Here is a 56,962-nt window from a genome sequence, read left to right as displayed (position 1 = left end):
CCTGCAAGCCGAACGCCTGGTGGGCGCCGAGGCACTGCAGGAAGCCCAGGCCTTGCGCTTCAACGTGTTCAGCGGCGAATTCAACGCCAGGCTGAAAGGCGCGGAATTGGGTCTGGACATGGATGACTATGATGTTCACTGCGCCCACATCGGCGTGCGTGACTTGAACACCGGGCGCCTGGTGGCGACCACTCGTTTGCTCGACCATACGGCCGCCAGCAGCCTGGGCAAGTTCTACAGTGAAGAAGAATTCAGCCTGCATGGCCTGGTCCATCTGAAAGGCCCGATCCTGGAAATCGGTCGCACCTGCGTCGACCCGGCCTACCGCAACGGCGGCACCATCGCCGTGCTCTGGGGTGAACTGGCCGAAGTGCTGAACCAGGGCGGCTATAGCTATCTGATGGGATGCGCGAGCATTCCAATGCAGGACGGCGGCATCCAGGCCCACGCGATCATGCAACGCCTGCGCGAACGTTACCTGTGCACCGAGCACCTGCGGGCCGAACCGAAGAAGCCGTTGCCGACGCTGGCTATTCCATCGAACGTCATCGCCGAAATGCCGCCGCTGCTCAAGGCCTACATGCGCCTGGGCGCAAAAATCTGCGGCGAGCCGTGCTGGGATGAAGACTTCCAGGTGGCCGACGTGTTCATCCTGCTCAAGCGCGACGAGCTCTGCCCGCGTTACGCCAAGCACTTCAAGGCGGCTGTGTAATGAGCCGCTTGCGGGTGTACGCGCGAATTGCGCGAGTGCTGATGGTGGTGGCGCTGGGCTTGAGCATGGCCAGTGTGTTCGGTGTGTTCGAACGACTGGGGATTGCCCATTCAATGGTCCGTCGCCAGCGCTGGTCGCGTTTTTTCATGGCACGGCTGAGCAATGCCCTGCCCTTTCATGTCACCGTCCATGGTCAATTGCCGAGGGCGCCGATGCTCTGGGTCAGCAACCATGTGTCCTGGACCGACATTCCGCTGCTGGGCATGCTCACGCCGCTGTCGTTCCTGTCCAAGGCTGAAGTGCGCACCTGGCCGGTGGCGGGCTGGTTGGCGGCCAAGGCTGGCAGCCTGTTCATTCGCCGTGGTTCAGGCGACAGCCAGTTGATCCGCAAACAGATGACTCGCCATCTGGAACAGGAACACCCGCTGCTGATGTTCCCGGAAGGCACCACCACCGATGGGCGTTCGCTGCGCACGTTTCATGGTCGTTTGCTGTCAGCGGCGATCGACTCCGAAGTGGCGCTGCAACCGGTGGCGATTCGTTATCTGCGCAACGGCGAGCTGGATACCCTGGCACCGTTCATCGGCGATGATGATTTGCTGTCGCACCTGATGCGCTTGTTCGCCAATGATCGGGGTGAGGTGGAGATTCATCTGCTCAAGCCGATCGAGTGCCAGGACCGGGAACGCGCGGCGCTGGCGTTCGAGGCGCAGCAGGCGGTGCAGAAGGCGTTGTTTGGGGCGATTCCGGAACCCCGGCAAGTCCCGATTCGCCCCGCCATCGCCGCTTAAACACACTTTTCTGTGGGAGCGGGCTTGCTCTCTCCCACAGTGGTTTTATGTCGCCGGCTGACTCTGCACAAAATCCTGAAGCTGCGGATAAAACAACCGAAAATCCTCGCTCAACGGTTCATACAACCGCCGCAACTCTTGCATTGCCGCGGCCAGCTCCTCGGGTCGCGTCAGTCTGCGTGAAATCCCCCGCAGCACCTGCTCAAGCACTTCGAACTCCTGATAAGCCCCCAACCAGTCATTGGCCACCATGTGCGGCGCAATCTTCGCCAGGCGCTCCGGCAACTGTGGCTCGGCCAACAGCACCCGGTAAACGTCGGAGGTGAACTGCGCCAGCGGCTGTTCCGCGTAATACGTCCAGTCCCGGGCCAGGCAATGGTCGAAAAACACATCGAGCACGATCCCCGCATAACGTCGGCGCGTCATGGAAAACCGTGACAACGAGACATCCACCAACGGATGACGGTCGGTGAAGACATCGATGCTGCGGTGCAGCTGGATGGCCGCCTCGATCTCCGGATCGAACTGCCCTTGCAGCTGCCCTTTGACGAAGTCGCCATACAGACTGCCGAGCATTTGACCGGGGCGTTGGCCACCGAGGTGCAGATGTGCGAGATAGTTCATGGGCGCAGCTTAGCACTGCCTCACCAATATCGTTATAACCCGATATACCGATTTACGCAGTCATCAGACCGAAATCATATTGGTATATCGCGAAATACCGATTTAAAGTTCGCCCCATCGCGATATAACGTTTTACTCATCACGAGCCCCAAGCCATGAACCTCGACCTCGACGAAATAATAAAAGCCCTGGCACACCCGGTACGGCGAGAAATCCTGCACTGGCTCAAAGACCCGGCCGTCGAATTCCCCGACCAGACCCACAGCAACGAGCACGGCGTCTGCGCCGGGCAGATCGATCAACGTTGCGGTTTGTCGCAGTCCACGGTGTCCGCACACCTGGCGACCCTGCAACGCGCCGGCCTGATCAGCAGCCGCAAAGTCGGCCAGTGGCATTTTTTCAAACGCAACGAGGAAACCATCCAGGAATTCCTCCGCACCTTCAGCAAAGAGCTCTGACCCTTTACGTCAGTACGCCGATAAGGAATCAACCATGCCCCTCTCGCTACTCATTCTGGCCTTGAGCGCCTTCGCCATCGGCACCACCGAGTTCGTCATCATGGGCTTGCTGCCCGATGTGGCGGCGGACCTCGGTGTGTCGATCCCCGGCGCCGGCTGGCTGGTGACCGGTTACGCCCTGGGCGTGGCCATCGGCGCGCCGTTCATGGCACTGGCCACCGCCAGGCTGCCGCGCAAGGCCGCGCTGGTAGCGTTGATGGGGATTTTCATCATCGGCAACCTGCTCTGCGCCCTGGCCAGTGACTACAACGTCCTGATGTTTGCCCGAGTGGTCACGGCCCTGTGCCACGGCGCTTTCTTCGGCATCGGTTCGGTGGTGGCGGCAGGTCTGGTGCCGGCCAACAAACGTGCGTCGGCCGTGGCCCTGATGTTTACCGGCCTGACCCTGGCCAACGTCCTCGGCGTACCGCTGGGCACCGCGCTCGGTCAGGAAGCCGGTTGGCGTTCGACCTTCTGGGCAGTAACCGTGATTGGAGTGATTGCACTGATCGGCCTGATCCGCTTCCTGCCGGCCAAGCGCGATGAAGAGAAACTCGACATGCGCGCCGAACTGCGCGCCCTCAAGGGGGCCGGTATCTGGCTGTCGTTAAGCATGACCGCCTTGTTCGCCGCGTCGGTCTTCACCTTGTTCACCTATGTCGCGCCGCTGTTGGGCGAAGTCACCGGTGTCTCCCCGCGCGGCGTGACCTGGACCCTGGTGCTCATCGGCCTGGGCCTGACGGTCGGCAACATCATCGGCGGCAAGCTGGCTGACAAAGGCATGGCGGCGACGCTGATCGGCGTGTTCATCACCATGGCGGTGGTCTCCACCGTGCTGACCTGGACCAGCGTGGCCCTGATCCCGACCGAAATCACCCTGTTCCTCTGGGCCACCGCATGCTTTGCCGCCGTCCCCGCCCTGCAAGTCAACGTGGTGACCTTCGGCAAAGCTGCACCGAACCTGGTGTCGACCCTGAACATCGGCGCCTTCAACGTCGGCAACGCACTCGGTGCCTGGGTCGGCGGCAGCGTCATCGCCCATGGCTTCGGCCTGACCCGCGTGCCACTGGCCGCCGCCGCACTGGCAGTACTCGCCCTGCTGGTGACCCTGATTACTTTCCGTCAGAGCGGCGATGCCGAGCTGGCCCCCGCTACCAATTAATCGCTAAAAGAGAGCTATTAAATGACGACTATTTTCGATCCGATCAAACTGGGCGACCTCGAGTTGGCCAACCGCATCATCATGGCACCGTTGACCCGCTGCCGCGCCGACGAAGGCCGTGTGCCGAACGCGCTGATGGCCGAGTATTACGTGCAGCGCGCCTCTGCCGGCCTGATCCTCAGCGAGGCCACGTCGGTCACGCCGATGGGCGTCGGTTACCCGGACACTCCCGGCATCTGGTCCAACGACCAGGTGCGCGGCTGGAGCAATGTGACCAAAGCGATCCACGGCGCGGGCGGCAAAATCTTCCTGCAACTGTGGCACGTGGGTCGGATTTCCCATCCTTCGTACCTGAACGGCGAAGCGCCGGTCGCACCGAGTGCCATCCAGCCTAAAGGCCATGTCAGCCTGGTTCGTCCATTGGCCGACTACCCAACTCCGCGCGCGCTGGAAACCGCTGAAATCGCCGACATCGTCGACGCTTACCGCGTGGGGGCCGAGAATGCCAAGGCCGCCGGTTTCGACGGCGTGGAAATCCACGGTGCCAACGGTTACCTGCTCGACCAGTTCCTGCAAAGCAGCACCAACCAGCGCACCGACAACTATGGTGGCTCCCTGGAAAACCGTGCGCGCCTGTTGCTGGAAGTGACTGACGCCGTGATCGAAGTCTGGGGTGCTGGCCGCGTCGGCATGCACCTGGCACCGCGCGCCGACTCCCATGACATGGGCGACGACAACCTGTCCGAGACCTTCACCTACGTCGCTCGCGAACTGGGCAAACGCGGCATCGCGTTCATCTGCTCGCGCGAAAAAGAAGGCGCCGACAGCCTCGGCCCGCAATTGAAAGAAGCCTTCGGCGGCCCGTACATCGCCAACGAGCGTTTTACCAAGGACAGCGCCAACGAGTGGCTGGCCAGTGGCAAGGCCGACGCGGTAGCGTTTGGTGTGCCATTCATCGCCAACCCGGACCTGCCGGCGCGCTTGAAGGCCGATGCGCCGCTGAACGAACCGCGTCCGGAACTGTTCTACGGCAAGGGCCCGGTCGGTTATATCGACTATCCGACGCTGTAAGCCTCGATCGTTGAAACGCAAAAGCCCCGACTCGAAAGAGCCGGGGCTTTTGCGTATGGAAGATCAAAGGTCACTGAGGCAAATGCGATGCCTTTGGTCGGCTATTCGGCGCCCTTGTAGCCGGGGCGTTCACACTCATTCACATACTCGACACAAAATCCCTACAAAATACGTAGCTCGCTACCTATCAACCTGGCGAACGTACGTATATAAAAGCATCCCATTGCAAAAAGGCGCGCGAAGCAGGGATATTCCCCGCGTCATGCCTTGACACAAACGGATCCAATTACGCATTTTGTTTCAATTGCGCAGGCTGGGACTCAAGCGCAGCATATCCAAACCTGTGTCGACCCAACGCTCAGCTTCGATGTGCAGTTGAAAACTGTCGGGAGCCAACAGCCACTGATACAGGATGCCATCGATGTAGGCATGCAAGCTGATGGCCGCGCGGGCAGCGTCGAGGTTTTCCGGTAACTGCCCGCGATTCACCGCATTACTCAGGGCCAGCGCGATTCGCACATTGCAATCGAGACTGACCGTTCGGCGCTGCTGGCGCAGGTCGCACATTTCATCGGTGAATTCGCACTTATGAAACAGAATCTCGTTGATACGTCGGGTTTTCGGGTCCAGTGCAACTTGATGAAACAAATGAATCAGCAACTTGCGCATGCAGCCCAGCGGGTCGAGTTCGTCTTCGCTTTCACTGGCCTTGGCCATTTCATCCAGCGGCTCATGCAGGGTATCGAGCATCGCCTGCAGCAGATCCGCCTTGTTACTGAAATGCCAGTAGATTGCTCCGCGAGTCACCCCGGCCAGGGTAGCGATATCCGCCAGCGTCGTGCGTGCCACGCCCCGCTCGAAAAAAGCTTTTTCTGCCGCTTCGAGTATCTGGCTTCGGGTTTCTTGAGCTTCCTCTTTGGTGCGACGGACCATGGCAGTAAAACCTCAATCAGGGTGCCTCAGCGATGTCTGAACATCCGCTGAATAGAAGTGAGGCGAGCGCTTTCGCGCTTCGTCTCAGGCCTACAATTCAAATCTTTGGACGGCTTTTGTAACGGTGTGGGTACGCCGCCAAGGTATTTACAAACAAGCATGAATGTAAGTATATTCCTTAGCAAGCTACTTATCCACCCGGTAAAATTTTTTAACCTTCCACCTTTCTTGTGCGCAACTTGCGCGCCTGACCCGAGGATCTTCATGCAATTCAAGCCAGCTGTTACCGCTCTGGTTACTGCCCTCGCCCTGGCATCGCTGCTCAGTGGATGTAAAAAGGAAGAGGCGGCACCTGCCGCACCCCCCCCTCAGGTCGGCGTCGTAACCCTGCAACCACAAGCCTTCACCCTGACGTCCGAACTTCCGGGGCGCACCAGTGCGTTCCGCATTGCCGAAGTTCGCCCGCAGGTCAACGGCATCATTCTCAAACGACTCTTCAAGGAAGGCGGCGACGTCAAGGCCGGTCAGCAGCTGTATCAGATCGACCCGTCGGTCTATGACGCGACCCTGAAAAGCGCCGAAGCCAACCTGCGTTCGACCAAGTCGATCTCCGATCGCTACAAGCAACTGGTCGACGAACAGGCCGTCAGCCGCCAGGAATACGACACGGCACTGGCCAACCGCCTGCAATCGGAAGCGTCCTTGCAGAGCGCCCAGATCAACGTGCGCTACACCAAGGTCTACGCACCGATCTCCGGTCGCATCGGCCGTTCGTCGGTGACGGAAGGCGCGTTGGTCAGTAGCGGCCAGAGCGACGCCATGGCCGTCATCCAGCAACTGGACCCGATCTACGTCGACGTGACCCAGTCCTCGGTGGAGCTGCTTGAGCTGCGCCGCGAACTGGAAAGCGGTCGTCTGCAAAAAGCGGGCGACAATGCCGCCGCGGTCAAGCTGACCCTGGAAGACGGCAGCCAGTACGCCGTGGACGGCAAGCTGGAGTTCTCTGAAGTCTCGGTAGACCAGACCACTGGTTCCGTGACCCTGCGCGCGGTGTTCCCGAACCCTGATCACACCCTGCTGCCGGGCATGTTCGTTCACGCTCAGTTGCAATCCGGCGTGAACAGCGCGGCGATTCTGGCGCCGCAACAAGGCGTGACCCGCGACCTCAAAGGCACCCCGACCGCGCTGGTCGTGGGTCCAGACAACAAGGTCGAACTGCGCCAGCTCAAGGCCAGCCGTACTGTCGGCAACCAATGGTTGATTGAAGACGGCTTGAAGGCAGGCGATCGCCTGATCACTGAAGGGCTGCAATTCGTCAGACCTGGTGTTGAAGTCAAGGCCACTGAAGCCACCAACGTCAACGCCAAGAGCCCGGCCCCCGCACAGGCAGCCAAAGTCGCTGTCGGCGGCAAAGGGGAGTAAACCATGTCGAAATTTTTTATCGACCGTCCGATTTTCGCCTGGGTAATTGCCCTGGTGATCATGCTGGTCGGGGCTTTATCGATCCTCAAGCTGCCCATCAACCAATACCCGAGCATTGCGCCTCCGGCCATTGCGATCTCCGTGACTTACCCTGGCGCGTCTGCACAAACCGTGCAGGACACCGTGGTGCAGGTGATCGAGCAACAGCTCAACGGTATCGACAACCTGCGTTATGTCTCGTCGGAAAGTAACTCCGACGGCAGCATGACCATTACCGCGACCTTCGAGCAGGGCACCAGCTCCGATACCGCGCAGGTTCAGGTCCAGAACAAACTGAACCTGGCCACCCCACTGCTGCCGCAAGAAGTGCAGCAGCAGGGTATCCGCGTGACCAAGTCGGTGAAAAACTTCCTGATGGTCATTGGTGTGGTGTCGCGTGACGGCAGCATGACCAAGGACGACCTGTCCAACTACATCGTGTCGAACATGCAGGACCCGATCTCGCGGACCGCCGGTGTCGGTGACTTCCAGGTCTTCGGTGCCCAGTACGCGATGCGAATCTGGCTCGACCCGGCCAAGTTGAACAACTTCAACCTGACCCCGGTGGACGTGAAAACCGCCATCGCGGCACAGAACGTCCAGGTCTCGTCCGGTCAACTCGGCGGCTTGCCCGCCCTGCCCGGCCAGCAACTGAACGCTACGATCATCGGCAAGACCCGCCTGCAGACCGCCGAGCAGTTCAAGGAAATCCTGCTCAAGGTCAACAAGGACGGCTCGCAGGTTCGCCTCAAAGACGTCGCCGAAGTAGGCCTGGGTGGCGAGAACTACAGCGTCAGCGCCCAGTTCAACGGCAGCCCGGCTTCCGGTCTGGCAGTGAAGCTGGCCAACGGTGCCAACGCCCTCGATACCGCCAAGGCCCTGCGCAAAACCATCGATGACCTGAAACCGTTCTTCCCGCAAGGGATGGAAGTGGTGTTCCCGTACGACACCACCCCGGTGGTGACCGAGTCGATCAAGGGTGTTGTTGAAACCCTGGTCGAAGCGATCGTGCTGGTGTTCCTGGTGATGTTCCTGTTCCTGCAAAACTTCCGCGCCACCGTCATCACCACGATGACCGTGCCGGTGGTATTGCTGGGTACATTCGGGATCCTCGCGGCGTTCGGTTTCAGCATCAACACCCTGACCATGTTCGGTATGGTGCTGGCCATCGGCTTGCTGGTGGACGATGCCATCGTCGTGGTGGAAAACGTCGAACGGGTCATGAGCGAAGAAGGCCTGTCACCCAAGGAGGCCACCAAGAAATCCATGGGGCAGATCCAGGGTGCGCTGGTCGGTATTGCCCTGGTGTTGTCGGCGGTACTGCTGCCGATGGCGTTCTTCAGTGGCTCCACCGGTGTGATCTACAAGCAGTTCTCGATCACCATCGTTTCGGCCATGGCCTTGTCGGTGCTGGTTGCATTGATCTTCACCCCGGCGCTTTGCGCCACCATGCTCAAGGCGATTCCGAAAGGCGAGCACGGCACGCCGAAACGCGGCTTCTTCGGCTGGTTCAACCGCAACTTCGACCGTGGCGTCAAAAGCTACGAGCGCGGCGTCGGCAACATGCTCGCGTACAAGGCTCCGTACCTGCTGGCGTACCTGATCATCGTGGTCGGCATGATCTGGCTGTTCACCCGCATTCCAACGGCGTTCCTGCCGGAAGAAGACCAGGGCGTACTGTTTGCCCAGGTGCAAACCCCGGCCGGTTCCAGCTCCCAGCGCACGCAAGTGGTCGTGGATGAAATGCGCGAGTTCCTGCTGCGTCCGAGCAAGGATGGCGGCGAAGGCGATGCGGTGGCCTCGGTGTTTACCGTGACCGGCTTCAACTTCGCCGGCCGTGGCCAGAGTTCGGGCATGGCGTTCATCATGCTCAAACCGTGGGACGAACGTAACGCCGACAACAGCGTGTTCAAACTGGCGGCCCGTGCCCAACAGCACTTCTTTACCTTCCGCGATGCCATGGTGTTTGCCTTTGCGCCACCAGCGGTACTGGAACTGGGTAACGCCACCGGTTTCGACGTGTTCCTTCAGGACCGCGCCGGTATCGGTCACAACAAGCTGATGGAAGCCCGCAACCAGTTCCTCGGCATGGCGGCGCAAAGCAAGGTCCTGTCGCAAGTCCGTCCGAACGGCCTGAACGACGAGCCGCAGTACCAGCTGGAAATCGACGATGAGAAGGCCAGCGCCCTGGGCGTGACCCTCACTGACATCAACAACACCCTGTCGATTGCCCTGGGCAGTAGCTATGTGAACGACTTCATCGACCGCGGTCGTGTGAAGAAGGTTTACGTGCAAGGCCTGCCCGGCGCTCGCATGAGCCCTGAAGACCTGAAGAAGTGGTACGTGCGCAACAGCGCCGGCACCATGGTTCCGTTCTCGGCGTTCGCCAGGGGTGAATGGATCTACGGTTCGCCGAAACTGGCCCGTTACAACGGCGTGGAAGCGATGGAAATCCTCGGTGCCCCGGCGCCCGGCTATTCCACCGGTGAAGCCATGGCCGAAGTCGAAGCCCTGGCCAAGAAACTGCCGGCCGGTGTCGGTATTTCCTGGACCGGTCTGTCGTACGAAGAGCGTCTGTCCGGCTCGCAAGCGCCAGCGCTGTACGCCTTGTCGCTGCTGATGGTGTTCCTGTGTCTGGCGGCGTTGTATGAAAGCTGGTCGATCCCGATCGCGGTCATGCTGGTCGTGCCGCTGGGGATCATCGGTGCGCTGATGGCGACCAGCCTGCGCGGCCTGTCCAACGACGTGTATTTCCAGGTGGGGCTGTTGACCACCATCGGTCTGGCGGCGAAAAACGCCATTCTGATCGTCGAGTTCGCCAAGGAGCTGCATGAGCAAGGGCGTAGCCTGCGCGATGCAGCGATCGAAGCCTGCCGGATGCGTCTGCGACCGATCATCATGACCTCGCTCGCATTCGTGCTCGGCGTGGTACCGCTGGCCATTTCCACGGGCGCAGGTTCGGGTAGCCAACATGCGATCGGTACCGGGGTGATTGGCGGTATGCTCACGGCCACGATCCTGGCGATCTTCTGGGTCCCATTATTCTTCGTCACCGTGTCGTCCATGGGCCAGCGCAAAGTCGCCGACCAGGATGACGCCATTGAAACTTCTCAAGAGGCTGGCTAATGAGCAAGTCGCTACTCTCCCTGGCAGTCACCGCTTTCGTGCTGAGTGGCTGCTCGCTGATACCCGATTATCAGCGGCCTGAAGCACCGGTGGCGGGCCAATACCCGCAAGGCCCGGCGTATTCGCCGGCCCAGGCGCCCAACCAGGCCGCCGCTGAACAGGGCTGGAAGCAGTTTTTCCACGACCCGGCGCTGCAACAGGTGATTCAGACCGCGCTGGAGAACAACCGTGACCTGCGTGTCGCGGCGCTGAACATCGACGCTTATGCGGCTCAATACCGCATCCAGCGCGCCGACCTGTTCCCGGCGGTTTCGGCCACCGGCAGCGGCAGTCGTCAGCGGGTTCCGGCACGGGCCTCGCAAACCGGCGAAGCGAACATCAGCAGTTCCTACTCGGCCACCGTCGGCATCAGCGCCTACGAACTCGACCTGTTCGGTCGGGTGCGCAGCCTGAGCGAAGAAGCCCTGCAGAAGTACTTCGCCACTGAAGAAGCACGGCGCAGCACGCAGATCAGTCTGGTGGCCAGCGTGGCCAATGCCTACCTGACCTGGCAGGCCGACAAGGAACTGCTGAAACTGACCCAGGAAACCCTCGGGGCCTACGAGGAGAGCTTCAAGCTCACCTCGCGCAGCAACGAAGTGGGTGTAGCCTCGGCGCTGGATCTGGCCCAGTCGCGTACCTCGGTGGAAAACGCCCGTGCGCAACAGGCCAAGTACACCCGTCAGGTCGCCCAGGATGAAAACAGTCTGGTATTGCTGCTCGGCACCGGTATCCCGGCCAATCTGCAAGCGGCCAAGCCACTGTCGGATGACCTGCTGAGCGACGTGCCGGCCGGCCTGCCCTCGGACTTGCTGCAACGTCGCCCGGACATCCTCCAGGCCGAATACAACCTCAAGGCCGCCAACGCCAACATCGGCGCGGCGCGGGCGGCGTTCTTCCCGAGCATCAGCCTGACCGCCAATGCCGGCTCCCTGAGCCCGGACCTGTCCGGTCTGTTCAAGGGTGGTTCGGGCACCTGGTTGTTCCAGCCGCAAATCAACCTGCCGATCTTCAACGCCGGCAGCCTGCGCGCCAGCCTGGATTACTCCAAGATCCAGAAAGACATCAGCGTGGCGAACTACGAGAAGTCCATTCAAACGGCCTTCCAGGAAGTCGCCGATGGCCTGGCCGCACGCCAGACCTACACCGAGCAGTTGCAGGCTCAGCGTGATTTCGTCAGCGCCAACCAGGACTACTACCGTCTGGCCGAGCGTCGTTATCGCATCGGGGTCGACAGCAACCTGACCTTCCTCGACGCCCAGCGCCAGCTGTTCAGTGCCCAACAGGCGCTGATCACCGACCGCCTGGCGCAGCTGACCAGTGCGGTCAACCTGTACAAGGCGTTGGGCGGTGGCTGGAATGAACAGACGGCGAAGAACGAGCCGTTGAAAGAAGAAGCGCCGAAGATGAAGTTGTTCTGATAGCGCCGTAAACACGAAGCCCACCGTTTGGTGGGCTTTTTGTTGGTCGTGAAAAAAACCAGCCTGTTCGCTTCACCCTCCGACTCCATTGACCAGAAACACCGGCTCTTCCAGATAATCGAGCCCCAAGCGGTTTTCGAACATTTCGTCGCGTAACGCTGCGGTCGTGAAACTGCCCAGGCCCAGCGCGGTGGCCAGCAGGGAAAAGGTCTGACTCAGATGCCCGGCATCCATCAGCGCCACCCGCAATGCGCGGCTGAATTCGTATTTCCAGGCCATCCGCTCGACTCGAGCCGTGGAAACGAACACCGCAGCCGCATCCTCGATCCATGTCTGGCCACCACAGGCCTCGCTGACCCAGGCCCGTGGGTCTTCCAGGGAAAGCAGCTCCAGCCCGTGACGACGCACCGAATAATGGTAAAGACCCCGCTCGAAACCTTGCACATTCATCAGCACCGCATACACCTCGGTGCCCTGCAACGAACCGCCCGCCGGAGAGGTTTTCTTCAGGAAGTAGTCGCCCATGCGGTTGTGCTGCACGACGGTCGCGCCCCAGGTGTAGTAGAGCAACAAAGACAGTTGTTCCGAACTCAACGGCTGATCACTGAAGGTTCGCGACGTGCGGCGATTGCACAGCGAGTCCAGCAGCGTCGGCTGAGCGATCGCGCAGGCAGGCAGCAGCGGGTTTTCCAGGGCGATGAACGGATGGGACCAATAGTCCTTGAACGCCGACGGCTGAGGTTGCGCCGAGGCCTTTTGCTCCAGCTCCGTTTCCAGCTCGGCAACGCTGATGTAGGGCGTGTGCGAGCCGGTCCGGGTACTCAGGTAAAACTCCAGCGCCGCATCCCAGCGGGTCCAAAGGTTGAGCGAATGCTTACCCTGGTTATACGTGACCGAACCCGATTGATTCACCACGGGCAGTAAAACACCGTGGCTGACCAGCGTCCTCAGGAATGCCAGGTTGTCGTCCTGCGCCGGACTCTGCAAAACCCCCGGCAGCAACAAGGCACTCTCCAGTGTCTGCGGGCTCAGGAAGTGGCGTAGTAACGGCAGCAACGTCACGTCAAACTCCAGGCTCAGGTCCTGCTGCCGGTCCCGGATAAAAAACGACGCCGAGCCAACGCTGAGCCAGGTGCCTTCCCTGAGTTTCAGCAGGGTCTGCGCACCCTCCGACGACGAATGTTGATCGCCCTGTTGATCAAGCCCCTGCCAGAACAGGGCCTTGGGCCTCAAGGACTTGATGGCCTTGATCAAGGTCAACAGTTCCGCGTCATCGGTTTTGCGCGAAATATCCCATTCCAGGGTGATCGCTTTCACCGGGGATGACCTGAACAGTTCACGCAAAATGTCCCAATCCCGCCGCGGATGGCTGGTGTGAATTTCAATCAACCGGTCCAGCGGCAACGAACGCAAATAGTCGTTCAGGTCGTAACCCTGGGTTCTGGCGGTCGTGATCGCGCTGTCGAGATCCAGCAAAAATCCCGAGCCGCTACGCTCCACCACACTGGAAATGAACTCGCCTTCGGACTGCTCTTGTGCGCCCGGCAATGAAAACAACCGCGGTGCGTTTTCCAGCACCAGCAGCGTTGCCGTGAGCTCGCGCAATTCGATGGCATTGGCCACCACCGTGTCCGCCACCTCTTGGGCTAGGGTCGGCAAAATGAAGTGCTGCGTGTCGCCACCGTGGAAACGCGACCAGGAAATATGCTCGGCCAGCCACGGCGAGCGGGTTTTGTCGCACAGTCGCCGCGTCATGTGCAGAAACTCGCGATCCATCGCGATGCCCACGCTGCCCAGGGACAAACTGGACGAGTGCAGCAGGCTCGGTACTCGAGCGCTGACGTCAAGTAAACGAGGCTGCAGGATGCAGTGGGTCGGCTGAAACTCGACGTAATCGAAATGCGGCAAACCCTCAGCGAGAATTCGCTCGACAGTCGGGTCAAGTCCATCCTCCGACCGGTCATCCTGTGCCCTGCGCCGTGGCAAATGGTATTCCAGCCCTACGCCGGCCTCGGGATAGGACGAGGCATCAAACATCCCCATGTGAGCCTCCCCGGCTTCAGGCGGTCAGACCCAGCAAGCGTTGTTGCTCAGTATCAGTCCCCGATATCGCCAACAGCCCGGCATATTGGTTTTCCTGTGCTCTGACCTCTTTGGCAAGGTTTTCCAGAAGTTGACGTCCTTGTGGGGTGAATTCAGTGCTGGCCTCAAAGTCCGGCAATGCCTTGATCAAGCCTCGCAGAATGTACAGAAGACGGTTTTGCGCCCTCTGCAGCTCATCGGTCGAACGCGAACGAACCCGCCCCAGGTATTTGACCAATGCGATGTACACGTAAAACGCGTGGAAGTAGCCATAAAAGTCACGCTTCTGTCCCGACCACGGCAAGGTGTACAACGGCTCCCGCGAGGTCTCTTCCTTAACGACCGGGCACGCCTCGACAATGTGATAGAGCAACTGATGAGTGGCCTCATGCACCAGGGACTCTTCCAGATCGAGTATCGAATCATCCCGGCTCGACAGCAGGATGATTCCGGTGAAGCGGGACGCTGAACAGCTTCGAAATGAACCATCGGGTAAATAAAAAATCGACTTGACCAGTTTTTTGATTTGCTCACGGCAGGCGGGCCATGTGTGCTCTATGCGCAACAGGGCAATATTCACCACGTCGCAAAAAAACCGTACGGAGTAACCGCTACGCTCCAACTGTTTGCGGACGGCTTCATCCTCCGGAAACTCATAACTGGGCGGCATTACTATCGCTACCAGCGGATCGACATCAAACCGATGCACAGGGGGGCAATAATGATTCACGCGGGAACTGTCGGATGCTTTGACACGCACTAACATCTCTGGAAATTCAAACAGCATTTTTTCCAGCTCACTCCTGTCCTCCGTCTTTTTCGTGATGACCAGATTGGCATAATGAGCCGTCAGCACATTCCATACTTGAAACACCGGATCATTAATAATCAAGCGCTGTTCACGGGTCGGAGGAACGATAAGATTAAACGCCTGCTCAAAAAACTCCGCCAGATGTGGAGCGTTGGGAAACAACTGAAAAAGTTCGGTGTACAGCGCAACAAAGCTGGTGTATCGATTTCGACTGACACGCTCCAGCAAGACTTCAAATCGCGAAGGCTCCGAATCCGCAAGGAAGGTCGTGCCCTGAAATAAATCCTCGACCGAGAGCTCACGTTGACCACTGTTACCGATGTCCATTTCTCAACCTTCCCTTAGGTTGGCGGCAACGGCTTCGCCATTGTCAGACTGGCAATGCCATAACCCAGTTGTTCATAAAGACGACGCGCCGCATCGTTGCGACCAAAGACATGCAACCGCACTTCCTTGCATCCCGCCTGGCTCGCCCATGACTCCAGGGCCAGCAGCGATTGTTTTGCATAACCCTGGCGGCGCTCGCCGGGGTCAATGTAAATATCCAGAATGAAGGCGATCCGACCGGCGCCAGCGTGTCGTTCGGCAACCCATAATTCACCGATGCGCCGCGCTTGATCCTGGATTACCCAGAGTTGATTCTTTTCAGTCAATCGCCCTTGCGGCAACAATTGCTCGAAGACGCTTCGTGCCCTTTGCGACGCCTCCTCCTGGCCCCACTCGCCGGCGGCGACCATCCCGTCGCCATATTCAGCAAGGGCTCTGTCGGCGAACGTAACAAAGTCCGCGTCATTCATTGGAGCCAAGGTGACAGACATGCGTCATTCACTCCGTGCCCGAGCGCTTCAGGTCATGAGTCTGATAAGGCCATTCGGCGTACCACCATAAAGCCCACCTTTCGTGGCACGCCAAATGGCATCACCCACCGTTAATCCATGCGCGCTTGTTGCTGCTGGTTCTGTGTATCAAATACCGCGCGTATCCCCAGGTTGCTCCGAATGCTGGAGGAAGCTGCCGTCAGTTTTGCAGCATCAATACCTTTAACCGCTGCGATCTCGTCAGTACTTAAGTGCACGCCAATATTTCTAGCCGCCCCTGCCGGATCACTGTGTAAGGCGGTGGCAAATTTTTCGTCCAGCACGGCCCGTCCCAGAACCGAGGCCAAACGTTCCTGATTGACTTTATTACCCATGGTACTTCTCCTTGTTATTTCGGCATGACGAAAAATATCCCCTGACGAAGCATGAGAGTGTCTTTTGCCCGCCTGAGGATTTTGAATATAGCAAGGCCTCTTTTCTTTTCCAGCCAAGCCCATGGCTCTCTTTAAATCTTTTTACGATAACCGACAACACCAATTCTTAAGTTTAACCGGCGATTATTGATCTACCTTTAATAGCAGCCAACACTGTAGGAAACGTCTTACAACTAAAGCAATAAACACTTCCATCTAACATAAACAAAACAACAAGGCGCCATTAATAGAACACACCTGCGGATGCACCTTATCAACCCGAATAACTATGGGATTTTATTAAGAATACCTCGTACCGTCCGCGCCCAGGCTGGCGTCGATTAGTGTTCGTTAATCGCCCAAAACCCCATCCCCCCCAATTGAATCCCCCCGCCCATCCCTCGCACCATTGTCCGCACCTGCATAAATCAATAACAACAAGGTCCGACACCATGACTACGCGCCCTCTGCGCTCCGGCTGATCTCGCCCGCCCCCTTATCCGAATTCGATTTTTTGTCTGCGACCCCTTGGTTGCGGCTGTGTACTGCCTTATCCCTGACAATTAGAGAGACCCGAGTCCATGACTTCCTCCACCACGCAGTATTTGTTCCCCAGTCTGATCGCCATCGCACTGGCCGGCGCGGCCCTGCCCGCCTTGGCCGAGGAAGCAGGCTTTGTCGAAGGTGCCAAGGTCAACCTGAACCTGCGTAACTTCTACATCAACCGTAACTTCACCAATCCGACCAAGAGCCAGGGCAAGGCTGAAGAGTGGACGCAAAGCTTTATCCTCGACGCCAAATCCGGGTTCACCCAGGGCACCGTCGGGTTCGGCATGGACGTGCTGGGGTTGTATTCGGTCAAGCTCGACGGCGGTAAAGGCACCGGTGGGACGCAGTTGCTGCCGCTGGATCACGATGGCCGCCCGGCGGACAACTTCGGTCGCACCAACGTGGCGTTCAAGGCGAAGTTGTCCCAGACCGAAGTGAAGGTCGGCGAATGGATGCCGGTGCTGCCGATCCTGCGTTCGGACGACGGTCGCTCGCTGCCGCAAACCTTCCGTGGCGGCCAGATCACCTCGAAGGAAATCAATGGCCTGACGCTCTACGGCGGCCAGTTCCGCGCCAACAGCCCGCGCGACGATAGCAGCATGAATGACATGTCGATGACCGGCAAAGCGGCATTCACCTCAGACCGCTTCAACTTCCAGGGCGGTGAATACGTCTTCAACGACAAGCGTACTCAGATCGGCCTGTGGAATGCTGAACTCAAGGACATCTACAGCCAGCAATACGTCAACCTGATCCACACCCAACCGCTGGGCGATTGGACGCTGGGCGCCAATCTCGGGTTCTTCTACGGCAAGGATGACGGCAGCGCCCGGGCGGGCGAGCTGGACAACAAGACCTGGTCGGGTCTGTTCTCGGCCAAATACGGTGGCAACACCTTTTACGTCGGCCTGCAAAAACTCACTGGCGACAACGCCTGGATGCGGGTCAACGGCACCAGCGGCGGCACCTTGGCCAACGACAGCTACAACTCCAGCTATGACAACGCCAGGGAAAAATCCTGGCAAGTGCGCCACGACTACAACTTCGCCGCTCTGGGCGTGCCGGGCCTGACCCTGATGAACCGCTACATCAGTGGCGACAACGTCCACACCGCCACCACCAGCGACGGCAAGGAGTGGGGCCGCGAAAGCGAACTGGGTTACACCGTACAAAGCGGCGCACTCAAAGACCTCAACGTCAAATGGCGCAACTCCACCATCCGCCGTGACTTCAGCAACAACGAGTTCGATGAGAACCGGTTGATCGTCAGCTATCCGATCAGCCTGCTGTAACCCCCAAACCAAATGTGGGAGCGAGCTTGCTCGTTCCCACAGGATTTGTGGTGGACAGTTACTCCCGCGACTCAACCCCCAACTCATCCCACACCGACTCGGCCAGGTGGAACGTCGCGTTGGCCGCCGGAATTCCGCAATAGATCGCGCTCTGCATGATCACTTCCTTGATCTCGCTGCGGGTCACGCCGTTGTTGGCGGCGGCGCGCAGGTGCAGTTTGAGTTCTTCGTTGCGGTTCATGCCGATCAGCATGGCGATGGTGATCAGGCTGCGGGTGTGGCGCGGCAGGCCCGGGCGGGTCCAGATGTCGCCCCAGGCGTGGCGGGTGATCATCTCCTGGAACTCCGAGTTGAACTCGGTCAGCGCGTTCAGGCTGCGGTCGACGTGGGCGTCACCGAGCACTGCGCGACGGACTTTCATGCCCTCGTCGTAACGTTGTTTCTCGTCCACAAAAAATTCCTCAATGACCTGAAAGAAACGCCAGCACCCGCTCGCTGAACGCAGCGCCGGCCTGGACGTTGGACAGGTGCGCGGCGTAGAACTCGGCGTACTCGGCGCCCCGCACATGTTCCTGAATGAAATGCCCGCCAGACGGCGGTGTGACCGCATCTTCGGTGCCGGCGATCACCAGCAGCGGCGCCTTGATCGAGGACAACTGATCACGGAAATCGGCATCACGCACCGCCGCGCAATTGGCCGCGTAACCTTCAGGCGAGGTAGCCGCGAGCATGTCGGTGATCTGCTTCGCCGCTGCCGGATTGGCTGAGGAAAAGTCCGGGGTGAACCAGCGTGCAATCGACGCATCACGCAATGCCACCATTGCCGCGGCGCCGTCACGCAGAACGGTTTCAATCCGTGGGTTCCACACCGATGGATCGCCGATTTTCGCCGCGGTGTTGCACACGATCAGTTTGTTCAAACGCTGACCGGCATTGATCCCCAGCCATTGGCCGATCAACCCGCCCATGGACAGACCGCAGAAATGCGCGCGCTCGATGTGCAACGCATCCAGCAGCGCCAGCACGTCGCGGCCCAGTTGCTCGATGCTGTACGGCCCTGGCGTCACCAATGACTTGCCGTGACCACGGGTGTCAAAACGCAGCACCCGGAAATGCTCGGTGAACGCCGGGATCTGCGCGTCCCACATGTGCAGGTCGGTGCCCAGTGAGTTGGACAGCACCAGTACCGGCGCATCCGCCGGTCCATCGAGTTGCGGCCCTTGAATTTGGTAGTGCAGTTCGCCCTCGGCGAGTTGTACGAATGCCACAGCAGTCTCCTTCAGGCAGTCAACGCAAAATGTTCAGCCACCGCTCGCTCGACCCAGGTATGGGCCTGACCGAGGTAATGGGCGGGGTCCAGCAGATGATCGAGTTCAGCGTCCGACAACTCGGCGGTCACTTGCGGCTCATCGCCGAGTACCGCGCGCAGATGACGTTGCTCGGCTACAGCACGCTTGCAGCATTGCTCCAGCAGATGATGCGCGGTGTCGCGACCGACCCGTTGCGCCAGGACGATGCTCACCGCCTCGGCCAGCACCAGGCCCTGGGTCAGGTCGAGGTTGCGGGTCATGCGCGTCGCGTCCACTTCCAGTCCGTCGGCCACCAACAGTGCTTGTTGCAGGCTGCCCGACACCAAGCAGCAGATCTCCGGCAGGGTTTCCCATTCGGCATGCCACAGGCCCAGGCTGCGCTCGTGTTCCTGGGGCATCGCGCTAAACAAGGTCGAGAGCAAACCCGGCACCCGCGTCGCCGCACCGATCAGCACCGCCGCGCCCACCGGGTTGCGTTTGTGCGGCATGGTCGAGGAACCGCCCTTGCCCGGCGCGGACGGTTCGAACACTTCACCGGCTTCGGTCTGCATCAACAGGCTGATGTCGCGACCGAGTTTGCCGAGGCTGCCGGCGATCAAGCCAAGCACCGCGCCGAACTCCACCAGACGATCACGCTGGGTGTGCCAGGGTTGTTCCGGCAAGGTCAGTTGCAGTTCCGCGGCCAAGACTTCGGCAATCGGCATCGCTTGCTCGCCGAGGGCCGCGAGGGTGCCGGAGGCGCCACCGAATTGCAGCACCAGCAGGCGTGGTTTGAGTTCCAGCAGACGCTGGCGGCTACGAGTCACGGCGCCCAGCCAACCGGCGATCTTCATGCCGAGGGTGACCGGCGTCGCGTGTTGCAACCAGGTGCGTCCGGCCAGCGGCATGGCGACGTATCGCTTGGCCTGGGTCGCGAGGGTTTCCCCCAGCTGCGCCAGATCAGCTTCGATCAGTTGCAGCGCGCGGCGCAATTGCAACACCAGGCCCGTGTCCATCACGTCCTGGCTGGTCGCGCCCAGATGCACGTAGCGCTCGGCTTCGGCATCGCTTTTGGCGATCTGCTTGCCCAGCGCCTTGACCAAAGGGATCGCCGAATTGCCCGCCGTGGCAATCGCCTCGCCGAGGGCGGCGAAATCGTAATGCTCGGCTTTACAAGCCGCTTCAATAGATGCGACAGCCGCTTGCGGAATCAGGCCAACCCGTGCTTCGGCCCGGGCCAATGCGGCTTCGAAATCCAGCATGGCCTGGACCCGGCCCTGATCACAGAACACCTCACGCATGTCGCGTGCGGTGAAGTAGGCATCGAACAACTGATTGCCCGGTCGCTGATTCATAAACAGTCCTTGCAGGCGAGGGCCAGTACGGCCCCCGCGGAAAGATCAAAGGTCGTTTTCCAGATACTTCGGCTGTTTCGGCAGACGCAGGCTGAACAGGAACGCCACCGCCATCATCACCGTCACGTACCAGTAGAACGAGTTTTCCATGCCCCCGGCTTTAAGGCTCAGCGCTACATATTCCGCCGAACCGCCGAAGATCGCATTGGCCACCGCATACGCCAGGCCGACGCCCAAGGCGCGTACCTCGGGCGGGAACATTTCGGCTTTCACCAGACCGCTGATCGAGGTGTAGAAACTGACGATCGCCAGCGCCACGGTAATCAGCACAAACGCCAGGAACGGACTGCTGACACTTTTCAGGCTCAACAGGATCGGTACGGTGAACAACGTCCCGAGGGCGCCGAACCAGAGCATCGAATTGCGCCGGCCAATCTTGTCGGCGAGCATGCCGAACAGCGGCTGCATGCACATATAAAGGAACAGTGCACCGGTCATGATGTAGCTGGCGGTCTTGGCGTGCATGCCAGCGGTGTTCACCAGGTACTTCTGCATGTACGTGGTGAAGGTGTAGAAAATCAGCGAACCGCCGGCGGTGTAACCCAGCACGGTGATGAAGGCTGCCTTGTGATCGCGGAACAGCGCACCAATGCTGCCGGCATCCTTGCTTTCGCGCATTTCCTTGCTGCTGGTTTCCTTGAGCGCACGACGCAGGAACAATGAAATCAACGCGGCCACCGCACCGACCACGAACGGAATCCGCCAGCCGTAGGCACGCAACTCATCCTCGTTGAGGAACTGCTGCAGGATCACCACCAGTGACACCGCCAGCAACTGTCCGCCAATCAGTGTCACGTACTGGAACGACGCGAAGAAGCCGCGCTGGCCCTTGAGGGCGACTTCGCTCATGTAGGTCGCGGTGGTGCCATATTCGCCGCCCACCGACAAACCCTGCAGCAAGCGCGCGAACAGCAGCAGGATCGGCGCCCAGACACCGATACTGTTGTAGGTCGGCAGGCAGGCAATGAGCAACGAACCGAAGCACATCATCAGAATCGAGATCAGCATCGAATTCTTGCGCCCGTGTTTGTCCGCCAACCGACCGAAAATCCAGCCGCCGATGGGGCGCATCAGAAACCCGGCGGCAAACACGCCCGCGGTATTGACCAGCTGCACCGTGGGGTTATCGGACGGGAAAAAGGCCGGGGCAAAGTAGATCGCACAGAAGGCGTAGACGTAGAAGTCGAACCACTCGACCAGATTGCCGGACGAGGCGCCGACAATCGCAAAGATTCTTTTGCTGCGTTCTTCACCGGTGTAGACAGCTGTGGAGGTTGTCATTGTTTTTTCACTCTGTGGGGACCGTGAGAGTCTAGACATATTTCGCAATAGTCCCGTTCCGCAGATGGATGCATAACCTGAGAGCAATGCAATCTCTGTGGCGAGGGAGCTTGCTCCCGCTCGGCTGCGAAGCAGTCGTAAAACCGGTTGGCGCGGTTTGCCTGATACATCATGTCAGCCGGGTTTGGGCTTGCTTCGCAAGCCAGCGGGAGCAAGCTCCCTCGCCACAAGAGCAACGATCACTCAGTAATCGAAGAACACCGTCTCCGCATCCGTCCCCTGCAGAATCACATTCCACTGATAAACACCCGCAGCATCCTGCTTCGCCAACAAGGTGCCACGACGTTCGGCGGGCACGCATTCGAGCAGTGGGTCCGCCACGTTGGCTGGCTCACCATCGAAGTAAATCCGCGTCAGCAAGTGCTTCACCAACCCGCGAGCAAACACCAGCACCACCAGGTGCGGCGCCTGGGTCGTGCCCTTCAGGCCTTCCACGGTGCCCGGCTTGATCGTGGTAAAGCGAAAGCGCCCTTGCGCATCCACCGGCACCCGGCCAAACCCTTCGAAGTTCGGGTCCAGGGGTTTGTCCTGATCGTCTTCGGGGTGGTCGTACTTGCCAGCGGCGTTGGCTTGCCAGACTTCGAGCATGGCGTCGTTGACGAAGTCGCCATTGCCGTCGACGACTTGCCCGGTGATCGCCACACGCTCGCCAAGAGTCTGTTCAACGGTCAGGTCTTCACGGTTCAGCCAGGTCAGGCCGATGTGGTAGTACGGTCCGACGGTGTGGGACGTGGTCGCGTTCAGCGTCATCTTATTTCTCCATCGGCGTGGCGTCGCGGCCGCGCAAAACGATGTCCCAACGATAAGCGAGGGCATAGGAAGGGATGGTTTTTTCCAGATCGAAACTGGCGATCAGGCGCTCTTTGGCGCTGGTATCGGGCACGCAGTTGTAGATCGGGTCGTAAGCCAGCAACGGGTCACCCGGGAAATACATTTGGGTCACCAGGCGCGTCAGAATGCTCGGCCCGAACAGGGAGAAATGGATGTGCGCCGGACGCCAGGCATTGTGGTGGTTACCCCACGGGTAGGCGCCAGGCTTGATGGTCTGGAACTGGTACCAGCCATCGGCGTCGGTCACGGTGCGGCCGGTACCGGTGAAGTTCGGGTCCATCGGTGCGTCGTGCAGGTCGCGGGCATGGTTGTAACGACCGGCGGCGTTGGCCTGCCAGATCTCCACAAGAATGCCCGGCACCGGCAGACCGTCTTCATCCAGCACACGGCCGTGGATGATGATCCGTTCACCCAATGGCTCGCCCGAGTGCTGGGCGGTCAGGTCGTTGTCCTGCTCCTGAATACGCTCGGCGCCGATGGTCGGGCCGGTGATTTCCGACAGCGAATGAGGCAAAAACACCAACGGCTTGGACGGCGAGCGAAGGTTGGTGGATTGATAAGGAGGGTGCAGGTATTCCGGCTGAGTGCCCACCTGCGGGCGACGGTAACCTGGTTTGTCAGTCATTGTGCTTTCCTCAATTCTTATTAGTCGCTTCTGTGCGTCAGAGCCGTTCGATCGCCAGGGCCAGGCCCTGACCGACACCGACGCACATGGTCGCCAAGCCTTTCTTGCCGCCCGTCTTTTCCAGTTGATGCAGTGCGGTCAGCACCAGACGCGCACCGCTCATGCCCAGTGGATGGCCCAAGGCAATGGCGCCACCGTTCGGGTTGACCTGGGCCGCGTCATCCGCCAGTCCCAGTTCACGCAGCACCGCCAGACCCTGGCTGGCGAAGGCTTCGTTGAGTTCGATCACGTCGAAATCGTTGACCGCCAGGCCCAGGCGCTCAGTCAATTTACGCACCGCCGGCACCGGGCCGATACCCATCACCCGTGGTGCGACACCGGCGCTGGCCATGCCGAGCACTTTGGCGCGGGCGGTCAGGCCGTGTTTCTTCACGGCTTCGGCCGAAGCCAGAATCAGCGCTGCGGCACCGTCGTTCACACCGGAGGCATTGCCGGCGGTGACGGTTTTGTCGGGGCCGTTGACCGGTTTGAGTTTGGCCAGGGTTTCGAGTGTAGTGTCGGCGCGAGGATGTTCGTCCTGGCTGACCACTGTTTCACCCTTCTTGTGGGCAATGCGCACTTCAACGATTTCTTCGGCGAAAAATCCTGCGGCTTGCGCGGCGGCTGTCCGTTGCTGACTGCGCAGTGCGAAAGCGTCCTGATCCTCGCGGGAAACCTGATAATCGTCGGCCACGTTATCGGCGGTTTGCGGCATTGCATCAACGCCGTACTGGGCTTTCATCAACGGGTTGATGAAACGCCAGCCGATGGTGGTGTCTTCCAGCTTCATGTTGCGCGAAAACGCTGCGTCAGCCTTGCCCATCACGAATGGCGCGCGGGACATCGATTCGACGCCACCGGCAATCGCCAACTCCATCTCACCGCTGGCGATGGCCCGAAACGCAGTGCCGATCGCATCCATGCCCGAAGCGCAGAGGCGATTGAGGGTGACGCCAGGAATGGTTTCCGGCAGCCCCGCCAACAACAACGCCATGCGTGCCACGTTGCGGTTGTCTTCGCCGGCCTGGTTGGCGCAGCCGAGGAACACCTCGTCCACCGCGTTCCAGTCCACCGACGGGTTGCGTTCTATCAACGCCTTGATCGGCACGGCGGCCAGGTCATCGGCACGAACCGCCGACAGGCCACCGCCGAAACGGCCGATGGGGGTGCGAATCGCGTCGCAGATATAAACGTCACGCATCAGGCTTCTCCGGGTGCTTGGCCGTGGGCCGCCGCAGTGCGGGCTTCCAGATCACGCAGCGCGGTCAACTCGACTTCGGTTGGCTCGGCAGTGTTTTCAACGGTGTCGGCAAAACGAATCGCCCAACCGGTGGCCGCGATCACTTGCTCGCGGGTCACCCCTGGGTGCAACGCGGTGACCACGAATTCATGGGTGCCGGCTTCCGGTTCCATGATGCACAGGTCGGTAATAATGCCGACAGGACCGGCGCCCGGCAGGCCGAGACGTTTGCGCGAATCACCGCCCTCGCCATGACCAACCGAGGTAATGAAGTCGAGCTTGTCGACGAACGAACGCGCCGACTGCTTGAGGATGATCAGCACGCTCTTGGCGGAACCGGCGATCTCCGGCGCGCCACCTGCACCCGGCAGGCGAACTTTTGGCTGATGGTAGTCGCCGACTACCGTGGTGTTGATGTTGCCGAAGCGATCGACTTGCGCGGCGCCGAGGAAGCCGACGTCAATGCGCCCGCCCTGCAGCCAGTAGCGAAAAATCTCGCCGGTCGGGACGACGGTGTCGGCGGTTTCCGCCAGCTCACCGTCACCGATCGACAATGGCAGTACGCTTGGCTTGGCACCGATCGGACCCGATTCGTAGATCAGGACTACATCGGGCGAGGACGTCAGTCGCGCCAGGTTGGCGGCTTTCGACGGCAGGCCGATACCAACGAAGCACACCGAACCGTTTTTCAGGCGGCGGGCGGCGGCGACGGTCATCATTTCATTGGTGGTGTAAGTCATTACTTGGCCTCCGAAGCAGCGGCCAGCTTGGCCTGGAACTCGCTGAAGTCAGCGCAGCCATGGATGTACTCGTTGATCCACGCGGTGAAGGTTTCACGGTCGCGGGCAATCGGGTCCCAGGCCTGGTAGAAGCGGTTGTCACGCTCGGTGTAACCGTGGGCGTAGGACGGATGCGCGCCGCCCGGTACGTGGCAGACCGCGCTCAGAGCCCAGGTCGGCAGCACGCAAGCGTTCATCGGTGCATTGAGGTCATCGACGATTTCTTCGACGGTGACGATGCAACGCTTGGCCGCCAGCGCCGCTTCTTTCTGCACCCCGAGAATGCCCCAGAGCAGCACGTTGCCTTGACGGTCAGCCTTCTGCGCGTGAATCACGGTGATGTCCGGGCGCACCGACGGCACCGCCGCCAGCACTTCGCCGGTGAACGGGCAGGTGACGGTCTTGATCAGCGGGTTGACCTTCGGCAAGTCGGAACCGGCGTAGGCTCGCAGCACCGCGAACGGTAAGCCCGAAGCGCCCGCGACATAGGCATTGGCCAGGTCGGCGTGGCTGTGCTCTTCGATTTCCAGCGCATGCGGCCACTGCCGCTCGACTGCGTCACGCAGACGGTGCAGCGAACCGACGCCAGGGTTGCCGCCCCAGGAGAAAATCAGTTTGCGAGCACAACCGGCACCGATCAACTGGTCGTAGATCAGGTCAGGCGTCATCCGCACCAGGGTCAGGTCTTTCTTGCCCTGGCGAATGATTTCGTGACCGGCGGCCGTAGGAATCAGGTGAGTGAAGCCTTCGAGCGCGACGGTATCGCCGTCGTTGACGAACTGCTTCACCGCGTCATGCAGCGAAAGGATTTCAGCCATGGGGCAGGCTCCCGTTTTGTTTTGAACCGACAGTGGTAGAAAAGGGCGCGAGGTTCAGCGCCGGAATGACTGAAGGTTAAGCCCCTGGAAAAACCCAAACAATCCGATAATCGACTGAGTGTTCGTTTATCGAACAGATTGTTATCTGGCTATCGTTCTCTCTCAGATCATTCCCACGCTCTGCGTGGGAACGATCACATCTTGAAAGTCGCCCTCAGGTCGCATCCGCATGGCTGACCATGCCCTTGATCACCACCGCCGTGGTCGCCAACGCGGCCGGAATCACCAGAGCCGTCAACACCTGCTCGAAGTTCCAGCCCAGGCCCAGCAACGTCGCGCCCATCCACGCCCCGAGGATCGCGCCGAAGCGGCCAATCCCAAGCATCCACGACACACCGGTCGCCCGCCCTTGCGTCGGGTAAAAACGCGCCGCCAGCGATGGCATTGCCGATTGCGCGCCGTTGACACACATCCCGGCCACCAGCACCAGGGTCGCCAGCACGGCGATGTTGCCCAGGCTCTGCCCTACCGCGTAGGCAAACACCCCGGCCAACAGGTAGAAAGTGCCGATGACCTTGTGCGGATTGAACCGGTCCATCGCCCAACCCACGCCCACTGCGCTCAACACCCCACCAAGCTGGAACAGCGCACCAATGAATGCGGCCTGCTCCATGCTCGCGCCGCTGTCACGCATCAGCGTCGGCAACCAACTGGTCAGCAGATAAACAATCACCAGCCCCATGAAGTACGTCAGCCACAGCAACAATGTGCCGGTGCTGTAAGTACCGGAGAAGATCACCGCGAACACATTGCGTGCCTTCACGGTTTTCTGTTCCGGCACGCTGAAGCTCGAAGCCTGGGCCACCACCGCTGGGTCGATCGGTGCCAGAGCCTTGCGCACTTTGTCGGTACCGCGATTGCGCACCACCAGATAGCGCGCCGATTCTGGCAACCACAACAGCAAAACGACGGTGAGCATCAGCGGCAGAATCCCGCCGATCATCAACAGGCTGTGCCAGCCAAAGGCCGGGATCAGTTTGGCCGAGATGAACCCGCCCCCGGCCATGCCGAGGTTGAAGCCGCAGAACATGCTGGTCACCAGCAGGGACTTCTTGCGTTCCGGGGTGTATTCGGACAGCAGCGTGGTCGCGTTCGGCATGCCGGCGCCCAGGCCCAGGCCGGTGAGGAAACGCAGCACCAGCAGTTGATCGACATTGGTGCTGTAAGCCGATGCCAGGCTGAACGCACCGAACAACAACACCGCGCCTACCAGTACGACTTTTCGCCCGAAGCGGTCAGCCAACGGCCCGGAACCCAAGGCGCCAAAGACCATGCCGATCAGTGCCGCACTCATCACCGGGCCGAGGCTGGCGCGATCGATGCCCCAGTCCTGGGACAATGCCGGCGCGATAAACCCCATGGCCGCGGTGTCGAGGCCATCGAGGAAGACAATCAGGAAACACAGGATCACCACCCGCCATTGGTAGCGCGAAATGGGTTGAGCGTTGATGAAGGACTGCACGTCGAGGCAGTTCCCTACAGCAGACTGAGGCTGGTTCATTATTTTTATTCCACGCAAAGAACGCAGTCGAACAAGTGCCAGCCGAGGCTGACGCTGTCACAAGAAAAGAAGGTCGGGATCAGGCGATCCGGTTTCGGCAGCTAAGCCGGTGGGAACAGCGACAGTGGGGAAACGTGCGCATGACGATGCCTCTTCTCATTATTATTGGGTCGTCGCCCGGCAACTGCTGAGGGCCAGCAGCGCCGGATGACGCTGCCGCGACATTAATGATCCGAGAGAAACAGCGTCAATTCGATAAACGCGACTCTGTGCGTTTATCGAACAGCTTAGGCGAACAGCTGCGCACTCAAGTCGCGGCTGGCACTCAACAAACCGGGCAGGAAACGTTGCTCCAACTCGCTGCGGCTGACCCGGCCGGCATGGGTGCTGACGTTCAGCGCCGCCACCACTTGGCCAGAAGCGTCGTACACCGGAACGGCAATCGAGCGCAGGCCTTGCTCCAGTTCCTGATCGACGATGCACCAGCCTTGTCGCCGTACTTCTTGCAAGCATTCGAGCAATGCCTCGGGGGTATGCAGGGTGCGACTGGTCTTGGCTTGCAAGTCTGCATGGTCGAGGTATTCGCGCAGCGACGTGTCGTCCAGCGCGGCGAGCAGAATCCGGCCCATGGAGGTGCAATAGGCCGGCAAGCGCCCACCCACCGAGAGGTCGACGGAAATCAATCGCTGGGTGGTCGCCGAGCGCGCAATGTACAAAATGTCATCGCCCTCCAGCGTGGCCATGTTGCAGGCCTCGTGCAGTTGCTCGCTCATGCGGTCCAGGTACGGCTGGGCAGACACCGCCAGTGGAGTCGACGACAGATAGGCATGGCCCAGGGTCAAGACTTTGGGCAGCAGCGAATAGGTGCGCCCGTCGGTGGTGGCGTAGCCGAGCTTGATCAGCGTATGCAGGCAACGTCGCACAGCGGCGCGGGGAATTTCCGTGCGGTGGCTGATCTGTGCAATGGTCAGGTGCCGCTTGCGTTCCTGGAACGCTTGCACCACCGCCAGGCCACGGGCCAGGGAAGTCATGAAATCCGGGTCACCGGTCAGGGCCTGGATTCGCTTGGCGGGCGAGGCGACGATCGGCGGCGCCACTGAAGCGAAGGAATTGCGCATTTGATCGTTCATATCAGGTTGTTCCCCACACGGATCAGCGACTATTACAAGCGGCCCCGGTCTGACACACAAGCCAGCGGCTGCCAGGATTGGGCGATTATCGAACCACAGGCCGATAATCGCAATCGTGGTGCGTACATTCAGCCATCCTGCTTTCACTCACCCCACAATACGGTTGTTATTTTCGGTCACTGGTTTAAAGGAGAACGATGTAATAATTTGTCCGGCCTAATGGCGCCAGAAAATCACCACTGCAACTGGCATCAGTCCACCGTAGTTACCGGCAAGTTGCGAGCAACAAAACAATCACACATGAGGAACTACTTTTAACTGCCAAGAGATAGTGTTCTTCGAATCGACCGCTATAATGCATTTCAGAGGCGACCGGTTTTTTTGTACCGATTCCGCCCGCCGGCAGCGCGATATCCATCGCCGCTGTCCGCAGCAAGCGCTTGACGCTCATTTAATATGTTCCGCCAACGCGCTCGCTGAAACAGGAGACTGATGCTGCGTCAGCTGTTTTGCTCTGGTGCCGTGGCCGCCTGCAACATTGAAGTATTGATTGTGCCGTGGGAACGATGTCGTATCAGGCATTGTCCTTTCGACGAGCACGGTCAATAGATCGATGCAGCGCGTTTCACCAGAATTAATCTCAACTCAATCAGGTAGCACTGTGACGAAAGACGAACTGCGCGCGGAACTTGAGCGCCAGGAACAACGTTACAAGGAAGTTTACGGCGGGGAAGTCACCACCTACGCCGCTCAGCCCGAACCCGAACGCAAACCCTGGCGTAAACGCGCCACCGTTCAGGATCAGGCCTTCACCCAGGAATTGCAGAAGATGGAAAAGGAACTCAAAGCCGAAGAGCCATGACCGCCTCGACTTGAATCCTTTCAAGAGCCTGCGTCTGCACCCGTTAAAAGCGGGTTGTATCGATGGTGCTTTTCGCGCCCGCTACAAGCGGGCAGCGGCTTCCTCATCCATTCGATGAGGCAAACGGCTCTTGCCTGACCTTCTTCTCAGATATTTCACACAAGCGTTCAAGCCTCTCGTCCCAACGAGAGAAACCCTTGTGGCAGCTGCCTTTCCAAGCGAATTCAATGACTTGTAGGCCCCTGAAAAACCCTGGGATTCAGGGGATTGCCACCTACTAATTCATTGAAGAATGTAACCGATGAGCAGCAAGTGCATCGATTATCAGTCTTTTCTGGCATAATCGCGCCCCCTTACGAACGGGTCAGAAAACCTTCATGATCGATTTATTCAGCGGACTGGATGCTTGGGTGCTTGTGAGCCTCTTGCTCGCCCTGGCCTTTGTCCTCGCCTTCGAGTTCATCAACGGCTTTCATGACACCGCAAACGCGGTGGCCACTGTTATCTACACCAAAGCCATGCCGCCTCATCTGGCGGTGTTCTTTTCCGGTGTGTTCAACTTCCTCGGCGTGCTGCTGGGCGGTGTGGGGGTGGCGTATGCCATCGTCCATCTGCTGCCGGTAGAACTGTTGATCAATGTGAACACCGGTCACGGGCTGGCCATGGTGTTCTCGTTACTCGCCGCGGCCATCACCTGGAACCTGGGCACCTGGTACTTCGGTATCCCGGCCTCCAGCTCCCATACGCTTATCGGTTCGATCCTCGGCGTCGGCCTGGCCAACGCCCTGATCAACGACATTCCGTTGGCCGACGGCGTCAACTGGCAGAAAGCGATCGACATCGGCGCGTCCCTGGTGTTCTCGCCGATGGCCGGCTTCCTTGTTGCCGCCCTGGTGCTGATCGGCCTTAAATGGTGGCGTCCGCTGTCCAAGATGCACAAGACACCGGAACAGCGCCGCAAGATCGACGACAAGAAGCACCCGCCGTTCTGGAACCGTCTGGTCCTGGTGATTTCGGCGATGGCGGTCAGCTTCGTGCACGGCTCGAACGATGGCCAGAAAGGTATCGGCCTGATCATGCTGGTGCTGATCGGTATCGTCCCTGCACAGTTCGTACTCGACCTGGGCAGCACCACCTACCAGATCGAACGGACGCGCGATGCAACCCTGCACCTGAGCCAGTTCTACAAGCGCAATGCCGATACGCTGGGTGAATTCCTGGCCCTGGGCAAAAGCGTGGAAGGTGATCTGCCGGAGAAATTCCGTTGCAACCCGCAACAGACCGAACCGACCATCGCCGCCCTGCTCGACACCCTCAAGGGTGTAGCCGACTACCACTCGCTGCCGGCGGAAAGCCGCATCGAAGTGCGTCGTTACCTGCTCTGCCTGGACGACACGGCGAAGAAAGTCAGCAAGCTGCCTGGCCTCGCTGCCCGTGAAAAGGCTGACCTGGACAAACTGCGCAAGGACCTGACCACCACCACTGAATATGCCCCGTTCTGGGTGATTCTGGCGGTCGCACTGGCCCTCGGCCTGGGTACCATGGTCGGCTGGAAGCGCGTGGTACTGACCATCGGCGAAAAAATCGGCAAGCAAGGCATGACCTATGCTCAAGGCATGTCGGCGCAGATCACCACCGCGAGCATGATCGGCCTGGCCAATATCTTCAGCCTGCCCGTCTCCACTACCCACGTCCTGTCCTCAGGCGTGGCCGGCACCATGGTCGCGAACAAAAGCGGCCTGCAAGGCGGTACTGTCAGAACCATCCTGCTGGCCTGGGTCCTGACCCTGCCAGCCACCGTAGCCCTGTCGGCCGGCCTGTTCTGGCTGGCCTCCAAGGCACTGGGTAGCTGATACACCGCTACTGAAAAAGGCGCGTTCCGTGAGGTTCGCGCCTTTTTTATTACCCGCATTTCGGTATTAGATCGTTCCCACGCTCTGCGTGGGAATGCAGCCCGGGACGCTCCGCGTGCCTTTCGAGAGCTGGGACGCAGAGCGTCCCTTGAGGCGTTCCCACGCAGAGCGTGGGAACGATCGCACAAAAAAAAGGGCGACCGAAGTCGCCCAAAATGCCTTGCGTGCTCATTGCTCTAGAAAGAACTACGGTTTTCTCCGCTTATGCGAATCCTTCCAGATAAAAAAACCAAACCCTGCAAAAAACAGAACCATGAGGCCAACTGTCAGCACTCCGGCGATCACCACGTTATCGAAAAACATGACTGGCCTCCTGCACATGCCCTGTTGCGATGGGGCTAAGTTAACCAATCGGGCAGGAGAGAAAATTGACCGGGATCAATGCCGCCCGAGACTGGGCGTAAAGGAAGGGAAATAACTGACCTGCATCAACAGATGCAGGGTGTTTCAACGCTTTTTCGGTTTGTTCTTCGGCTTTTTCTTCGCTTTACCCAACGGCATGGCCTGCTCAAATGCCTGGCGCACTTCGTTCAGGCGCTTTTCATTAAGGTCATGAACCCGTTTGGCACGTTCAGAATTGAGGTCGATCAGCTTGTCATCTTGGCTCATGGCGTTCAGTGCATCGCTTGGAAATGAATTCAGCTGCCGGCTAAAGGCGACAGGATTGCGCCAATAATGCGGTCTGGCGCGGGCGCTGACCAGTCTCCGACACTTCAGATCTCGATATCGACCCACAACCCCTGACGTGGCTGACTCTCCATCAACGGCACCACCGGCACGGTATTGTCGGCATTGAGCTCATTACCGGGGATCGCCAAATGCTCTTCGGGATCCTCATCGGCCTCGCGACGGCGCCGCTCCCGTTCCTGTTGCCGACGCTGTTCCTCGCGCAGCTGCAGACCCGCTTCTTCCGGGTCGCGCTTTTGCAGGTCGATGGTGCTTTCATTGGAGCTTTCCTGCACTGGCACCACGGGCGGAATATCCGGGCGCTGGCGGATCGGATCCTGCTGTGAAGTGATCGGCACGGCGCTCAAGGGGAGCATCGGTGGCAGCATATTATTGGTCTCCTGTCAGAAGGCTGTCGGCTGCGGGGGTGGCGACTTGAGCCATTGGTCGCAAACTTGTGATCCGCTTGGCACCGCAGGAGCTGGAGCAGCCTGCGATCCTTTGATCTTCAAGTCCTGAAAAGTTCGCAGCCTTCGGCAGCTCTTGCGCACGTAAACCTTTGGTCTGGGGGCTGATTCCGTTAAGATAGCCCGCTTTTTCAAGGTGGGAGTCAGGCAGCATGGCGCAGCAGTATCAACCGGGGCAACGCTGGATCAGTGACAGCGAAGCCGAGCTGGGTTTAGGCACCGTTCTGGCACAGGACGGCCGCTTGTTGACCGTGCTCTACCCGGCCACTGGCGACACTCGCCAGTACGCGCTACGGAATGCGCCCCTCACCCGCGTGCGGTTTTCGCCGGGTGACTCGATTACTCACTTCGAAGGCTGGAAACTGACCGTACAGGAAGTCGACGACATCGACGGCCTGCTGGTCTACCACGGCCTCAATGGGCAGAACGAAGTGGTCACCCTGCCGGAAACCCAGCTGTCGAACTTCATTCAGTTCCGACTGGCGAGCGACCGTCTGTTCGCCGGCCAGATCGACCCGCTGGCCTGGTTCTCCCTGCGTTATCACACCCTGGAACACACCAGCCGCCAGTTGCAGTCATCGCTCTGGGGCTTGGGCGGCGTGCGCGCGCAACCGATCGCGCACCAGTTGCACATCGCCCGTGAAGTCGCCGACCGTATCGCGCCGCGGGTTCTGCTGGCCGACGAAGTAGGCCTGGGCAAGACCATCGAAGCCGGTCTGGTGATCCATCGCCAACTGCTCTCTGGCCGCGCCAACCGCGTGCTGATCCTGGTGCCGGAAAACCTCCAGCACCAGTGGCTGGTGGAGATGCGCCGCCGCTTCAACCTGCAAGTTGCGCTGTTCGATGAAGAACGCTTCATCGAAAGCGATGCCACCAACCCGTTCGAAGACACCCAGCTCGCCCTGGTGGCGCTCGAATGGCTGGTGGAAGACGAGAAAGCCCAGGACGCGTTGTTCGCCGCCGGCTGGGATTTGATGGTGGTCGACGAAGCGCACCACCTGGTGTGGCACGAAGACCAGGTCAGCCCTGAGTACTCCCTGGTGGAGCAGCTTGCTGAAACGATCCCGGGCGTATTGCTGCTGACCGCAACCCCGGAACAACTGGGCCAGGACAGCCACTTCGCCCGTCTGCGCCTGCTCGACCCGAACCGTTTCCATGACCTGCATGCCTTCCGCGCCGAGAGCGAAAACTATCGCCCGGTGGCCGAAGCCGTTCAGGAGTTGCTGGACAAAGGGCGCCTGTCGCCTGAAGCGCACAAGACCATTCACGGCTTCCTCGGCAACGAAGGCGAAGCCCTGCTGAGCGCAGTCAACGATGGCGATACCGAAGCCTGCGCCCGTCTGGTCCGCGAACTGCTGGACCGCCATGGCACTGGCCGCGTGCTGTTCCGTAATACCCGCGCTGCCGTGCAGGGTTTCCCGGAGCGCAAACTGCACCCGTACCCGCTGCCGTGCCCGGCCGAATACCTCGAACTGCCGTTGGGCGATCACATCGAGCTGTACCCGGAAGTCAGCTTCCAGTCCCAGCCGGACGCCAACGAAGAAGAGCGCTGGTGGAAATTCGACCCGCGCGTCGAGTGGCTGATCGACACCCTGAAAATGCTCAAGCGCACCAAAGTGCTGGTGATCTGCGCCCACGCCGAAACCGCCATGGATCTGGAAGACGCCCTGCGCGTGCGTTCCGGTATTCCGGCCACGGTGTTCCACGAAGGCATGAACATCCTTGAGCGTGACCGCGCCGCCGCCTACTTCGCCGACGAAGAATTCGGCGCCCAGGTGCTGATCTGCTCGGAAATCGGCAGTGAGGGTCGCAACTTCCAGTTCTCGCACCATCTGGTGCTGTTCGACCTGCCGTCGCACCCGGACTTGCTGGAGCAGCGTATCGGTCGTCTCGACCGGATCGGCCAGAAGCACGTTATCGAACTGCACGTGCCGTACCTGGAAACCAGCCCGCAAGAGCGGCTGTTCCAGTGGTACCACGAAGCGCTGAACGCATTCCTCAACACCTGCCCGACCGGCAACGCCTTGCAGCATCAGTTCGGCCCGCGCCTGCTGCCGCTGCTGGAAGAGAGCGACGATGGCGAGTGGAAAGCGCTGATCGACGAGGCCCGCGCCGAGCGTGAGCGTCTGGAAGACGAACTGCACACCGGTCGCGATCGCTTGCTGGAGCTCAACTCCGGCGGCGCGGGTGAAGGTGATGCGCTGGTCGAAGCGATTCTCGAACAGGACGATCAGTTCGCCCTGCCGATCTACATGGAAACCCTGTTCGACGCCTTCGGCATCGACAGCGAAGACCATTCGGAAAACGCGCTGATCCTCAAGCCCAGCGAAAAAATGCTCGACGCCAGCTTCCCGCTGGGCGACGACGAAGGCGTGACCATCACCTACGACCGCAACCAGGCGCTGTCTCGTGAAGACATGCAGTTCATCACCTGGGAACACCCGATGGTTCAGGGTGGCATGGACCTGGTGTTGTCCGGCTCGATGGGCAACACCGCCGTGGCGCTGATCAAGAACAAGGCGCTGAAACCGGGCACCGTGTTGCTGGAACTGCTCTACGTCAGCGAAGTGGTTGCCCCGCGTTCGCTGCAACTGGGCCGTTACCTGCCGCCGGCCGCCCTGCGCTGCCTGCTCGACGCCAATGGCAATGACCTGTCGGCCCGGGTGTCGTTCGAAACCCTGAACGATCAACTGGAAAGCGTGCCCCGCGCCAGCGCCAACAAGTTCATCCAGGCCCAGCGCGACCAGCTGACGCCACGGATCAATGCCGGCGAAGAGAAGATCACACCGCGTCACGCCGAGCGCGTGGCCGAGGCGCAACGTCGCCTGGCGGCCGATACCGACGAAGAACTGGCGCGCCTGACCGCCTTGCAAGCGGTCAACCCGACCGTGCGCGACAGCGAACTGGTTGCCCTGCGCAAGCAACGCGAGCAAGGCCTGGCCATGCTCGACAAGGCGGCGCTGCGACTGGAAGCGATTCGGGTGTTGGTAGCGGGCTAAACCGCCCTGCTCCATCGCCAAAAATGAAAAGGCCCGCAGCGATGCGGGCCTTTTTGTTTACCTTGTCCCGCCCGCCGATCATTCCCACGCTCCGCGTGGGAACGATCAATCCTCAGGCCGTGACCGCAGCACCCTTTGGCTCAACCACCGCCACCAACCCTTCTTTCATCCGCTTGGCATCCCGCACAAAACACCGCGATGCCAAAAACAGAAACACCATGGTGAAAAACAGCGCCACCGGGATCAGGTACATCGCGTCATGCAGGCCGACAGCCTTGAATACCTCGGTCATCTGCTCGGCACCCGCCGAGAGCATCGCGGTATGGGCGAAGTGATCGGACAGACCGCCCACCACCACCGGCCCCAGACCACCGCCCAACAGATACAACCCGGCAAAGAACAACGCCATCGCCGTCGCCCGCAGGCGTGGTTCGACCACGTCCTGAATCGCTGTGTACACGCAGGTGTAGAAGTTGTAGGCGAACAACCACCCCAGGCTGAACACCGCGACAAATACCCCGATTTCGATCCGCCCGGCATGCAGCGCCCAAGCCGTGCACAACGTCGAAATGACCAGGCTGAATGCCGCGAACAACAGTCGCCCATTGGCCACCCGCTGGTGAATCTTGTCGGCAATCCATCCGCCTAGTGTCAGGCCGAACAACCCGGTCACTCCGACGATCACCCCGGTCGCCACCGCCGCGTCCTGCAACGGCATCAGGAAATAACGCTGCAGCATCGGCACCAGAAACGAGTTGCAGGCATACGTGGCGAAGTTGAAGCACAGTCCCGCCATCACCAGCCACAGGAACGTCGGAACCGCCAGCACTCGACGGATCGGCCGGTCCACGCGTTCCTGAGACACTTGCACACTTTCCGCCGCGCCACGTTTCGGCTCTTTGATGAAGAACATGAAGACCGCCAGGATCAACCCCGGCACCGCCGCGATGAAGAACGGCGCACGCCAGCTGTCGAATGCCTTGACCATCGCACCAATGGTGAAGAACGCCAGCAGCAGGCCCAGTGGCAAGCCGAGCATGAAAATACCCATGGCCCGTGCCCGACGATGCGCCGGAAACAAATCACCGATCAGCGAATTGGCGGCCGGCGCGTAACTGGCTTCACCGATGCCGATGCCCATGCGCACGATCAGGAAACTCCAGAAACTGCCCACCAACCCGTTGATCGCTGTCAGCCCGCTCCACACCGCCAGGCCCCAGCCCATCAGTTTGCTGCGCGAGCCGGTATCGGCCAATCGCCCCAGAGGCAGGCCGGCAATGGCGTAAACGATGGTGAATGCAGTCCCGATGATCCCCAGCTGAAAGTCGCTGAGGTGCCATTCCATGCGGATCGGCTCGATGATGATCGCCGGAATGGTGCGATCGAAGAAGTTGAACAGGTTGGCCAGGAACAACAGGAACAGAATGCGCCAGGCATTCGCCGCTTGGGTCGAGTTCTGCATGGGGTCCGTCTCTTTTTATTGTTGTTGGGGCCGTCACTGTCCCCGGAACCTCCAATCTAGTCAGGCCCGTCAGGGCTGTCTGTCATTATTCGCAAGGCTGATATCAGCCCATGGCGCCACGCATAACCGGTGGGATTAGTGCTGTCAGGAAGCCAGGTTTTTCACCATCAGTCGCAGGCTGGAAAAATACCTCTGCGCCCCCCTTCCCAACGGCATGGCGAAGCCTAGAATAGCGGCCTTGTCTGCCCACCCCGTTCCCATTCCTCCTTTGATCATTGCCCATGTCCGAAGCCAGTCCGTGTCTGAATTGCGGTGCCTGCTGTTCTCATTTCCGCGTGTCTTTTTTCTGGGGTGAATGCACCTCGGCCGGGGGCACGGTGCCTGACGAACTGGTCACGTCCATCAGCCCCAGCCGGGTGGCCATGCTGGGCACAGACTGCAAACCCGTTCGCTGTGTCGGTCTGGTGGGTGAAGTGGGCAGCACCGTGCAGTGCTCGATTTACGATCAGCGCTCCAGCACTTGTCGAGAGTTCGACGCCTCTTGGGCCAATGGCGAGGCGAACGTGGATTGCGATGCGGCACGGGCCGCGTTCGGGCTGCCCGCCCTGCAACCTGAATTCGAAACGCCTTTTGAGCAGATCGCCTAAGGTGCCGCACCGACCGCCATTGAGCTCATTAAAAAAATTTTGACATCAATGCGCCATTACCCCTTGCGCTCTGTATAAGCCCTCTATACTGCCAGCATTCGCCAGCGCGCATGACGCAGGCCAGGATGACTCACAGACGGGACATGCTATGGAGTGGCTTGGTTTGCATTTCATGACCGGGCTACCGGAAAACGGGCAGGTCATCCTCAATTGCACCCATAACCCGTTTCTGGTGTTGCTGGCCTATCTGGTTGCCTGCACGGCCGGTTTCGCCACGCTGGGCATGACCGAGCGGGTGGGACATGTGGAAAAATCCGCCTCTCAACGACTCTGGCGCTGGGTCGGCGCCGGGTGTCTGGCGGGCGGTATCTGGTCCATGCACTTCATCAGCATGTTGGCGTTCCAGGTGCCGATCGAAATCCATTACCACCTGCCCACCACCCTGATCTCGCTGTTGTTCGCCCTGACCGCCTCATGGCTGGCCATGTACACCCTGAGCCATCCCCAACTGAATTTCTGGCAATACCTGCGGGCCGCGGTGTGGATCGGCCTGGGTATCGCGACCATGCACTACGTGGGCATGGCCGCACTGCGATCGAATGCGCAGGTCTATTACCAACCCGCCCTGTTCGTGCTCTCCGTCGTGATCGCCATCGGTGCCAGCCTGGCTGCCCTGTTGATTTCCAGTCACTTGCGCGATGACACCGGTGCGTATCATCTACTGCTCAAATACACCGCCAGCCTGGTGCTCGGGGCCGGCATTGTCAGCATGCATTTCACCGGCATGGCATCGCTCAACCTGGTGCTGCCCGATGACAGCCTTCAACCGCTGCCCGGCGACAACAATCACCTGCAACTGGGGCTGACAGTGGCAGTGATGGCGCTGTTGATCATCGGCAGCAGCATCAGTGCCGCACTGGCGGACAAGAAGCTGCAACACAAGGAGTCCGACCTGCAGCGGGTCAACGCCCTGCTCGGTCAACTGGATCAGGCACGCATGTCGCTGCAACAGGTGGCGCATTACGACCCCTTGACCAACCTGCTCAACCGCCGGGGCTTCAACCAGCTCTTCGCCGAAAAACTCATCGAAAAAACCAACGAAGGCGGCATGCTCGCGGTGATATTCCTCGACATCGACCACTTCAAGCGGATCAACGACAGCCTTGGCCATGACGCCGGCGACGAACTGCTCAAAGTCCTCGCCAGTCATATCAAGGCCTCGGTGCGCAGCCACGAAGACGTGGTGGCGCGTTTCGGAGGCGACGAATTCTGCCTCCTCATCAACTTGTACGACCGTGAAGAAGCACGGCATATGGCCCAGCGCATCATGCTGAAAATGAAGGCCCCCATCGAGTTGTCCGGACGGCGCATGGTCATGACCACCAGCATCGGCATCAGCCTGTTTCCGGAAGACGGCAAAACCTGCGAAGAACTGCTGAAGAACGCCGACCTGGCGCTGTATCAGTCCAAGGACAGCGGTCGTAACGGGTTGCACTTTTTCAATTCAAGCCTGAAAGCCCGCGCCACCCTGGAGTTGCAACTCGAAGAAGAACTGCGTCACGCCCTGCGCGAAGACTCCGGGTTGATGCTGTATTACCAGCCGATCTATGACCTGAGAATCGACAGAGTCACCAAACTTGAAGCGCTGGTCCGCTGGCAACACCCGGTTCACGGATTGCTGACACCGGACCGGTTCATCGCCATCGCCGAGGCCAACGGCCTGATCGCCGAACTGGACAATTGGGTATTGCGCAAAGCCTGCGAAGACTTGGGCGAACTGTCCCGCCACGATTGCGAAGACCTCAAGATCGCGGTGAATTGTTCGCCCCTGAACCTGGCGCGAGAAGAGCTGGCCAATGAAATCGAACACGCCCTGCACCTCTTCGGGGTGGCGCCACACCGGCTGGAACTGGAAGTAACCGAGAACGCGCTGATGGGCAATATTTCCAACACCCTGGTGTTGCTGCGGCAGATTCGCGCCCTTGGTGTTTCGTTGTCGATCGACGACTTCGGCACCGGTTATTCCTCACTGGCCTACCTCAGGCGCCTGCCATTAAACACGCTGAAGATCGACCGCTCGTTCATTCAGGACATTCCCATGGCCACCCAGGACATGGAAATCGTCCAGGCCATTATCGTCATGGCCCATACCCTGCATTTGCAGGTCGTCACCGAAGGTGTCGAGACCCTCGAGCAATATGACTTTCTCCAACGCCACGGCTGCGATTTCGTCCAGGGCTACCTGCTTAGCCATCCGGTGCCGCTGGCTGAGTTGCGGCCGGTACTGGCCGAAATCAACCAGCACACGCGTGCCGTCAATCCGTTGAGTCTGGCTCACGGTACAACTGCACTAACGTCGAGGGATCCTTTTCCAGGAAGCCCTGCCCCCCATGGAGGCGCATCAGTTGTGCGGCCAATCCGCTGATCGGCGTGGCCGAACCCTGTTCGCGGGAAAACTTCACGGCGGTATCTAGATCCTTGAGCAGCGTGCGTACGTGCCATTTCACGGGCTCGAAACGGCTTTCGGCCATTTGCGGCGCGAGAATCTGCAACGGTTTCGAATCGGCGAAACCACCGGCCAGCGCCTCGGCAATCAGGCTGGCATCGACCCCGGAGCGCTCGGCCAGGGCCACCACTTCAGCAATGACCAAGGCATTGCAGGCGACGATCATCTGATTGCAGGCCTTGGTCACCTGCCCCGCGCCGACCGCGCCCATGTGGGTCACGCGCTGGCCAAGGGTCAGCAACACCGGCCGCACGCGCGCAAGGTCTGCCGCCTCGCCACCGACCATGATCGCCAGGCTGCCGGCCTCGGCGCCGACCACCCCGCCGGACACTGGCGCATCGAGCCAACCCATCCCGGTTTTATTGGCCAGGGCTGTGGCCATTTCCCGCGTTGCGGTGGGCTCCAGGCTGGAAAAATCCACCAGCAACTGGCCGCTTTTCGCCCCCTCGGCAACGCCAGCCGCGCCAAACACCACCTCACGAACCACCGCGGTATCGGCCAGGCACAACATCACCACGTCGGCGTGCTGACACAGCTCGGCCGGTGTCGCCACTTGCCGCGCACCAGCCTCGACCAGCGCTGCACACTTGGCCGGGTTGCGGTTCCACACCGTCAGCGGATAACCGGCCGCCAACAGGCGTCGGCACATCGGCAACCCCATCAGGCCGATTCCGGCGAACCCCAGCGCAGGCAACGTTGCCATCATTTAGCCTCCCTTTGATTAAAGATCATCGAATATTGGCCGATTCATCATGGTTAAGGAAAGGATTCCCCCGAGCGATGTTCAGGCCAAGGCCCTGACGCTTGGGCCACATTCGCGCTAAAAAAAAGACGCGAGATCCCATTCCGTGATGACTCGATGACACTTGTCGCCGAGCCGACCAGTCCAGGTATATGGCGCACAATGACTTCTAAAAACAATCCGGCCACCGCGGTATCCGATCTGACCCTGAGCCTCGCGGCGAACAGCCCCTCATCGTCGAAGCCATTGCCCCCGTCGCGTCCGCTGTCGACTCAGCAATACCTGTACTTCACCGAAACCAATACCGACCGCATCCTCGACAACCTCGACGGCCTGCGCGACCTGGTGTTCCCGCGCCCGCCCCATCTGGAAGGCGACAACGAACAGCACAACGACCAGGAATTCCCCTCGGTGTGCCTGATCGGCCTGGGCCGCTGCGGTTCGAATATCGCGCTGGACGTGGCGGAGCTGGTGTACAACGCTCGCAAGTTCTACCTCAACGAATTCAACAACGAAGACCGTGTGTCGCCGGATAAACGCTACGCCGAAAAGGGCTACAGCCCGGCGCAGTGGATTCGCAACAACCTGCGCCTGGGGCCGAACAAGGCCACCAAACCGGTATTCCTGGTCGAACCGCTGGTGATGCTCGGTGACCTGGACAAGGACATCGCCGGTCGCATCCGTTTCTCGCGCAAGGGCGAAAAAAGCGGCTTTTTGCGCGACTACAGCAAAATGAAAATCATGGACTTGTCGGAAGTCCACGCCGGTGGCGCCGGTAACGCGCCGATCCTCGGCCAGTACCTGGCCAAGATCATCCTGAACAAGGACACCCAGCGTTTCTCCAGCCCCGACTGGAAGATGATTCACTCGTACCTGATCGACAGCTGCGGGATCAAGGCCAACCAGTCGCGCCTGTACTTCTCGATCTTCAGTGCCGGTGGCGGTACCGGTTCGGGCATGGCCTCGGAATTCGGCCTGGCCCAGCAGCACTCGTACATGAACAAGACGTTCGACACCAAGCCGATGGACGAACACGACGGCAAGAGCGGCCATTCCTTCGTCTTCGAGCCGATCTTCACCAGCGGCATCTGCGTACTGCCGAACATTTCCGATCACCGCAGTGAAATGTCCGAAGCGCTGCACATCAACGCCGGTCGCCTGCTGTGCAAATACCTGTCGGAAGAGTGGGACTTCTCCTACAACTTCGCCAACGAAGACAGCAGCGAAGCCAGCGTCATGGGCCGTATCCGCCCATGGAACGCGATGATGCTGATCTCCAACGACATCATGCGTTATGCCGAAGAAAGCGATGACGGCAACATCCAGAACATCGACGTCAACGCGATGGAAAAGCACGCCAACCAGTACATCTCACAGCAGATCTTCAATATTCTGACGGCACAGGCGGTCACCACCGACTACGACCAGAACTATTTCCGTCGCGCTGGCATCGACATCGGCGAAACCATTCGCCTGGACGCCAACGACCTGTTCATGAGCCTGGCCGGCCCGGTGGCAATTGCCTACGCCGAATCCGTGGTGCCGGAAACCCCGCCGCCGAGCAGCGACAAATTCAAGGTGTTCGACAAAGAGCCGCAGCGCCTGAACATCGACGATCTGTTCTTCCGTTCCATCGACCTGCCGCACTTCAACAAAGTCACCCAGGCGATTGAAGGCATCAGCCTGTTGCCAATCGAGTCCAAGCGCTACCGCGCCTCGCTCGAGCAGTACAAGAATTCGGGCTATGACGCGGCCGCCTTGCACGACCTGCACTTCTTCAAGAACTGCTCGTCGGTGGTGTCGATCGTGTCCCTGCCTAAAGACTACAAACTGTCCTACATGGACCTGAACCGGTTGAAGACTCACCTCAACAGCCTGTTCCCCAACACCACGCTCAAGCGTTATGCACTGGTGATCGGCGCCTCGGCCAACCTGTCGCTGACCACCCTGATCGCCAAGAGCCCGTGCCTGTCGGACGACTTCCTGACGCTGATCGTGGCGTTCATCAAGCGTTGCTTTGCAAAAAATCCGTATCGCTTCGACGAAACGCTGGATAACTCGATCCTGGACTTCATCATCCATGAAGACTTCGACGAAGACCGGATCGACGAACTGCTCAACGAATTCGAAAACCCGGCGAAGATCCTCGACACCAACTGGTACGCGATCAAACCGATGTACGAGAAGAAGTACCGCGAGTTGATTAACGACAAAGAGAAGTTCGTCTCGATCAATGACATTCGTTTGTCGCGCGATTGCGTGAAGAAGGCGATCAAGTACCTGCGCGAGATCTACCGTCACCGGATTGGCAAGACCAAGGTTATTTCGCTGAATAACCATACGGGCAAGACGGCTTATTGAGGTCGAGCCTTTAACGATCGCAGCCTTGTGATGATCGTTCCCACGCTCCGCGTGGGAATGATCACAACACCCAGAAACAATTGAGCAGCCCATCGGCTGCTCAATAAACTGTTCCCGTTACGTTTACGTCACCGTTATACCGGCCTTTCTGTGGCCTTTCTCCACGGCAACGTGCCATCACGCTACTCGGCTACACACTTTTGCCCGACAAAACCAAGCACCAAATCGGTGCGAACCTTCAAGCCTTCGCCCTTTCCTGGATCATAATCCACGGCGAAACAACCACGGCCCACAGCTGCGGATCACGCTCGAAAAGATCCAGCGCCCGCGTTTCAGACAGCTTGGCGACCTTGTCGGCGGCCAGCCAGGCAGCGACTTTCTCGCCTTCATCGGTCGCCACCGCTTCCGCCGCAGCGATCAAATCCAGGCCTGGGTCGACCCACAATAGGGCACCCTTGGCGAAGAACGGCTCCAACTCTTTCCAGGTAATAGATGCGGTTTCACCAAGCAGCTTGGCATAGAGGGTGCTAGGTTCTTGAATCATGGGTCGCTGTCCGCAATAGAAATCGATGTGAATGATAACGTCGGTGTTGCGCCAGAAAAACCCGGATGCAATTGCGTCACCGATTGAAAAACCCGGGAAAGCCAGGGAATGCTGTTGCTTCAAGTATTAGCCAGCTAACATCCTGCCGCGATTCTGTCTTTTTCTTTCAACAAAGCGACACCCTCAGGTTTTGCCCCCTGGCGCCAGCTTCCCAGGCTAACAATCGGCGCTCTACACTGTACCGGTACAGTTGCCGGGGGCATTTTCCGGAGGATATCGACGATATCTGACCCGGTTCTGCTGCTACGGCGCCAGGACTATAAAAACTACAACAGTAAGAGTGGAGCACTATGACTAAGGCTACTAAGCAGATTTCAAAACTGTTTGCCGCTATGGTTCTGGCCGGGGTTGCCAGCCATTCGTTCGCCGCCGACACCATCAAGATCGGCATCGCCGGCCCTAAAACCGGCCCGGTCACTCAATACGGCGACATGCAGTTCATCGGCGCCAAGATGGCCATCGATCAGATCAACGCGAAGGGCGGCGTCGACGGCAAGATGCTCGAAGCCAAGGAATACGACGACGCGTGCGACCCTAAACAAGCCGTGGCCGTCGCCAACAAAGTGGTCAACGATGGTGTGAAATTCGTTGTCGGCCACCTGTGCTCCAGCTCCACCCAGCCAGCTTCGGACATCTACGAAGACGAAGGCGTGATCATGATCACCCCGGCCGCCACCAACCCGGACATCACTACCCGTGGTTACAAGCTGGTGTTCCGCACCATCGGCCTGGACAGCGCCCAGGGCCCTGCCGCCGGTAACTACATTGCCGATCACGTAAAACCGAAAATCGTTGCCGTGCTGCACGACAAACAGCAATACGGTGAAGGCATCGCCACCGCCGTGAAACAGACCCTTGAGAAGAAAGGCGTCAAGGTTGCCGTGTTCGAAGGCCTCAACGCCGGTGACAAGGACTTCTCCTCGATCATCCAGAAGCTCAAGCAAGCCAACGTCGACTTCGTCTACTACGGCGGCTACCACCCGGAGCTGGGCCTGATCCTGCGCCAGTCCCAGGAAAAAGGCCTGAAAGCCAAGTTCATGGGGCCTGAAGGCGTCGGCAACGACTCCATCTCGCAAATTGCCCAGAATGCTTCCGAAGGCCTGTTGGTCACCCTGCCGAAATCCTTCGACCAGGACCCAGCCAACAAAGCCCTGGTACAAGCCTTTGCCGACAAGAAGCAGGACCCAAGCGGTCCGTTCGTGTTCCCGGCCTACTCGGCTGTCGAAGTGATTGCCGAAGGTATCAAGGCAGCCAAGAGCGAAGACACCGCCAAGGTGGCTGAAGCCATTCACAAAGGCACCTTCAAGACCCCGACCGGTGATCTGTCGTTCGACAGCAAGGGCGACCTGAAAGACTTTAAATTCGTGGTCTATGAGTGGCACTTCGGCAAACCAAAAACCGAAGTTTCCCCTCAGTAAGCTAGCTCCATGATTAATAAAGCCCACTGCGCAAGCAGTGGGCTTTGTTTTACGAGATTAATGAGTCAGAGTCCCGCGATCCGGGAGTTGGCTTACCTGAAAATCTTAAAACCGTCACCAGCGGTTCGCTGGCAAACGCTCGTGCGAAGGTGGCCACAGACCACACAGCCCGGGCCGGAACATGACTCCACCAGTGAAATGCGTATCAGGTTTTTAGGAGCGCTGTAATGCCTGAGATCTATCACTTCTTCCAACAGCTGGTTAATGGGATGACCATTGGCAGCACCTATGCCCTTATAGCCATTGGCTACACAATGGTTTACGGCATTATTGGAATGATTAACTTCGCCCATGGCGAGGTCTACATGATCGGTTCCTACGTGGCCTTCATCGTCCTTGCCGGACTGGCCATGCTGGGTATCCATTCTCTGCCGTTGTTGATGACCGCCGCTTTCCTGGCGACCATCGTAGTGACCAGTGCCTACGGCTACAGTATCGAACGGATCGCCTACCGCCCTCTGCGGGGCAGTAACCGTCTGATCCCGCTGATCTCCGCCATCGGCATGTCGATCTTCCTGCAGAACTCCGTACTGCTCTCGCAGGACTCCAAGGACAAATCGATCCCCAACCTGATTCCGGGCAGCTTCAGTTTCGGTCCAGGCGGCGCACAGGAAGTGCTGATCTCCTACATGCAGATCCTGGTGTTCGTGGTGACCCTGGTGGTGATGCTCTGTCTCACCCAGTTCATCTCGCGTTCACGTCTGGGACGCGCCTGTCGGGCCTGTGCCGAAGACATCAAGATGGCCAACCTGTTGGGCATCAACACCAACAACATCATCGCCCTGACCTTCGTCATCGGTGCCGCCCTGGCGGCCGTGGCGGCAGTACTGCTGAGCATGCAGTACGGCGTGATCAACCCTAACGCCGGATTCCTGGTAGGCCTCAAAGCCTTTACCGCGGCGGTGCTGGGTGGCATCGGCAGCATTCCGGGCGCCATGCTCGGTGGTCTGGTGCTGGGGGTAGCCGAAGCATTCGGCGCCGATATATTCGGTGACCAGTACAAGGACGTGGTGGCTTTCGGCCTTCTGGTCCTGGTGCTGTTATTCCGGCCAACCGGCCTGCTGGGTCGTCCGGAGGTTGAGAAAGTATGACTAGGAATCTTAAACAGGCGCTGTTCAGCGCCCTGCTGGTATGGGCCGTGGCCTATCCGGTACTCGGCCTGAAGCTGTCCATCGCCGGGATCAACCTCGAAGTGGAAGGCGCCAGCACCTCCACGCTGATCATCATCGCCACCTGCTCTGTGCTGATGTTCCTGCGTGTGCTGTTCGACCGCGAATACTCGGCGGCCATGCGCTCCGTGCCCAAGGGCAAACTGATCCCGGCCAGCGCGAGCCACTTCCTGACCCTGCCGACCACCCAGCGCTGGATCATCATGGCGTTGATCGTCGTGGCACTGGTGTGGCCGTTCTTCGGTTCACGCGGTGCAGTGGACATCGCCACGCTGATCCTGATCTATGTGCTGCTCGGCCTGGGTCTGAACATCGTGGTCGGTCTGGCCGGCCTGCTCGACCTCGGTTACGTCGGCTTCTACGCCGTGGGCGCCTACAGCTATGCGCTGCTGTCGCACTACTACGGGCTGAGCTTCTGGATCTGCCTGCCGATCGCCGGCCTGATGGCGGCCACTTTCGGCTTCCTGCTCGGTTTCCCGGTGCTGCGCTTGCGCGGTGACTATCTGGCGATCGTGACCCTGGGCTTCGGTGAGATCATCCGTCTGTTCCTGCGCAACCTGACGGGCCTCACCGGTGGACCGAACGGCATCAGCAACATTCCCAAACCGTCGCTGTTCGGCCTGACCTTCGAAAGAACGGCCGCCGAAGGCATGCAGACCTTCCACGAGTTCTTCGGCCTGACGTACAACCCGGTCAGCAAGGTGGTTTTCCTCTACCTGGTGGCGCTGTTGCTGGCACTGTTCGCGCTGTTCGTGATCAACCGCCTGCTGCGCATGCCGATCGGCCGTGCCTGGGAAGCCTTGCGCGAAGACGAAATCGCTTGCCGTGCCCTGGGCCTGAACCCGACCGTGATCAAGCTGTCGGCCTTCACCCTGGGTGCCTGCTTCGCCGGTTTCGCCGGTAGCTTCTTCGCCGCGCGTCAAGGGCTGGTCACACCGGAGTCGTTCACCTTCATCGAGTCGGCCACCATCCTCGCCATCGTGGTGTTGGGTGGCATGGGCTCGCAGTTGGGCGTGGTTCTCGCGGCTGTCGTGATGATCCTGTTGCCCGAACTGATGCGTGACTTCAGCGAATACCGCATGTTGATGTTCGGCGCCTTGATGGTGCTGATGATGATCTGGCGTCCTCAAGGTCTGCTGCCCATGCAACGTCCTCATATGGAGCTGCGTAAATGAGCAGAGAGATCCTGAAAGTAGATGGCCTGAGCATGCGCTTCGGCGGCCTGTTGGCGGTCAATGGCGTAGCCTTGAGCGTCAAAGAGAAACAAGTGGTCTCGATGATCGGCCCCAACGGCGCCGGCAAGACCACTGTATTCAACTGCCTGACCGGGTTCTACAAACCCACCGCCGGCACTATCCAGCTCAACGGTGAAGCGATCGAAGGCCTGCCCGGCCACAAGATCGCCGGCAAAGGCGTGGTGCGGACTTTCCAGAACGTGCGGCTGTTCAAGGACATGACCGCCGTAGAAAACCTGCTGATTGCTCAGCACCGGCACCTGAACACCAACTTCCTGGCAGGCCTGTTCAAGACTCCGTCGTTCCGCAGAAGCGAACGCGAGGCCATGGAATACGCCGAGTTCTGGCTCGACAAGGTCAACCTCAAGGAGTTCGCCAACCGCCCGGCCGGCACCCTGGCCTATGGTCAGCAGCGCCGCCTGGAAATCGCTCGCTGCATGATGACCCGCCCAAGCATCCTCATGCTCGACGAACCGGCCGCCGGCCTCAACCCGCGGGAAACCGAGGACCTCAAGGCGCTGATCGGCACGCTGCGTGAAGAGCATAATGTGACGGTGCTGTTGATCGAGCACGACATGAAACTGGTCATGAGCATTTCCGACCATATCTTCGTGATCAACCAGGGCACGCCGTTGGCCAACGGCACGCCGGAGCAGATCCGCGACAATCCTGAAGTGATCAAAGCCTACCTGGGGGAAGCGTAAATGCTGCAGTTCGAAAACGTTTCCACCTTCTACGGCAAGATCCAGGCGCTGCACAGCGTCAACGTCGAAGTCCGCCAGGGCGAGATCGTGACCCTGATCGGCGCCAACGGTGCCGGCAAGTCGACCCTGCTGATGACCCTCTGCGGTTCGCCGCAAGCCCACAGCGGCAGCATCCGCTACATGGGCGAAGAGCTCGTCGGCCAGGACTCGTCGCAGATCATGCGTAAAAGCATCGCCGTGGTTCCGGAAGGCCGTCGGGTGTTTGCCCGCCTGACCGTAGAAGAAAACCTCGCCATGGGCGGGTTCTTCACCGACAAGGGCGATTATCAGGAACAGATGGACAAGGTTCTGGGACTTTTCCCACGCCTGAAAGAACGCTTTGCCCAACGCGGCGGCACCATGTCCGGCGGCGAACAGCAAATGCTCGCCATCGGCCGCGCGCTGATGAGCAAGCCCAAGCTGTTGCTGCTCGACGAGCCATCGCTGGGCCTGGCACCGATCATCATCCAGCAGATCTTCGACATCATCGAACAACTGCGCAAGGACGGTGTGACGGTGTTCCTGGTGGAGCAGAACGCCAACCAGGCCCTGAAAATCGCCGACCGTGCCTACGTGCTGGAAAACGGCCGGGTGGTGATGAGCGGGACCGGTGAAGCGCTGTTGACCGACCCGAAAGTGCGCGAAGCGTACCTCGGCGGTTAAGCCCTTGCGGTAAACAAAAAACGGCCTTCGGGCCGTTTTTTTGTGCCTGGCACAAACCTCACAACAATAAAGATCACACAGGAGATTCGTGGTGTTTTGAGGATTCCTGAAAAAAAATCTCTGTCAGCTGTAACACCCCGCGTTGTCGTTTCTCTAGAGCGGTAAGCAAGCACAAACGCTTGCCAAACCAAGCTCAATTTCGGAGAAACATCATGACTGCTACCACCCGCACCCTGTCCGCCACCGCCCTGGTTCTGGCCCTTGGTTCTGCCCTGAGCATCGCCGCTGTCTCCACGGCCCATGCCGCTGACGCCAACATGGAAAAATGCTTCGGCGTGGCCATGAAAGGTCATAACGATTGCGCCGCAGGCGCCGGCACCACTTGCGCCGGCACCGCCAAAATGGATCACCAGGCCAATGCCTGGAAACTCGTCCCGAAAGGCACCTGCATGACCACCGAGAGCAAGACTTCGCCAACCGGTTTCGGCCAGTTGGAAGCCTACAAAGCCAAGTCCTAATCAGCACCCAGCCTGAGCGTCGACCATGAACAACTTATTCTCCGGGCTCCCGCCCCGCTCCGGGCTGGGGCTCAAGACCGAGCACTTTCGTGAAGTGCTCGGTACACAACCGGACATCGGCTTCTTCGAAGTCCACGCCGAAAACTACATGGTGGCCGGCGGCCCGTTTCATCATTTTCTGGGGTTGATCCGCGAGCGGTATCCGCTGTCGCTGCACGGTGTTGGCCTGTCCATCGGTGCCGAAGGTCCGCTGGATGGTCAGCACCTGCAAAGGCTGGCCGCGCTGATCGAGCGCTATCAACCCCACTCCTTTTCCGAACACCTGGCCTGGTCCAGCCATGGCCCGGTGTTTCTCAATGACCTGCTGCCTCTGGCCTACGATGCGCCGACGCTGAACCGCGTCTGCCAGCACATCGATCAGGTACAGAACACCCTCAAACGCCCGATGCTGCTGGAAAACCCGGCGACATACCTGGCGTTCCAGAACTCGACAATCGATGAAGCCGACTTCATCGGTGAAGTCATTCACCGCACCGGCTGCGGCCTGTTGCTGGACGTCAACAACGTTTACGTTTCCTGCATCAATCACCAAAAAGATCCGCTGGCCTACATCGACGCCCTGCCGCTGCACGCGGTGGGAGAGATTCATCTGGCGGGGTTTGCCGAAGACACCGACAGCCTTGGTGACCGACTGCTGATCGACGATCACGGCGCGCCCGTCGATAACGCGGTGTGGGCGCTGTACTCGCAGGTGCTGGAGCGGGTCGGCCCGATCGCCACGTTGATCGAACGCGACAACCGGTTACCGGCCTTCAGCGTGTTGCACGCCGAAGCCCGTCATGCCGATGAGTTACTGCACCGCGCGGGGAGCCGGCCATGAGCACTCAAGCCACTTTTTCCGCCGCCCTGCTCGATCCGCAACGGCCCTGCCCCGAGGGCGTGTTCAGTGCCAACGGCGCCGATCCGGCCAGCCGTTTCGCGGTGTATCGCAACAATGTGCAGAGCTCGCTGATCAACGCCTTGGCCGACAGTTATCCGGTGGTTATGCAGTTGGTCGGTGATGAGTTTTTCCGGGCGATGGCAGGGTTGTATGTGCACAGTTGCCCACCGCAAAGCCCGCTCATCAACGACTACGGCAAGGACTTCGCCGAGTTCATCGACAATTTTGAACCGGCAGCCAGCGTGCCTTATCTGGCCGATGTGGCGCGGCTGGAGCGCTTGCGCGTTCAGGCCTATCACGCCGCTGATGCGCAGCCTTTGGGCCATGAGCAAATCGCCGCCGTGCTGTCGGCCCCACAGGCACTGAGCGAGCTGACGCTTGGGCTTCATCCCTCCCTCGATCTGCTGACTTCAGCCTTCGCCGTGGTCGCCATCTGGGCGGCGCATCAACAGGACGCGACGCTGGCCGGGATCGACCTCGGCCACGGGCAAAACGCGCTGGTGCTGCGTAACGAACTGGAGGTTGAGGTCTTCGCCATCGACCACGGCGCCAGCACCTTCATTCAGAGCCTGCGACTCGGCCAGCCCCTGAGCCAAGCGCTGGAAAACGCGCCGGCCTTCGATCTCAGCCAAACCCTGGCGCTGCTGATCAGCCACAACGCCATCACTCATTTACACCACAACCAGGTATCGCCATGAACACAAACCCCATTACCCGCGCCATCACGCTGCTGGAAAAAATCCCCCACAGCCTGATCGCCTTTATCGCGCGTTTTTCCATTGCCGCGGTGTTCTGGAAGTCCGGGCAAACCAAGGTGGAAGGCCTGGCCATCGACTTGATCGACGGCACCTTTGAACTCGGCGTGCCAAGGCTGGCGGACTCGACCATTCCGTTATTCCAGAGCGAATATCACCTGCCGTTGCTCTCCCCGGAACTGGCGGCGCACCTGGCGGCCTTCGCCGAGCATTTCTTTCCGATACTGATCCTGATTGGCTTCGCCACGCGCTTTTCGGCCCTGGCGCTGCTGGGTATGACCCTGACCATTCAACTGTTCGTGTACCCCGATGCGTATCCGACCCACGGCACCTGGGCGGCGGTGTTGCTGTACTTGATGGCGACTGGACCTGGCAAGTTGTCGATCGATCACCTGATTGCCCGGCGTTACGCCCGCTGATACCAACCTCAGAACTCCCATAAAGGTTGTGTGGTGAGACGTTATCGTTGAAGCCGATCCAACGCCTCACCACTGCGCTTGAACCAACCGATCAAATAGTCCGCCAGCACTTGGGTACGCTTCGGCAACCCGCCCTGATACGGATGCACCAGATACATCGGCATGCTGCGGGTTTGATAACCACGCAGGAGCCAGCGTAAACGTCCATCAGCCAATTCCTCTTGCAACAGATACGACGGCAAACGCGCAATGCCCGCACCGGTCAGTGCAGCTTTCTTCAAGAGGTTGTAATGGTTGCTGGCGAACGGACCCGACACTCGCACCCGCGTTAATTCGTGCTGTTGGTGATAGAGCCATTCTTCGCGACCGCTGTAATGGCTGTTGAGCAGGCAGCGGTGTTCGGCCAAGGCCTGGGGCGTCAGCGGCTCACCGAATCGCTCAAGATACGCGGGGCTGGCACAGGTCATTTCGTGCCAGGCCAGCAGCGGTCGGGCGACCAGGCGTTCGTCGTTGGCCACCTCCGAGCGGATCGCCAAATCGAAACCGTCCCGGGACAAGTCGCGATAGTGGTTGTTGAGCTCCAGCTCGATCTGCACCTCGGGGTACTGCCGGGAAAATTCCAGCAGTGCGCCGTCAAAGAACGTTTCCCCCAACGAAACCGGCACCGTCATCCGCACAGGGCCGGCCATGTCGTCTTTCAGCCGCGCCAACGCCTGACGCGCACGCTCCACTTGCACCACCAGCGCCTGGGCTTGCGGCAACAACGCCGCACCCGCCGCCGTCAGGCTCAAGCGGCGAGTGGTGCGTTGCAGCAACACCACGCCAAAGCGTGTTTCCAGCAGGCTGATGCGCTTGGAGAGTTGCCCCTTGCTGCAACCCAGTTGCTGGGCGGCCAGGGTGAAACTGCCCGCGTCGATCAATACCGCGAACGCTGCCAGGTCGTCCATTTCGCTCATGGATTGTTTCCATTTGAAAACCAAAGGTTGCCCATTAGCACGCTTATTTATAAAAAAAACCACACTAGACTTAACTTTAAATCCAACCCACTTGAGGAACTGCACGATGAAAATTCTGTTGATTGGCGCCTCCGGCACCGTCGGTTCGGCCATTGACCATGAACTGTCCCAGCGCCACAAAATCGTCCGTATCGGCCGTAAAAGCGGTGATTTCCAGGTCGACATCAGTGACAGCGCCTCGATCCGCAAACTGTTCGAACAGACCGGCAACTTCGATGCACTGATCTGCGCCGCCGGCAGTGTCAACTTCGTGCCGCTGGCCACCATGACCGCACAAGACTTCGAACTCGGCTTGCGGGACAAGCTGATGGGCCAGGTCAACCTGCTGCTGATCGGCCGGGAATTCGCCAATGACGGTGCGTCTTTCACCTTCACCACCGGCATCCTCAGCCACGATCCGATTCGTACCGGCAGCTCCGCGTCCCTGGTCAACGGCGCCCTGGACGCCTTTGTCCGCGCGGCGGCGATCGAACTGCCACGCGGTCTGCGCATCAACTCGGTCAGCCCGAACGTGCTGGTCGAAGCCATGGGGAGCTATGCGCCGTACTTCCGTGGTTTCAAACCGGTTCCCGCCGCCGAGGTGGCGCTGGCCTACGCCAAAAGCGTGGAAGGCCTGCAGACCGGCCAGACCTATCGCGTCGGCTAAACCACCCCCCGTAGAGGCAACCGAGAACATCGCAGGGTTGTGATGAACGGTCAGGCTGAGTAACGTGGCGGCACTTGTCAGGAGACTCAAAGATGCGTGTTGCCCGTTCCTTAGTGCTTGTTGCCCTGCTTCCGTTGTTCGCTGCTTGCCAGTTGCTCGATGGCCCACGGCAAAGTGCTTCCCATGTGGGCCAGGCCCGAATGCAGGGCCAATTGACGGCGGCCGACGGCAAGCTGCTGTTCCAGCCGTGTAATGAACAGCGCAGTTTTGTAGTCAATGACACCGGCGGCACCAGCATCCTGCAAGAGGCCGCGACCCTCGCCGATGATCAAGGCAAGCTGTTCGCCGACGTGCGCGGCCGGATCGTTGCCAGTGGCGCCGACAGCCAGCTCGACCTCACTCAGTTGTACCGCGTCGAACGCTCGGGCACCGCATGCGACGATCCCAACTTTAAACAGCTGATCCTGCGCGCCGCCGGCCACGGCCCCGAGTGGAACGTCAAAGTCAGCAGCAAGGGCATGATCATCGAGCGCGCTGGTCAGCCGCCCCTGGCCCTGCCGTACGTTGAAGAACAGCTGGGCGATGGCCGCTTCAACCTCAGCACCGAAGCCAATAATCAGCGCATCGAGCTCTGGGTCGCGCCGCAACGTTGCGTCGACAGCAGCACCGGCAGCGTGCAGCACATGAGCGCCGAACTGCGTATCGATGGCCAGGTGCAACGCGGCTGCGGGTATTTTGGCGGATCGCGTAACGACTGATCGTTTTAGCCTCACGGGAATCATCCTTTGAGGCTTATAATCGCGGGCTTCAAACGCCTTGGCGCAGTTGTGCGCCCCGCGAACCGGATCCCGCCATGTTACGAATCACCGAACTCAAGTTGCCGATCGACCATCCCGATGAAGACCTGCGCCCTGCCATCGTGCAGCGCCTGGGCATCGCCAGTGATGACCTGCTCGACTTCACCTTGTTCAAGCGCAGCTACGATGCGCGCAAAAAGTCCTCCGAACTGTGTTTCATCTACACCATCGACCTCAATGTTCGCGATGAGGCGGCGGTGCTGCGCACGTTCGCCGATGACCGTAACGTCAACGTGGCGCCGGATGTCAGCTACAAAGTGGTCGGCCAGGCGCCGGCCGACCTGAGCCAGCGTCCGATCGTGGTCGGCTTCGGCCCGTGCGGGATCTTCGCCGGCCTGGTGCTGGCGCAGATGGGCTTCAAGCCGATCATCCTCGAACGCGGCACCGAAGTGCGCCAGCGCACCAAAGACACCTGGGGCCTGTGGCGTAAAAGTGTGCTCAACCCCGAATCCAACGTGCAATTCGGTGAAGGCGGCGCGGGAACGTTCTCCGACGGCAAACTCTACAGCCAGATCAAGGACCCGAAATTCCTCGGTCGCAAGGTGCTGCACGAGTTCGTCAAGGCCGGCGCGCCAGAAGAAATCCTCTATGTCAGCAAGCCGCACATCGGGACGTTCCGTCTGACCGGTGTGGTGGAAAACATGCGTGAGCAGATTCGCGCCCTGGGCGGCGAAGTACGCTTCCAGCAGCGGGTGACCGATGTGCTGATCGACGACGGCCAACTGGTGGGCGTCGAACTCCATGGCGGTGAACAGATCCATTCGAAACACGTGATTCTGGCCCTCGGCCACAGCGCCCGGGACACCTTCCGCATGTTGCACGGCCGTGGCGTGTACATGGAAGCCAAGCCGTTCTCGGTGGGTTTCCGCATCGAACACCCGCAGTCGCTGATCGACCGCGCGCGCCTTGGCAAATACGCCGGCCACCCGAAACTCGGCGCTGCCGACTACAAACTGGTGCACCACGCCAAGAATGGCCGCTCGGTCTACAGCTTCTGCATGTGCCCGGGCGGCACCGTAGTGGCGGCGACCTCCGAGCCGAACCGCGTGGTCACCAACGGCATGAGCCAGTACTCGCGTAACGAACGTAACGCCAACTCCGGGATCGTCGTCGGCATCACCCCGGAAGTCGATTATCCGGGCGGCCCACTGGCCGGCATCGAATTGCAGGAACGCCTGGAATCCCACGCTTTTGTGCTGGGTGGCAGCAACTACGAAGCACCGGCGCAACTGGTCGGCGACTTCATTGCCGGCAAGCCGTCCACCGAATTGGGCAGCGTCGAGCCGTCCTACAAACCGGGCGTTGCCTTGGGTGACTTGGCCCTGGCCCTGCCGGCGTTCGCCATCGAAGCGATTCGCGAAGCCTTGCCGGCATTCGAGAAGCAGATTCGTGGTTACTCGCTGCACGACGCCGTGTTGACCGGGATCGAGACGCGCACCTCATCGCCGCTGCGCATTACCCGTAACGAGTCGATGCAGAGCCTGAACGTGAAGGGTTTGTTCCCGGCGGGTGAAGGCGCGGGTTATGCGGGCGGGATTCTGTCGGCGGGTGTAGACGGGATTCGGATTGCTGAAGCGGTTGCCCGGGATATCCTTGGCCTAGAAGCCTGACCCAGATGATCGTTCCCACGCTCCGCGTGGGAACGATCAAATCATCGGGTCAAATATTTGCGCGCAACACGCTGGTCGGCAGCGGCTCTCCGCGCTCAACGCTGGCCGCCACGGCATCCATCAGACCACTCAACTCATACCCTTGGGCCTTGAGCCAGGCCTGATCGTAATAGGTGTCGGCATAGCGCTCGCCACCATCGCACAAAATCGCCACAATCGACCCCGACTCCCCCGCCGTCGCCATCTGCTGGGCCGCCATCAAGGCGCCGATCAGGTTGGTCCCGCTCGAACCGCCAACCCGTCGCCCCAAACGTTGCGCCAGGTAATGCATGGCTGCCAGTGACAAGGCGTCCGGCACCTTGACCATTGCATCGATGACCTTAGGCAGGAACGACGCCTCGACACGCGGCCGGCCAATGCCTTCAATCCGTGACCCGTGATCGAGGCGCAGGCTGGCGTCGCCGGTCTTGTAGTAATCGAAAAACACCGAACGCTCGGCATCGGCGCACAGCACACGGGTGCAATGCTGGCGATAGCGCACGTAACGGCCCAGCGTCGCGGTGGTGCCGCCGGTGCCAGGGCTGGAGATCAGCCAGCTGGGTTCCGGGTGCTGCTCGAAGCGCATCTGATGGAAGATCGATTCGGCGATGTTGTTGTTCGCTCGCCAGTCGGTGGCGCGTTCGGCGTAGGTGAACTGGTCGATGAAATGCCCGTCGTGTTCGTGAGCCAGGCGTTCGGACTCAGCGTAAATCTGCGTCGGATCGTCCACCAGATGGCTCTTGCCACCGTAGAAAGCAATTTGCGCGATCTTTTC

53 protein-coding genes (2 of these 53 running past the window's edge) are annotated in these 56,962 nt (G+C 59.8%); 27 read left to right on the top strand and 26 right to left on the bottom strand.

Annotated elements, in window-relative coordinates:
* Together olsB and PSH69_RS06340 are read left to right on the top strand one after the other, a co-directional pair.
* Positions 1-712, top strand: partial view of an L-ornithine N(alpha)-acyltransferase gene (olsB, locus tag PSH69_RS06345; protein ID WP_305411414.1) — the 3' portion only. Its footprint begins 44 nt before the window's first position; the window shows 712 of its 756 coding nt (coding positions 45-756); its start codon lies off the left edge, out of view; the stop codon is at positions 710-712.
* Positions 712-1,503: a 1-acyl-sn-glycerol-3-phosphate acyltransferase gene (locus PSH69_RS06340; protein WP_019580898.1), complete on the top strand. Its 792-nt coding sequence runs from the start codon at positions 712-714 to the stop codon at positions 1,501-1,503. Before olsB ends, PSH69_RS06340 begins: the two co-directional genes overlap by 1 nt.
* 45 nt (positions 1,504-1,548) lie before the next feature.
* On the opposite strand, the gene PSH69_RS06335 is transcribed toward PSH69_RS06340, so the two are convergent.
* A complete protein-coding gene (locus PSH69_RS06335) occupies positions 1,549-2,127 on the bottom strand; it encodes an ACP phosphodiesterase (protein WP_305411413.1) in 579 nt (192 codons plus the stop codon).
* Positions 2,128-2,282: 155 nt separating this feature from the next.
* Here PSH69_RS06335 and PSH69_RS06330 point away from each other — a divergent pair, with 155 nt between their 5' ends.
* From PSH69_RS06330 to PSH69_RS06320, 3 genes are read left to right on the top strand one after another with little or no spacing between them, the layout of a single operon-like run.
* Complete coding sequence (locus PSH69_RS06330; protein WP_018926857.1) at positions 2,283-2,585, top strand: helix-turn-helix transcriptional regulator; 303 nt, start codon at positions 2,283-2,285, stop codon at positions 2,583-2,585.
* Between the two features lie 34 nt (positions 2,586-2,619).
* Positions 2,620-3,786, top strand: a complete 1,167-nt coding sequence (locus PSH69_RS06325) for an MFS transporter (protein ID WP_019580900.1) — start codon at positions 2,620-2,622, stop codon at positions 3,784-3,786.
* A 21-nt stretch (positions 3,787-3,807) separates the two neighbouring features.
* Entirely contained in the window at positions 3,808-4,857 is a 1,050-nt protein-coding gene (locus PSH69_RS06320; RefSeq protein ID WP_086944799.1) for an alkene reductase, read from the top strand.
* Between the two features lie 300 nt (positions 4,858-5,157).
* Here PSH69_RS06320 and emhR read toward each other — a convergent pair whose 3' ends face one another.
* Positions 5,158-5,790: an efflux system transcriptional repressor EmhR gene (emhR, locus tag PSH69_RS06315; RefSeq protein WP_019647913.1), complete on the bottom strand. Its 633-nt coding sequence runs from the start codon at positions 5,788-5,790 to the stop codon at positions 5,158-5,160.
* Between the two features lie 264 nt (positions 5,791-6,054).
* Between emhR and emhA the strand changes: the two genes are divergently transcribed.
* The 3 genes from emhA to emhC are packed head-to-tail and all read left to right on the top strand — an operon-like array spanning position 6,055 to position 11,837.
* Positions 6,055-7,212 (top strand): efflux RND transporter periplasmic adaptor subunit EmhA, encoded by a 1,158-nt coding sequence (gene emhA, locus PSH69_RS06310; protein WP_305411412.1) that lies wholly within the window; start codon positions 6,055-6,057, stop codon positions 7,210-7,212.
* 3 nt (positions 7,213-7,215) lie between these two features.
* Positions 7,216-10,377 (top strand): efflux RND transporter permease subunit EmhB, encoded by a 3,162-nt coding sequence (emhB, locus tag PSH69_RS06305; RefSeq protein ID WP_305411411.1) that lies wholly within the window; start codon positions 7,216-7,218, stop codon positions 10,375-10,377.
* Positions 10,377-11,837 (top strand): efflux RND transporter outer membrane subunit EmhC, encoded by a 1,461-nt coding sequence (gene emhC / locus PSH69_RS06300; protein ID WP_305411410.1) that lies wholly within the window; start codon positions 10,377-10,379, stop codon positions 11,835-11,837. The genes emhB and emhC overlap by 1 nt, the downstream gene beginning before the upstream one ends.
* A 72-nt stretch (positions 11,838-11,909) precedes the next feature.
* Here the strand turns inward: emhC and PSH69_RS06295 are convergent, their stop codons facing one another.
* From PSH69_RS06295 to PSH69_RS06280, 4 genes are all read right to left on the bottom strand, one after another.
* Positions 11,910-13,880 carry a DUF692 family multinuclear iron-containing protein gene (locus PSH69_RS06295; RefSeq protein WP_305411408.1) on the bottom strand — a complete coding sequence of 657 codons (1,971 nt, stop codon included), beginning with the start codon at positions 13,878-13,880 and terminating at the stop codon, positions 11,910-11,912.
* A 16-nt stretch (positions 13,881-13,896) separates the two neighbouring features.
* Positions 13,897-15,057, bottom strand: a complete 1,161-nt coding sequence (locus PSH69_RS06290) for an HEXXH motif-containing putative peptide modification protein (protein WP_019580907.1) — start codon at positions 15,055-15,057, stop codon at positions 13,897-13,899.
* Positions 15,058-15,071: 14 nt separating this feature from the next.
* Positions 15,072-15,548, bottom strand: coding sequence for a GNAT family N-acetyltransferase (locus PSH69_RS06285; RefSeq protein WP_111455069.1), 477 nt, complete (start codon positions 15,546-15,548; stop codon positions 15,072-15,074).
* A 110-nt stretch (positions 15,549-15,658) separates the two neighbouring features.
* Positions 15,659-15,922, bottom strand: a complete 264-nt coding sequence (locus PSH69_RS06280; protein WP_111455068.1) for an Os1348 family RiPP precursor — start codon at positions 15,920-15,922, stop codon at positions 15,659-15,661.
* A gap of 620 nt (positions 15,923-16,542) precedes the next feature.
* On the opposite strand from PSH69_RS06280, the gene PSH69_RS06275 reads away from it, so the two are divergent.
* On the top strand, positions 16,543-17,802 hold the full coding sequence (locus tag PSH69_RS06275; protein WP_305411405.1) for an OprD family porin: 1,260 nt from the start codon (positions 16,543-16,545) through the stop codon (positions 17,800-17,802).
* A gap of 58 nt (positions 17,803-17,860) precedes the next feature.
* On the opposite strand, the gene pcaC is transcribed toward PSH69_RS06275, so the two are convergent.
* From pcaC to PSH69_RS06215, 12 genes are all read right to left on the bottom strand, one after another.
* On the bottom strand, positions 17,861-18,253 hold the full coding sequence (gene pcaC, locus PSH69_RS06270) for a 4-carboxymuconolactone decarboxylase (RefSeq protein WP_007935810.1): 393 nt from the start codon (positions 18,251-18,253) through the stop codon (positions 17,861-17,863).
* A gap of 10 nt (positions 18,254-18,263) precedes the next feature.
* The gene (pcaD, locus tag PSH69_RS06265) at positions 18,264-19,070 is read right to left on the bottom strand and encodes a 3-oxoadipate enol-lactonase (RefSeq protein ID WP_230175514.1); all 807 of its coding nucleotides are present in this window, start codon (positions 19,068-19,070) and stop codon (positions 18,264-18,266) included.
* 11 nt (positions 19,071-19,081) lie between these two features.
* On the bottom strand, positions 19,082-20,446 hold the full coding sequence (locus PSH69_RS06260) for a 3-carboxy-cis,cis-muconate cycloisomerase (protein ID WP_230175515.1): 1,365 nt from the start codon (positions 20,444-20,446) through the stop codon (positions 19,082-19,084).
* A 45-nt stretch (positions 20,447-20,491) separates the two neighbouring features.
* Positions 20,492-21,787: an MFS family transporter gene (locus PSH69_RS06255; RefSeq protein WP_018926872.1), complete on the bottom strand. Its 1,296-nt coding sequence runs from the start codon at positions 21,785-21,787 to the stop codon at positions 20,492-20,494.
* 243 nt (positions 21,788-22,030) lie between these two features.
* Positions 22,031-22,597, bottom strand: a complete 567-nt coding sequence (gene pcaG / locus PSH69_RS06250) for a protocatechuate 3,4-dioxygenase subunit alpha (RefSeq protein ID WP_018926873.1) — start codon at positions 22,595-22,597, stop codon at positions 22,031-22,033.
* A 1-nt stretch (position 22,598) separates the two neighbouring features.
* The gene (gene pcaH / locus PSH69_RS06245; protein WP_305411404.1) at positions 22,599-23,303 is read right to left on the bottom strand and encodes a protocatechuate 3,4-dioxygenase subunit beta; all 705 of its coding nucleotides are present in this window, start codon (positions 23,301-23,303) and stop codon (positions 22,599-22,601) included.
* 37 nt (positions 23,304-23,340) lie between these two features.
* Positions 23,341-24,546: a 3-oxoadipyl-CoA thiolase gene (gene pcaF, locus PSH69_RS06240; protein ID WP_305412792.1), complete on the bottom strand. Its 1,206-nt coding sequence runs from the start codon at positions 24,544-24,546 to the stop codon at positions 23,341-23,343.
* Positions 24,543-25,322, bottom strand: coding sequence for a CoA-transferase subunit beta (locus tag PSH69_RS06235; RefSeq protein ID WP_111455065.1), 780 nt, complete (start codon positions 25,320-25,322; stop codon positions 24,543-24,545). The genes pcaF and PSH69_RS06235 overlap by 4 nt, the downstream gene beginning before the upstream one ends.
* The gene (locus PSH69_RS06230) at positions 25,322-26,179 is read right to left on the bottom strand and encodes a CoA transferase subunit A (protein WP_018926877.1); all 858 of its coding nucleotides are present in this window, start codon (positions 26,177-26,179) and stop codon (positions 25,322-25,324) included. Before PSH69_RS06230 ends, PSH69_RS06235 begins: the two co-directional genes overlap by 1 nt.
* A gap of 214 nt (positions 26,180-26,393) precedes the next feature.
* Positions 26,394-27,740 (bottom strand): MFS transporter, encoded by a 1,347-nt coding sequence (locus PSH69_RS06225; protein ID WP_305411403.1) that lies wholly within the window; start codon positions 27,738-27,740, stop codon positions 26,394-26,396.
* A gap of 287 nt (positions 27,741-28,027) precedes the next feature.
* On the bottom strand, positions 28,028-28,870 hold the full coding sequence (gene pcaR / locus PSH69_RS06220) for a pca regulon transcriptional regulator PcaR (protein WP_007935836.1): 843 nt from the start codon (positions 28,868-28,870) through the stop codon (positions 28,028-28,030).
* A gap of 265 nt (positions 28,871-29,135) precedes the next feature.
* Positions 29,136-29,321, bottom strand: coding sequence for a hypothetical protein (locus tag PSH69_RS06215; RefSeq protein ID WP_138866217.1), 186 nt, complete (start codon positions 29,319-29,321; stop codon positions 29,136-29,138).
* Positions 29,322-29,531: 210 nt separating this feature from the next.
* Here PSH69_RS06215 and PSH69_RS06210 point away from each other — a divergent pair, with 210 nt between their 5' ends.
* Both PSH69_RS06210 and PSH69_RS06205 read left to right on the top strand, forming a co-directional pair.
* Complete coding sequence (locus tag PSH69_RS06210) at positions 29,532-29,732, top strand: hypothetical protein (protein ID WP_007935837.1); 201 nt, start codon at positions 29,532-29,534, stop codon at positions 29,730-29,732.
* A gap of 377 nt (positions 29,733-30,109) precedes the next feature.
* The gene (locus PSH69_RS06205; protein WP_018926881.1) at positions 30,110-31,585 is read left to right on the top strand and encodes an inorganic phosphate transporter; all 1,476 of its coding nucleotides are present in this window, start codon (positions 30,110-30,112) and stop codon (positions 31,583-31,585) included.
* 246 nt (positions 31,586-31,831) lie between these two features.
* Here the strand turns inward: PSH69_RS06205 and ccoM are convergent, their stop codons facing one another.
* The 3 genes from ccoM to PSH69_RS06190 all read right to left on the bottom strand — a co-directional run bounded on the left by ccoM (position 31,832) and on the right by PSH69_RS06190 (position 32,700).
* Positions 31,832-31,948: a cytochrome c oxidase subunit CcoM gene (gene ccoM / locus PSH69_RS06200; protein WP_018926882.1), complete on the bottom strand. Its 117-nt coding sequence runs from the start codon at positions 31,946-31,948 to the stop codon at positions 31,832-31,834.
* A 144-nt stretch (positions 31,949-32,092) separates the two neighbouring features.
* On the bottom strand, positions 32,093-32,254 hold the full coding sequence (locus PSH69_RS06195; protein WP_007935839.1) for a hypothetical protein: 162 nt from the start codon (positions 32,252-32,254) through the stop codon (positions 32,093-32,095).
* Between the two features lie 104 nt (positions 32,255-32,358).
* Positions 32,359-32,700: an aspartate-semialdehyde dehydrogenase gene (locus tag PSH69_RS06190; protein WP_305411402.1), complete on the bottom strand. Its 342-nt coding sequence runs from the start codon at positions 32,698-32,700 to the stop codon at positions 32,359-32,361.
* A gap of 230 nt (positions 32,701-32,930) precedes the next feature.
* Between PSH69_RS06190 and rapA the strand changes: the two genes are divergently transcribed.
* Positions 32,931-35,777, top strand: coding sequence for an RNA polymerase-associated protein RapA (rapA, locus tag PSH69_RS06185; RefSeq protein WP_305411400.1), 2,847 nt, complete (start codon positions 32,931-32,933; stop codon positions 35,775-35,777).
* A 112-nt stretch (positions 35,778-35,889) separates the two neighbouring features.
* Here the strand turns inward: rapA and PSH69_RS06180 are convergent, their stop codons facing one another.
* The gene (locus PSH69_RS06180) at positions 35,890-37,239 is read right to left on the bottom strand and encodes an MFS transporter (RefSeq protein WP_305411399.1); all 1,350 of its coding nucleotides are present in this window, start codon (positions 37,237-37,239) and stop codon (positions 35,890-35,892) included.
* Between the two features lie 281 nt (positions 37,240-37,520).
* Here PSH69_RS06180 and PSH69_RS06175 point away from each other — a divergent pair, with 281 nt between their 5' ends.
* Positions 37,521-37,886 carry a YkgJ family cysteine cluster protein gene (locus PSH69_RS06175; RefSeq protein ID WP_018926887.1) on the top strand — a complete coding sequence of 122 codons (366 nt, stop codon included), beginning with the start codon at positions 37,521-37,523 and terminating at the stop codon, positions 37,884-37,886.
* Between the two features lie 148 nt (positions 37,887-38,034).
* Positions 38,035-40,311 (top strand): bifunctional diguanylate cyclase/phosphodiesterase, encoded by a 2,277-nt coding sequence (locus PSH69_RS06170; RefSeq protein WP_305411396.1) that lies wholly within the window; start codon positions 38,035-38,037, stop codon positions 40,309-40,311.
* Here PSH69_RS06170 and PSH69_RS06165 read toward each other — a convergent pair.
* Entirely contained in the window at positions 40,202-41,098 is an 897-nt protein-coding gene (locus tag PSH69_RS06165; protein ID WP_305411395.1) for an NAD(P)-dependent oxidoreductase, read from the bottom strand. The genes PSH69_RS06170 and PSH69_RS06165 overlap by 110 nt on opposite strands.
* 198 nt (positions 41,099-41,296) lie before the next feature.
* Between PSH69_RS06165 and PSH69_RS06160 the strand changes: the two genes are divergently transcribed.
* The gene (locus tag PSH69_RS06160) at positions 41,297-43,495 is read left to right on the top strand and encodes a hypothetical protein (RefSeq protein ID WP_305411394.1); all 2,199 of its coding nucleotides are present in this window, start codon (positions 41,297-41,299) and stop codon (positions 43,493-43,495) included.
* A 238-nt stretch (positions 43,496-43,733) separates the two neighbouring features.
* Here the strand turns inward: PSH69_RS06160 and PSH69_RS06155 are convergent, their stop codons facing one another.
* On the bottom strand, positions 43,734-44,039 hold the full coding sequence (locus PSH69_RS06155) for a DUF2288 domain-containing protein (protein WP_370695252.1): 306 nt from the start codon (positions 44,037-44,039) through the stop codon (positions 43,734-43,736).
* A 350-nt stretch (positions 44,040-44,389) separates the two neighbouring features.
* Between PSH69_RS06155 and PSH69_RS06150 the strand changes: the two genes are divergently transcribed.
* From PSH69_RS06150 to PSH69_RS06110, 9 genes are all read left to right on the top strand, one after another.
* Positions 44,390-45,517 (top strand): branched-chain amino acid ABC transporter substrate-binding protein, encoded by a 1,128-nt coding sequence (locus PSH69_RS06150; RefSeq protein ID WP_305411392.1) that lies wholly within the window; start codon positions 44,390-44,392, stop codon positions 45,515-45,517.
* A 227-nt stretch (positions 45,518-45,744) separates the two neighbouring features.
* Positions 45,745-46,668, top strand: a complete 924-nt coding sequence (gene livH / locus PSH69_RS06145; protein WP_018926893.1) for a high-affinity branched-chain amino acid ABC transporter permease LivH — start codon at positions 45,745-45,747, stop codon at positions 46,666-46,668.
* Positions 46,665-47,921, top strand: a complete 1,257-nt coding sequence (locus PSH69_RS06140) for a high-affinity branched-chain amino acid ABC transporter permease LivM (RefSeq protein WP_019580927.1) — start codon at positions 46,665-46,667, stop codon at positions 47,919-47,921. The genes livH and PSH69_RS06140 overlap by 4 nt, the downstream gene beginning before the upstream one ends.
* Complete coding sequence (gene livG, locus PSH69_RS06135) at positions 47,918-48,685, top strand: high-affinity branched-chain amino acid ABC transporter ATP-binding protein LivG (protein WP_305411391.1); 768 nt, start codon at positions 47,918-47,920, stop codon at positions 48,683-48,685. The genes PSH69_RS06140 and livG overlap by 4 nt, the downstream gene beginning before the upstream one ends.
* Positions 48,686-49,387: an ABC transporter ATP-binding protein gene (locus PSH69_RS06130; RefSeq protein WP_018926896.1), complete on the top strand. Its 702-nt coding sequence runs from the start codon at positions 48,686-48,688 to the stop codon at positions 49,385-49,387. It begins immediately after the preceding gene.
* A gap of 212 nt (positions 49,388-49,599) precedes the next feature.
* Positions 49,600-49,905, top strand: coding sequence for a DUF2282 domain-containing protein (locus tag PSH69_RS06125; RefSeq protein WP_105348420.1), 306 nt, complete (start codon positions 49,600-49,602; stop codon positions 49,903-49,905).
* Between the two features lie 25 nt (positions 49,906-49,930).
* Positions 49,931-50,785 carry a DUF692 domain-containing protein gene (locus PSH69_RS06120; RefSeq protein ID WP_305411390.1) on the top strand — a complete coding sequence of 285 codons (855 nt, stop codon included), beginning with the start codon at positions 49,931-49,933 and terminating at the stop codon, positions 50,783-50,785.
* A complete protein-coding gene (locus PSH69_RS06115; RefSeq protein WP_305411389.1) occupies positions 50,782-51,543 on the top strand; it encodes a DUF2063 domain-containing protein in 762 nt (253 codons plus the stop codon). Before PSH69_RS06120 ends, PSH69_RS06115 begins: the two co-directional genes overlap by 4 nt.
* Complete coding sequence (locus tag PSH69_RS06110) at positions 51,540-52,019, top strand: DoxX family protein (RefSeq protein WP_111455058.1); 480 nt, start codon at positions 51,540-51,542, stop codon at positions 52,017-52,019. The genes PSH69_RS06115 and PSH69_RS06110 overlap by 4 nt, the downstream gene beginning before the upstream one ends.
* A gap of 41 nt (positions 52,020-52,060) precedes the next feature.
* On the opposite strand, the gene PSH69_RS06105 is transcribed toward PSH69_RS06110, so the two are convergent.
* Positions 52,061-52,975 (bottom strand): LysR family transcriptional regulator, encoded by a 915-nt coding sequence (locus tag PSH69_RS06105; RefSeq protein WP_305411388.1) that lies wholly within the window; start codon positions 52,973-52,975, stop codon positions 52,061-52,063.
* Between the two features lie 106 nt (positions 52,976-53,081).
* Here PSH69_RS06105 and PSH69_RS06100 point away from each other — a divergent pair, with 106 nt between their 5' ends.
* The 3 genes from PSH69_RS06100 to PSH69_RS06090 all read left to right on the top strand — a co-directional run bounded on the left by PSH69_RS06100 (position 53,082) and on the right by PSH69_RS06090 (position 56,148).
* Positions 53,082-53,681, top strand: coding sequence for a short chain dehydrogenase (locus PSH69_RS06100; protein WP_018926904.1), 600 nt, complete (start codon positions 53,082-53,084; stop codon positions 53,679-53,681).
* 92 nt (positions 53,682-53,773) lie between these two features.
* The gene (locus tag PSH69_RS06095) at positions 53,774-54,439 is read left to right on the top strand and encodes a COG3650 family protein (protein ID WP_305411387.1); all 666 of its coding nucleotides are present in this window, start codon (positions 53,774-53,776) and stop codon (positions 54,437-54,439) included.
* A 95-nt stretch (positions 54,440-54,534) separates the two neighbouring features.
* On the top strand, positions 54,535-56,148 hold the full coding sequence (locus tag PSH69_RS06090; RefSeq protein WP_305411385.1) for an NAD(P)/FAD-dependent oxidoreductase: 1,614 nt from the start codon (positions 54,535-54,537) through the stop codon (positions 56,146-56,148).
* A 49-nt stretch (positions 56,149-56,197) separates the two neighbouring features.
* On the opposite strand, the gene PSH69_RS06085 is transcribed toward PSH69_RS06090, so the two are convergent.
* Positions 56,198-56,962 carry the 3' portion of a PLP-dependent cysteine synthase family protein gene (locus tag PSH69_RS06085; RefSeq protein WP_305412791.1) on the bottom strand. The gene runs 333 nt beyond the window's last position, so the window shows 765 of its 1,098 coding nt (coding positions 334-1,098); its start codon lies beyond the right edge, outside the window; the stop codon is at positions 56,198-56,200.

Origin of the sequence: Pseudomonas sp. FP1740, assembly GCF_030687165.1 — a bacterium.
GTDB lineage: Bacteria > Pseudomonadota > Gammaproteobacteria > Pseudomonadales > Pseudomonadaceae > Aquipseudomonas.
This window is presented reverse-complemented; position numbering and strand designations above follow the sequence as displayed.

Excerpts from the sequence above, each read along its gene's own strand:
- PSH69_RS06340 (WP_019580898.1), top strand. The coding sequence starts at position 712 with ATGAGCCGCTTGCGGGTGTACGCGCGAATTGCGCGAGTGCTGATGGTG.
- PSH69_RS06335 (WP_305411413.1), bottom strand. The coding sequence starts at position 2,127 with ATGAACTATCTCGCACATCTGCACCTCGGTGGCCAACGCCCCGGTCAA.
- PSH69_RS06330 (WP_018926857.1), top strand. The coding sequence starts at position 2,283 with ATGAACCTCGACCTCGACGAAATAATAAAAGCCCTGGCACACCCGGTA.
- PSH69_RS06325 (WP_019580900.1), top strand. The coding sequence starts at position 2,620 with ATGCCCCTCTCGCTACTCATTCTGGCCTTGAGCGCCTTCGCCATCGGC.
- PSH69_RS06320 (WP_086944799.1), top strand. The coding sequence starts at position 3,808 with ATGACGACTATTTTCGATCCGATCAAACTGGGCGACCTCGAGTTGGCC.
- emhR (WP_019647913.1), bottom strand. The coding sequence starts at position 5,790 with ATGGTCCGTCGCACCAAAGAGGAAGCTCAAGAAACCCGAAGCCAGATA.
- emhA (WP_305411412.1), top strand. The coding sequence starts at position 6,055 with ATGCAATTCAAGCCAGCTGTTACCGCTCTGGTTACTGCCCTCGCCCTG.
- emhB (WP_305411411.1), top strand. The coding sequence starts at position 7,216 with ATGTCGAAATTTTTTATCGACCGTCCGATTTTCGCCTGGGTAATTGCC.
- emhC (WP_305411410.1), top strand. The coding sequence starts at position 10,377 with ATGAGCAAGTCGCTACTCTCCCTGGCAGTCACCGCTTTCGTGCTGAGT.
- PSH69_RS06295 (WP_305411408.1), bottom strand. The coding sequence starts at position 13,880 with ATGGGGATGTTTGATGCCTCGTCCTATCCCGAGGCCGGCGTAGGGCTG.
- PSH69_RS06290 (WP_019580907.1), bottom strand. The coding sequence starts at position 15,057 with ATGGACATCGGTAACAGTGGTCAACGTGAGCTCTCGGTCGAGGATTTA.
- PSH69_RS06285 (WP_111455069.1), bottom strand. The coding sequence starts at position 15,548 with ATGTCTGTCACCTTGGCTCCAATGAATGACGCGGACTTTGTTACGTTC.
- PSH69_RS06280 (WP_111455068.1), bottom strand. The coding sequence starts at position 15,922 with ATGGGTAATAAAGTCAATCAGGAACGTTTGGCCTCGGTTCTGGGACGG.
- PSH69_RS06275 (WP_305411405.1), top strand. The coding sequence starts at position 16,543 with ATGACTTCCTCCACCACGCAGTATTTGTTCCCCAGTCTGATCGCCATC.
- PSH69_RS06260 (WP_230175515.1), bottom strand. The coding sequence starts at position 20,446 with ATGAATCAGCGACCGGGCAATCAGTTGTTCGATGCCTACTTCACCGCA.
- PSH69_RS06255 (WP_018926872.1), bottom strand. The coding sequence starts at position 21,787 with ATGACAACCTCCACAGCTGTCTACACCGGTGAAGAACGCAGCAAAAGA.
- pcaG (WP_018926873.1), bottom strand. The coding sequence starts at position 22,597 with ATGACGCTGAACGCGACCACGTCCCACACCGTCGGACCGTACTACCAC.
- pcaH (WP_305411404.1), bottom strand. The coding sequence starts at position 23,303 with ATGACTGACAAACCAGGTTACCGTCGCCCGCAGGTGGGCACTCAGCCG.
- PSH69_RS06235 (WP_111455065.1), bottom strand. The coding sequence starts at position 25,322 with ATGACTTACACCACCAATGAAATGATGACCGTCGCCGCCGCCCGCCGC.
- PSH69_RS06230 (WP_018926877.1), bottom strand. The coding sequence starts at position 26,179 with ATGGCTGAAATCCTTTCGCTGCATGACGCGGTGAAGCAGTTCGTCAAC.
- PSH69_RS06225 (WP_305411403.1), bottom strand. The coding sequence starts at position 27,740 with ATGAACCAGCCTCAGTCTGCTGTAGGGAACTGCCTCGACGTGCAGTCC.
- pcaR (WP_007935836.1), bottom strand. The coding sequence starts at position 28,870 with ATGAACGATCAAATGCGCAATTCCTTCGCTTCAGTGGCGCCGCCGATC.
- PSH69_RS06215 (WP_138866217.1), bottom strand. The coding sequence starts at position 29,321 with ATGAGCGTCAAGCGCTTGCTGCGGACAGCGGCGATGGATATCGCGCTG.
- PSH69_RS06205 (WP_018926881.1), top strand. The coding sequence starts at position 30,110 with ATGATCGATTTATTCAGCGGACTGGATGCTTGGGTGCTTGTGAGCCTC.
- ccoM (WP_018926882.1), bottom strand. The coding sequence starts at position 31,948 with ATGTTTTTCGATAACGTGGTGATCGCCGGAGTGCTGACAGTTGGCCTC.
- PSH69_RS06195 (WP_007935839.1), bottom strand. The coding sequence starts at position 32,254 with ATGAGCCAAGATGACAAGCTGATCGACCTCAATTCTGAACGTGCCAAA.
- PSH69_RS06190 (WP_305411402.1), bottom strand. The coding sequence starts at position 32,700 with ATGCTGCCACCGATGCTCCCCTTGAGCGCCGTGCCGATCACTTCACAG.
- rapA (WP_305411400.1), top strand. The coding sequence starts at position 32,931 with ATGGCGCAGCAGTATCAACCGGGGCAACGCTGGATCAGTGACAGCGAA.
- PSH69_RS06180 (WP_305411399.1), bottom strand. The coding sequence starts at position 37,239 with ATGCAGAACTCGACCCAAGCGGCGAATGCCTGGCGCATTCTGTTCCTG.
- PSH69_RS06175 (WP_018926887.1), top strand. The coding sequence starts at position 37,521 with ATGTCCGAAGCCAGTCCGTGTCTGAATTGCGGTGCCTGCTGTTCTCAT.
- PSH69_RS06170 (WP_305411396.1), top strand. The coding sequence starts at position 38,035 with ATGGAGTGGCTTGGTTTGCATTTCATGACCGGGCTACCGGAAAACGGG.
- PSH69_RS06165 (WP_305411395.1), bottom strand. The coding sequence starts at position 41,098 with ATGATGGCAACGTTGCCTGCGCTGGGGTTCGCCGGAATCGGCCTGATG.
- PSH69_RS06160 (WP_305411394.1), top strand. The coding sequence starts at position 41,297 with ATGACTTCTAAAAACAATCCGGCCACCGCGGTATCCGATCTGACCCTG.
- PSH69_RS06155 (WP_370695252.1), bottom strand. The coding sequence starts at position 44,039 with ATGATTCAAGAACCTAGCACCCTCTATGCCAAGCTGCTTGGTGAAACC.
- PSH69_RS06150 (WP_305411392.1), top strand. The coding sequence starts at position 44,390 with ATGACTAAGGCTACTAAGCAGATTTCAAAACTGTTTGCCGCTATGGTT.
- livH (WP_018926893.1), top strand. The coding sequence starts at position 45,745 with ATGCCTGAGATCTATCACTTCTTCCAACAGCTGGTTAATGGGATGACC.
- PSH69_RS06140 (WP_019580927.1), top strand. The coding sequence starts at position 46,665 with ATGACTAGGAATCTTAAACAGGCGCTGTTCAGCGCCCTGCTGGTATGG.
- livG (WP_305411391.1), top strand. The coding sequence starts at position 47,918 with ATGAGCAGAGAGATCCTGAAAGTAGATGGCCTGAGCATGCGCTTCGGC.
- PSH69_RS06130 (WP_018926896.1), top strand. The coding sequence starts at position 48,686 with ATGCTGCAGTTCGAAAACGTTTCCACCTTCTACGGCAAGATCCAGGCG.
- PSH69_RS06125 (WP_105348420.1), top strand. The coding sequence starts at position 49,600 with ATGACTGCTACCACCCGCACCCTGTCCGCCACCGCCCTGGTTCTGGCC.
- PSH69_RS06120 (WP_305411390.1), top strand. The coding sequence starts at position 49,931 with ATGAACAACTTATTCTCCGGGCTCCCGCCCCGCTCCGGGCTGGGGCTC.
- PSH69_RS06115 (WP_305411389.1), top strand. The coding sequence starts at position 50,782 with ATGAGCACTCAAGCCACTTTTTCCGCCGCCCTGCTCGATCCGCAACGG.
- PSH69_RS06110 (WP_111455058.1), top strand. The coding sequence starts at position 51,540 with ATGAACACAAACCCCATTACCCGCGCCATCACGCTGCTGGAAAAAATC.
- PSH69_RS06105 (WP_305411388.1), bottom strand. The coding sequence starts at position 52,975 with ATGAGCGAAATGGACGACCTGGCAGCGTTCGCGGTATTGATCGACGCG.
- PSH69_RS06100 (WP_018926904.1), top strand. The coding sequence starts at position 53,082 with ATGAAAATTCTGTTGATTGGCGCCTCCGGCACCGTCGGTTCGGCCATT.
- PSH69_RS06095 (WP_305411387.1), top strand. The coding sequence starts at position 53,774 with ATGCGTGTTGCCCGTTCCTTAGTGCTTGTTGCCCTGCTTCCGTTGTTC.
- PSH69_RS06090 (WP_305411385.1), top strand. The coding sequence starts at position 54,535 with ATGTTACGAATCACCGAACTCAAGTTGCCGATCGACCATCCCGATGAA.